The sequence below is a fragment of the Senegalia massiliensis genome (assembly GCF_900626135.1).
Classification (GTDB): domain Bacteria; phylum Bacillota; class Clostridia; order Tissierellales; family SIT17; genus Anaeromonas; species Anaeromonas massiliensis.
In genome coordinates this window covers 888,738-946,408 of the sequence record NZ_LR130785.1, presented here as the reverse complement: position 1 = coordinate 946,408, position 57,671 = coordinate 888,738, and the positions used below count along the sequence as shown (strand labels likewise).

The following is a 57,671-nucleotide window of genomic DNA, read 5'->3' as shown; positions in this document are numbered from 1 at the left end:
GTTTTATACTTCCAAGAGTTACTCTAATTTCTTGAGAATATGCTGGATTATATTGCTCAGCAAAAGTTTGCATATGATTTTCTTGTTTTGCCTCAACTATTGCATCTACATATATTCCTGGTATTTTAACTTGGCTATAATCTAATGATCCATTTTCAACTATTTTTTCTACTTGAAGAATAACTTTACCACCAGAATTTTTTGCAGCTTGTGCCATAGATAACATTTCAAGATTTAAACATTCACGTTCAAAAGAACAATTTCCATCTTCATCAGCATAAGTTCCTCTTATTATAGCTACATCTATAGGCATTGCATGATAAAGCATCCATTCTTCATTTCTTAAATTAACTATTTCAACTATATCTTCTTTTGTTATATTATTTAATTTTCCACCTTCTACTCTAGGATCCGCAAAAGTTTTAAGTCCAACCTTTGTAAGACTTCCAGGTTTTCCTGCTGCTATTTCTCTAAATAAATGTGAAATTACACCTTGTGGTAAATTGTATGCTTCAATTTTTTCGTCTAAAGCTAATTTACCAATTTTAGGAGCTAATCCCCAATGACCACCTATAACTCTTTTTAGTAATCCTTCATGTCCAAAATGATTAAGTCCTTTATTTTTTCCATCCCCTTGCCCTGCCGCATATACAAGAGTTAAATCCTTTGGCATAGACTTATCTAAAAAATATTCTTCAATTGCTTTAGTAATTTCTTCTGGATGCATATTACCTACAAAACCGCCTGTAGCTACTGTATCTCCATCTTTTATTAATTGTACAGCCTCTTCAGCTGTCATTATTTTACTCATTTTTATTCCTCCTGAATATTATAGGTTCATATATTTTAAACTATTCCAGTTGCTAAATAGAAAAGTGATATTACTACAACTGAAACTAATGGTATCCCCATTGTTACCATTGCAATATGTTTGTAACTTCTCTTATGATCCATATGTGTTACTGCAAGTAAAGTTATAACTGCTCCACAATGCGGGAATGTATCAAGTCCGCCTGCTGCTACAAGCATAATTCTATGAATAGCTTGTGGATTTATATTCATAGCTAAAAATTCATCTGATAATACTTCAAGAGCTATAGCAGTACCACCTGAAGATGAACCTACTATACCTGCAAGCAATGTAGTTGATATTGCAACCTTAAATACTGATGGTATAGCAAGTGCAACAATTGCTAATTTAACTGTATTAAATGCAGCTAGTGATTTAATAACTCCACCATATCCAACTTCTGATGCTGTATTAAATATTGGAAGTAATCCTCCTACAGCTCCATCAAATACAATTTTGTTTGTATCAGTAAGGTATTTTCTCATAGTGATTATTATAAATACTACTGCTACTGCAAGACCTATAACAACTGGCCATGTACCATTTACATTTATACCTAAATCTTTATATTTATCAATTACTGAAGCTCTAGTAAAATAAAATTTTGTAAGTCCAAAGTTTAGAGCAAATACTATTAAAATAGGTGTAAATGCTAACCAAAATCCTGGAACGTTTTCTCCCATATCTTTAAAGTTTTCATCTGGATGTTCCCCATATCCTTCTCCTTGAGCCATATACTTGTTTGCTCTATTATTAAGATAATATACTCCACCAAAGAACATTATAGCTGAAGCCATAATACCAAGAATTGGTGCTGCAAATGTAGTTGTTCCAAAATAAACTGTAGGCATAGTATTTAAATACTGAGGAGAACCTGGAAGTGCTGTCATTGTAAATGTAAAAGCACCAAGAGCTATTGCTGCTGGTAATAATTTTTTAGGTATATTTGCTCTTCTAAGTAATGTAGCCCCTATTGGATACATTGCAAATACTACTACAAATAGTGATACTCCACCATAAGTAAGTAATGCTGTAGCTAAAACTATAGCTGCTATTGCTCTCTTTGGTCCAAATACATCAGATATCTTTTCAGCAATAGCTATTGCTGCTCCTGATACCCCCATTAATTTTCCAAATATTGCTCCTGCCAAGAATACTGGAAAATAATCTTTAATATATCCTGCTGCTGCTGGCATAAATATTTCAGATAATGCATATAGTGCAGGAATTTCTCCTGATACTAATGCTGCTGACATAGCAAGTAGTGGTGCTAGTACAAGTACCGTGACACCCCTATAAGCAAAATACATAAGTGCGATTAACGTTAAAATAATTGATATAACTCCTAACATTGAAAAACCTCCTTGTTTTTATTGTTTAAATATTATAATTGCTCTTTACCATTATATTTCCTTATAAAATTGAAAACCTTTTCTATGGCAATATAATAATATTTTCTTTCACCTATTTATTAAGCAAAATATATGCCAATAATAAGTATGTACACTTTTACTAAGCATTTAGCTTATTTAGAGCATTTAATAATATATTTTTTCAGTGTTGAAAAAGACCAATTATGTAAATTATAATTTACATAATTGGTCTTTTAAATTTTATATACTAATATATAGTGATATTTAAGATCTGTTAATTTATGTTTACATGTTAATGTTTTATACATCATGTATTCCATGTTTATCTAATTTTTTATATAGACTAACTCTGCTTATTCCTAAAGCTTTAGATGTTTGATTTTTATTGCCTTTATTTCTTTTTAAATACTCAATAATCATATCTTTTTCCACATCATCTAATACTGTTTTTAATTTTTTATCTCCAGAATACATACATTTATTTTTTTTACTAGTTATTCTTTGTGGTAAATGATGTGGTTCAATCGTAAGCTCTGCATCTAATAGGTTTATAGCCCTTTCTATAACATTTTCTAACTCTCTTATATTCCCTGGCCAATTATAATTTTCCAAATATTTTATTGATTTTTTAGATATATCTTCTACATATATACCTAATTTTCTTGTTAATTTATTTTTTAAAGATATTGCTAATTCTCTTATATCTTCTTTTCTCTCCCTTAGTGGAGGAAGGTCAAATCTTACTACATTTAATCTATAATAAAAATCTTCTCTAAATTTTTTTTCTTCTACAAGTTTTCTTAAATCTTTATTTGTAGATGCAATTATTCTAACATCTAAACCTTTTACTGTATTTCCTCCAACACTTTCAAATTCCTTTTCTTGAAGAACACGTAAAAGTTTAGCTTGCATATTTAAAGGCATATCTCCAATTTCATCTAAAAGTATTGTTCCACCATTAGCTATTTCAAATTTACCTTTCTTACCACCTTTTTTTGCGCCAGTAAATGCTCCTTCTTCATATCCAAATAATTCTGACTCTAAAAGTTCAGAAGGAATAGCCGCGCAATTTAATCTTACAAACGGACCTAATTTTCTATTACTTGCATTATGAATAGAATGTGCAAATAGCTCCTTACCTGTTCCACTTTCTCCAGTAATTATAACATTTGATTTTGATTTTGCTACTCTAGCTCCAATTTTCTTTAGTTGTTTCATTTTTTCAGTATTACCTATTATGCTATTAAAAGTATACTTAGCAGATCTATCTTCTATTACTTCATTTTTATAATATTCAAGTTCTTTTTCAAGTTCTAATACTTTTTGCTTTACAGTATGGAAATCTCTTATATCTTTGAACATTACCTTGCCAACAGCACCTATTATTTTATCATCCTTTTTTATAGGAACTCTCATAGCAATCATTCTATTTCCTTGAATTTCTTGTATATCTCCAACTTCTCTTACACCAGTCTGTGCAACAATATGCATTCTTGTATTCTGTATTACTTCTGTTACATGTTTTCCTACAGCATTTGGCTCATTTGTAAACTCTTTATATGCCTCACTCATCATTGTAATTATACCATTTTTATCAACTACTACAGCCCATTCATTTACTGTATTTAAAAGTGTATCTAATATTTCTATATACCCTTCATCTTGCATTATCTTTTCATTCATTTTATTTACTTCGGTTCTATCTTTAAATATTGCAATGGCAGCAATTGATTTACCACTTTCTATTATTGGTATTCTTTTAACTAAAAACTCTTTATTATTAAATCTAAAAACTTCATTTAATTGTTTTTCACCTTTATCTAAAACATCTAACAATTTAGTATTCGCTATTATGTTTACAATATTTTCACCTATACTACTTTCATAAGTTAAATCTAAATATAGTTCTGCTTTTTTGTTCATGGAAATTATATTACCTTTATTATCAATAGCAATAACAGCCTCATCCATAATTTCAAATACTGTGCGTAATACTATATCTTTTAATTTCAACTTTTATATCACCTCTATAAGTTCTATTTCCATCAATATTATTATATCATTTTTTATTATAATTAAAAGCTCTTAGTATGTTTAAACTAAGAGCTTTTTGTTAAAATTATTTTGGAGGCATTACAGTAGCAGTTCCTTTTAATACTACATCCCCATCTTGGTTTGTACAAGTAGTTTTAAGTTTAATTATATTTTTACCTTCTAACTTTTCTGATACTTCCACTTCTGCTTTAATAGTGTCACCAAACTTTACAGGAGCAGTGAATTTAAGATCTTGACCTAAATATATAGTTCCTGGCCCTGGTAAATGTACGCCTAACACTGCAGATACTAATCCTGCAGTAAGCATACCATGAGCTATTCTTCCTTTAAACATAGTATCCTTTGATACCTCTTCATTAATATGTGCAGGATTTATATCACCTGTAATACCTGCATATAAATATACATCTGTTTCTGTAATCGTTTTCTGAAATGATGCCTTTTGACCCATTTCTAATTCATTAAATGTTTTACCCTTCATTTAGCACACTCCTCATAATATATTAAGCAATATACTAATTGTTTAAGCAAAATGTGTGCCAATATAAAAATTTCACATCTTATTTAATTATTTCAGTATGATAGAGTATTCATCTAATGTTTATGTAATTTACTATTATTGTATAATTTTTCAACTTTAAAATTATATAAATATTCATGTAAATTTTTATTTACATGTAAGTATTTATTATCATAAAATTTAATTAAATCTCTTATTACTTTCAATATATTTTAAAAATTCCTTTTTTCTCTTTGTAATTTCTATGTAAGTATACTTATCAATTTTTTTATCTTTTAATAATTTATCGGCTAATTTAATAAATATTCTTGTTATTTCTTCAAGGTCATTTTGATTATACTTCATATTAAATTTCACCTCCAAAATATATATTCAACATATGTTTAAAAAATCCTTTATTAATTTTAAAATAAATAGGATTTCAGATTAATTAAATTGAATTTTCTCAATATTTAAACTTGTATTTTTTGTATTGTCTCTTTAAACTTTTTGTAATATAATAGGAAAAGTGAGGAAAAATATTTTGATGGAAGTATGGTGAGTATGGAAAATTTAGTAAATGTAGAAAGTAAAATAACATCACTTAGAAATCAAATGCATAAATTAATACACAAAAATAGTTTTATCACTACATCTGAAGTAGTAACCGCAAGTCAGAAACTAGACGAAGCTTTAAATCAATATTACAAATTAAAACATAAAATTAATTGACATAATACATATAAAAAAACACTTATTAGAATAAGTGTTTTTTTATATGGTGCGCCCTGCAGGATTCGAACCCGCGACAAACTGATTCGAAGTCAGCCACTCTATCCAACTGAGCTAAGGACGCATATATAATTAAAAGGACTTAAAAAAGTCCTTTTACAATGGTGCACCTGGGAGGATTCGAACCCCCGGCACATGGATTAGAAGTCCATTGCTCTATCCTACTGAGCTACAGGTGCATACTTTATTATATTAAGCTAAAAAATAATGGTGCACCTGGGAGGATTCGAACCCCCGGCACATGGATTAGAAGTCCATTGCTCTATCCTACTGAGCTACAGGTGCAATATTGTTCTTTAACAATAAAAAGTATACCACAGAAAATTATCTTAGTCAATATGAAAAATTTTCATATTAGTTAAATTTCGACTATATTCGACTTTATATTATGTTCAATAGTCAATATACCATAACTATTAGTACTTCCACCTCTTGGTTCTGAGATACTTCCAGGGTTAAATAATAAAATATCATCTTCAATAATATTAACAGGCATATGAATATGCCCAAATAAAACTGCATCTACTTGTAATTCTTTTGCTCTATAATACAAATTGTTTAGATCACCCTTTATATTATATTTATGTCCATGAGTCAATAATATTTTTTTATCATTTATGTTTAAAATTTCTTCTTCATTTATTTCATGTAATTCAAAATCACAATTCCCTCTAACTGATATAAAATCTATATTAGTTTGTTCTTTAATATATTCAGCATCTAATGCAAAATCACCTAAATGTACAAAAGTATCTAAATCATTGATAGACTTTAATATATCTATGATTGTTTCAATTTCATCACTCATCCCATGACTATCAGATATAACTGCTATTTTTACTTTATTCATTATCTAGCACTTCTTCTAATTTTAATCTTAATTTTTTTAATGCATTTGCCCTATGACTTATATCATTTTTAACTTTCTGTGGCATCTCAGCAAATGTTTCACTATAACCTTCTGGTATAAATAATGGATCATATCCAAAATCATTATTTCCTTTTCTTTCTAAAGCAATCTTACCTTTACATACACCTGTAAGAGTTTTAACAGTTTTATCTTCTAATACTATAGCTATCACTGTTCTAAATTCAGCAGTTCTATCTTCTAAATTTAACCCTTCTAATTTCTTTAAAAGCTTTTTATTATTGTTTAAGTCATTACCATCTTCTCCTGCATATCTAGCAGAATATACTCCAGGTTCCCCATTTAATTTGTCTACAAACAACCCAGTATCATCAGCAAGTATTATCCCATCAACTAATTCAGAGATTTCTTTAGCTTTTTTTATAGCATTTCCTTCCAATGTATCCTTATCCTCTATTACTTCTATATCTTTTAATCCTACTTCATTTTTTGAAATTATATCTAAATTTAGTCCATCTAGAATTTTTTTTATTTCTTTTATTTTATGTTTATTTCCACTTGCAACTATTATTTTTCTTCTGTTCATTTTATTCTCCTTTTATAATTCCATTTAATATATCTTTTTGCATTTCTATAAGTTCTTTATTACCCTTTTCTGCTAAATCTAATAATTCATTTAAATCTACTCTATTAAAGGGTGCTTGTTCTCCTGTGCCTTGTATTTCAACAATTTCTCCTTTGTCTGTCATTACTATGTTCATATCCACATGTGCATTTGAATCCTCTATATAACATAAGTCTAATAGTTTTTCATTTTCTACTATCCCTACACTAATAGCTGATATAAATGATTTCAATGGAATATCATCAATTTGCCCCTCTGCTTTAAGACTGTTTAATGCATCAGCAACCGCAACAAATGCCCCTGTAATAGATGCTGTTCTAGTTCCACCATCAGCTTGAATTACATCACAATCAACCCAAATTGTTCTTTCACCTAATTTATCTAACTCTACAACTGATCTTAGTGATCTTCCAATAAGCCTTTTAATTTCTTGAGTTCTACCCTCTAATTTACCTCTAGTTGCTTCTCTTCTTTTTCTAGTTATAGTTGATGCTGGCAACATAGAATATTCAGCTGTAATCCACCCTTGACCTGTATTTCTTAAAAATGGGGGTACTTTTTCTTCTATCATAGCTGTACAAATTACTTTTGTATTTCCCATTTCTATAAGTACTGAACCATTAGGATGTAAAAGATAATCCCTGGTCATTTTTACATTTCTCAGTTCATTATTTTTTCTTCCATCGTTTCTATTCATATTTTCACTTCCCTTTATTTGTCTAATATAATTATGATACCAAATATTTGTTTTTATAACAACAAAAGAGCATCTATAGATGCCCTTTATTAATACTCATTTGCAAATGTTGGTATAGCTTCAGGTGTAGATAAGTTCATTTTAGCTTCTTCTAATGTTTTACCCTCTATAAGCATTTCTACTTTTTCAACTTCATCGAATTGAGATAATGTTAAAGCTATATTCTTATTCATTGAATCAAATGCTTGTTGATTCATTATACTTTCTTTTGTATCACCAGATAAATCAACAATAGCTACTCCATCTTTAAATTCAACACCTTTTAACTCTACTCCCATTGGAATATCAGTATAAAGACCACTAGACTCAGGTGGACCTTCAAATAACTCTTCTAAAGCTGTATACATATCTGGAGAAGGTGCTGTTACTGTTTTAGTTACAGGCACATAATATTCATACTCTCCATTTGTAGTTCCTTTATAGTATACTACTACTTTAGAATCTCCATTATTGTCTACTAAATTTATATCTCTTCTTTCTATAGGTTCAGAAATATCTGTTCCATAAGTTAATGTTTCTTTTATTCCACCATCAATCATAAACTGAACTTTATTAATTTTAGGAAATTCTGTTAAGGTATATACGACTGCATTAACTAAACTAACTTCCTCAACCTTGTCATTAGTATTTAATATGTCTTTTGAAAAATTAACCTTAGCAAGACCAGTTTCTTCATCAACTGACATACCTATTACTTCGCTACCAGTAGGTAATACTGGATTTAATCCTGATTTAACCATATCAGTTTGATTTTTATCATTGTTTACCATATAAGATAATGTCTTTTTAGCAATTCCAGTATCCCAAGATATTTTTCTTTTTATAGGTACTAATAAATTTTTGTCGCTTTTATAGTAAATAACAGTATCTCTTGCATCATCTTGCTCCACTGTTATTTCCACTGAATCTGTTGGTTTTTCTGCTGTATCTTTTTGATCTTCATCAGATGTAACCATCTCTTTCATAGCTTGCATCTTTCCACATCCTGTAATGGATACTAAAATAATCAAAAGTAAAAATATACTTATAAGTTTTTTAGAAACCATATATTTACCCCCTTAGTTATCTATATATAATTATATTAGACAACAAGTAATACTATGAGTAAATATAAAAATAATTTTATCCCTATTCTATAACTTTATAAAGTTCATCACTTTCTGGAGGATCTATTTTTTCATTATCTAAAAACACGCCATGGTCTATAACCTCACCTATAATACTTGATTCTATATTAGCTTCTTTTAATTTCTCCAGTATAATTTCTACTTTTTCATTATCAGTTATTATTATAAGACTTCCACTTGCTATCAATCTATATGGATCAATATCTAATTCATTACATATAACTTCAGTAGATTTTTCTAGTTTTATTTTATCTTTATAAATTTTTATTCCTTTATCTATAGCTTGAGAAGCTTCATATATAGCTCCCAATAATCCACCCTCTGTTATATCATGCATATATTCAACACCAATATTTCCTGCTATTATACCTTCTTTTACTACACTAATATTTTTCATTAAACCCTTTGCTTCTTGTATTAAATTATCTTCTATATTATTTTTTAATCTTTCTTCTATATCTTCAGCTATTATTGATGTGCCTTCTATTGCAATTTTTTTTGTAAGTATAACTTTGTATCCTCTTTCAACTTTTTTTGAATCTAATGTTTTTTCTTTAAGCTGCTTACCTATAGCTGTAGAGTTTATAACTATTTTATTCACTGCATTTGTTATTTCTGTATGGCCACCTATTATGTCTATATTCAATTCTTTAGCAGTGTTTGATGCATCAATCATTATAGTCTCAATCTCTTGTTTAGTAGTATTTGGTGGTGCTAATATTGTAAGAAGTATACCTACTGGCTCAGCTCCGTTGGATGCTACATCATTAGCTGATATATGTATAGCTAGTTTTCCTATGTTTTTTGATGCCCCAGTTATTGGATCAGTAGATACAACACATGCATATTTATCAAAATCAATCACTGCTGAGTCTTCACCTACTGCACCTCTAGTAATTATATCAGTTCTTTTATTTTCTAGTAATTTGAAAACTAAATTTTCTAGCAATTCATTAGGTAATTTCCCTATTTTCATTAATTTTCTCCCCTTTGTTTGAATATACATATTTAATATTATTATATGGTATATATTTATGATCACTTATAAGCGCTATAGGAGATATATCTTCTGGCAAAATATTATGAAATACTAAAACTTCAGCATCATAATTAGGTAATTTGTCTCTTCTAAGCTTTAAATTTTCTTTGAAACTTAATGAAGTATTCCAATAATCTTTAATGCTCTTTATCCCTATAGTTTCTATATATTTTTTCATAAATTTAAATTCAAAATTATCTTTCAGTATAAAAGGTTCATATATTTGATTTACTAAATTTTCATTAGCTATAAAACACCTATCTTGATTTATTTTCACTCCAAGAATTACACTATGGGAGTGAAAATGATGATTTTTTTTATAGTTTAAACTTGCAAATATGGCCTTTTGCCTAATTACCCAACTTGGATAATTGGATGGTTTATAATTATCAATAAATTTATGAAACTCTAAATATTTTTGTCTATAGCTATTCTTATCATTAAATTTAATCCCATTTTTTAAAATTAATGATAAATCATTTATACTAGCAACATGATATACCATATTAGTTTTTGTAAAATCATTAAACATCATTTAAATCACCCTTTAAATATTATTCGCAAAGATGATTTATTTAATCCTACATATTATATAATATCATAGCTTTATTTTTTTGTAATTATATTATTATATTTGGGCAAACTAAACTTAAATATATTCTATGGTGGTGGGATAATTTATGATAAATTGCTCAGAAAATTGTGTACATCAAGAAGATGGAGTATGTAACCTAAACTATATTGTAACTTCCACTGGAATAGTTAAGAACAATTGTCCTTATTTCGATTATAAAAATAAAGAGGATAAAAAAACTCCGATTTAAATCGGAGTTTTTTTATTATTTTGTTATATAAGCTGTTTTATATCCATTTGTAATTGCAAGTGGAAGTCTTACTATTCCATGTACTTTTGGATTTTGTAAGTAGATTTTTACAGAATGATCTGTTGGTGATACAACCATTTCATCCATTAAAATCTTTTCAGCATCCATCATTGCTTGCATACGCTCTTCTCCAGTTGTTGTTTGAGCTTTTTCAATTAATTTATCATACTCTTCATTAGACCAACCAGCTGTATTTTGTGGTCCATCTGTAATCCACATATCCATGAAAGTCATAGGATCATTGTAATCTCCAACCCATCCTGAATATGAGAATGCAAAGTCTTTTTTGTTTTCTCTATCAATCTTAACTTTAAATGTAGCTGTGTCTATTCCTACTTCTACACCTAAATTTTCTTTCCAATATTGTTGCCAAATTTGTGCTCTTTGAAGTGAGTTTTCACTATCAAAAGTAAGGAATTTGATTCCATTCATATCTTCTACTGTCTTACCAATTTCCTCTAATCCTTCTTCTAATAACTTCTTAGCTTCTTCAGCAGATGCACCATTACCTACATCTTTTAATAATTCTCCATTAGCTTCTCTAAAAGTCTTATCTCCAGGTCCTGGTATTCCAGGTGGTACAAATGCCCATGCTGGTGGAACAATACCTTCAGTTCTAGCTTCTTGTATTTTTTCTCTATCTATTGACATACTAAATGCTTTTCTTATTTTAGCATTTTTAAAGAATTCATTTTCAGTGTTAAATGTATAGTAGAAAGTTGATGCTTCTGGTGATTTAATTAAGTCATCTTTATATTTTTCTAAATATTGTGATGGTACATTTATAACATCTAATTCTCCTGTTTCATAAAGGTTTATGATTGTATTAGGGTCACTAGTCATAATACCTTCAATTTTTTCAAGAGTTACATTTTCAACATCCCAATAATTGTCATTTTTTTCCATAACTAATTTATTTTCATGTTCCCACTCTGTTACTTTAAATGCTCCATTAGATACCATGTATTCTACATCTGAAGCATATTTTTCTCCCCACTCTTCTACTTTATCTTGTCTTGCAGGTAAGAAAATACTATTTTGTAATTTACTTAAAAATGCTGGATTTGGTGCCTTTAATGTTACTTTAAGAGTTTTTTCATCTTCTGCTTTAATTCCTACCTCAGCTGGATCTTTTATATCCCCTGAGTTATAAGCTTCTGCATTTACAATATCATATAACATATATGCATATGTTGATGCAGTTTTAGGATCTAAACCTCTTAACCATGAATATTCAAAATCCTGAGCTGTTACAGGCTCTCCATCTGACCAATTAGCATCTCTTAAATGGAATATATATTCTGTTCCATCTTCATTTATTTCCCAAGATTCTGCCATTGCTGAACCTTCTTCTGGTAATCCTTCTTCATTAAGTCTTATTAGTCCATCTAATGTATCAATAAGTATTCTACTTGAAGTAGCATCTTGTGATATTTGTGGATCTAAACTTGGTGGTTCTGAGTTCCAATTCATTTTTAATACTTGCTCTTCAGCTAGTTCCTTGCTTGATGAATCATCTTTTCCTTCATCTGTAGAGCCATTATCCTCTCCACCACAAGCAGTAAGAGCTAATGAACCTACAAGAACAAATACTAATAATAGTGATAGTAATTTGGTTCTTTTCATTAATTATGTCCTCCATTCTGTTATTAAAGTTAGTCATTTTAGTTTGTTTTAAATTTTCTGGATATTTAATATATTTTTTAACTATAAACTAAAAATGGCTTATTTAAGATTATAGAATAGTGAAAAAATAAAGTCAAAATTGTTAAGTTTTTATAAAAATTGTTTCAGTTTTATTTTTTCATTAACAGTCTACACTCTTATTAATTACAGAATTACATATGATTTATGATTTCTATTTAACCTCTTATGATTTCTAAACATTTCGTAACATAAAAAAAGGATGAATCAAAAGATTCATCCTTTAAATATATCTTATTTTACAAAATAAGCTTTATATAATCCATCTGTAACTTGAAGTGGTAATCTTACAACGCCTTTTAATTTAGGGTTTTCAAGCAATACAGCTACTGAATGATCTTGAGGAGCTACTGGTAGTTCTTCCATTAAGATCTTTTCAGCTTCTAACATTGCATTCATTCTTTCTTCACTATCATTAGTAGTTTGAGCTGTTTTAATTAACTCATCATACTCTTCATTAGACCAACCAGCTGTATTTTGTGGTCCATCTGTAACCCACATATCCATGAAAGTCATAGGATCATTGTAATCTCCAATCCATCCTGAATATGACATTGCAAAGTCTTTTTTGTTTTCTCTATCAATCTTAACTTTAAATGTAGCTGTGTCTATTCCTACTTCTACACCTAAATTTTCTTTCCAATATTGTTGCCAAATTTGTGCTCTTTGAAGTGAATTCTCACTATCAAAAGTAAGGAATTTGATTCCATTCATATCTTCTACTGTCTTACCAATTTCCTCTAATCCTTCTTCTAATAACTTCTTAGCTTCTTCAGCAGATGCACCATTACCTAAGTCTTTTAATAATTCTCCATTAGCTTCTCTAAAAGTTGATCCTTCAGGTCCTGGCATTCCAGGTGGTACAAATGCCCATGCTGGCGGAACTACACCTTGAGTTCTAGCTTCTTGTATTTTATTTCTATCTACTGCCACACTAAACGCTTTTCTTATTTTAGCATTTTTAAAGAACTCATTTTCAGTATTAAATGTATAATAGAAAGTTGATGCTTCTGGATAAGTATTTAATTTATCTTTATATTGCTCTATATATTGTGATGGTACATTTATCCAATCTAATTCTCCTGTTTCATAAAGGTTCATTATAGTATTAGGATCATTTACCATAATACCTTCTACTCTTTCAAGCTTAACATTTTCAGCATTCCAATAATCTGGATTCTTTTCCATAACTAATTTGTTTTCATGTTCCCATTCTACTACTTTAAATGGTCCATTAGACATTAAGTATTCAACTTCTGAAGCATATTTTTCTCCCCACTCTTTAACTTTATCTTCTCTTGCAGGTAAGAAAGTACTATTTTGTAATTTACTTAAGAAAGTTGGATCTGGTCTTTCAAGTGTTACTTTAAGAGTTTTTTCGTCTTCTGCTGTTATTCCTACTTCATCAGCATTGTCGATATCTCCTGAGTTATAAGCTTCTGCATTCTTTATAGCATAAAGCATGAAAGCATAAGTTGAAGCTGTTTCTGGATCTAACGCTCTCTTCCAAGAATATTCAAAATCTGCTGCTGTTACAGGTTCCCCATCTGACCAATTAGCATCTCTTAAATTAAATACATATTCTGTTCCATCTTCATTTACTTCCCAAGTTTCAGCCATTGCTGAACCTTCTTTTGGAACACCTTCTTCATCTAATCTTACCATACCTTCTAATGTATCATTAAGTATTCTACTTGAAGTAGCATCTTGTGATATTTGTGGATCTAAACTTGGAGGCTCTGAAGTCCAGTTTATTCTAAGTACTTGTTCTTCAGCCATTTCCTCTTCGCCTGTATCTTCACCTTTGTTATCTCCTTCGCCTTCTGCTGCTGGATCATCTGTACCTTCATTTGTATCATCATCGCCAGCACAACCAGCAAGTGCTACTGAAAATACCATTGCAAAGATTAATAGCATTATTAATAACTTATTTTTTTTCATTAAATTTGTTCCCCTTTCATATTTTATAATCAATAATTACTACCAGAAAATTTTTTGTGCCACCCCCTCTGATGTTAATTAACTTATATTTTATATTCTATAAGAATATTTAAAATCCTTCTCAATTTTAGAAATATTTTAAATATTCTAATAAAAAAATATAAATTATCTATTAACAATATTTCTGAAAGCTCTTAAAATATTACTTTTGTTTAATAGATTAATTAAATTATACGGAATTTTTAAATTAATGTCAAGAATATATTTCGCTTTTTTCATTTGTGTGTATGTTTGTTATTTTCTAAATATTATATATATTACAACAATATTACTTTGTTAACTATATAATAATGTTTTGTAAATTGTCTAATAAAAGCTATTTAGAGATATAAATTATATATTTTTCTTTCTTATATCTCTAAATTATTTATATGCACAAGCATTATATTTAATTACTTTTTCCGCTTTTGTAATATAATCTTAATATTCAAATGTTAAAAAAAAGCAAAGAAAAAGTACCAAGTTATTAACTTGATACTTTCAAAAAACTATTTTACTAAATGACAGGCTACATAATGTCCTGGTTTTACTTCTCTTAATTCTGGTGCTTTTTGTCTACATATATCTTTAGCATACTTACATCTATTTTGGAATTTACAACCTTCAGGAGGGTTTATCGGACTTGGAACATCTCCTTCAAGTATAATTCTCTTTCTACCTTTAGATGCTTCAGGGTCTGCAATAGGTATTGCAGAAAGCAAAGCTTGAGTATATGGATGTAATGGCTCATTATAAAGGTCTTTACTTGACGTAAGTTCCATTATTGCACCTAAATACATTACTGCTATTCTATCTGATATATGTTTAACCATTGAAAGGTCATGAGCTATAAAGAGATATGTTAATCCCATTTCTTTTTGTAAATCTTCAAGTAAATTTACAACTTGTGCTTGAATAGACACATCAAGTGCAGAAATAGGCTCATCACATACTATAAATTTAGGCTCAACAGAAAGAGCACGTGCTATACCTATACGCTGTCTTTGTCCACCACTAAATTCATGTGGGAAACGAGAAGCATGTTCTCTATTAAGGCCTACAGTTTCAAGTAGCTCATATATTCTCTTCATTCTTTCTTTGCCTTTTCTTAAATTGTGTATGTCCATTCCTTCACCAATAATATCTCCAACTGTCATACGAGGATTAAGTGAAGCATAAGGATCTTGGAATATCATTTGAGTTTCTTTTGCAAAGTTTTTCATTTCTTTTTTATTTAATTTATGAACATTCATTCCATCAAAAATTACCTCTCCATCAGTAGCTTCATATAGACGTATAAGAGTTCTTCCAGTAGTAGATTTCCCACAACCAGATTCACCTACAAGTCCTAATGTTTCTCCTTCTTTTATGGCAAATGATATACCATCTACCGCTTTAAGAATTTGATTTCTACCAACTTTAAAATGCTTTTTTAAGTTTTTTACTTCAATTAAATTCTTTTTGTTATTTAATTTTTTCTCTGCCATTATTCTCTCCCCTTCTTGATAGGATTTTCTACATCTGGAGCCATCTCATGTTGTAACCAACATTTCACATAATGATCTTCAGAAAGGTAAGTTTTTTCTGGCATTTGCTCCTTACAAATAGGCATTGCATATTTACATCTTGCTGCAAATGGACAACCCTTTGGTGGAGAGAATAAATCTGGAGGTGTTCCTTCAATAGGAACTAATCTTTCCTTTTGATCTGTATTAACTTTTGGTATTGATCTCATAAGTCCCCAAGTATATGGATGTTGTCCATTATAGAATATTTCATCTAATGTACCTGATTCAATAACAAGTCCAGCGTACATAACAACTACTCTTTGTGCAATATCAGCTACTACACCAAGGTCATGAGTTATTAATATTATTGCTGTATCAAAATCTCTTTGTAAATCTTTCATTAAATCCAGTATTTGAGCTTGTATTGTAACATCTAAAGCAGTAGTAGGCTCATCGGCAATTAAAAGCTTAGGATCACAAGATAATGCTATAGCTATCATTGCACGTTGTCTCATACCACCACTAAACTCGTGTGGATATTGCTCTACACGTTTTTCTGGATTAGGAATTCCAACAACATCTAACATTTCAATAGCCTTCTTTTTTGCTTCGGCTTTTGAAAGTCTTTGATGTTTTATAAGTCCTTCCATAATTTGTTTACCTACTTTCATAGTAGGGTTTAAGGATGTCATAGGATCTTGGAAAATCATACTTATCTCACTACCACGAATGGATTCCATTTGCTTATCAGTAAGTTTAGTGAGATCTTTTCCATTAAACATAACCTGACCATCTTTTATTCTTCCTGGAGGCATTGGAATAAGTTGCATTGTTGATTGTGCAGTAACAGATTTACCACAACCAGATTCACCAACTATAGCCACAGCCTCTCCTTTATTTACATAAAATGATACCCCTCTAACTGCTTGCACTTCTCCTGCATATGTGTCAAAGGATACTCTTAAATCTTTAACATCTATTAAAGTCTTGCTTTTATCTCTAGCCATATATATTCCTCCTATTGTCTTAGTCTTGGGTCTAATGCATCTCTAAGTCCATCACCAAATATTTGGAATGCGAGCATTATTAAACTTATTACTACCGATGGAAATACTAATTGATATGGCTCTAATAAAAGCATACGAGTTCCATCTTTTGATAAAGCACCAAGACTTGCATCTGGTACTGGAATTCCAAGGCCTATATAACTTAAGAATGCTTCAGAGAATATTGCTGAAGGTATTGCAAAAGTTATACTAACAATTATAACACCTATAGTATTTGGAATAAGATGCTTTGTAATTATTCTTCCTGCATCTGCTCCAAGAGTTTTAGCTGCCATTACAAACTCCATTTCTTTTATTTGAAGTATTTGGCCACGAACAAGTCTTGCCATTCCACCCCATCCAGCAATAGATAACGCAACTATAATACTTAAAAGTCCTGGAGGTAATACTGTTGTAAGAAGTATAACCCAAATAAGATAAGGTATTGCAAATATAATTTCTACAAAACGCATCATTATATTATCTACATTTCCACCTGTATATCCTGAAATACCACCATATATAACACCGATTGTAAAGTTAAGTAAAGCCGTAACAATACCTATAAATAGTGATATTCTAGTTCCTTCCCAAACTCTTACATATAAATCCCTTCCTAATTCATCTGTTCCAAACCAATGTTCGGCATTTGGTTTCTCATTTGTAAGTAATAAGTCACCTGTTACTGCATCATATTGACTTAACATTGGTGCAAATATTGCAAATAATGCAATTATAATTAAAAGTCCCATAGAAATAATAGCTAATTTATTTGATTTTAATCTCCTCCATGCATCTGCCCAGTATGTAAGAGATGGTCTTACAATAGCTTCAGCATCAGAAGCAGTTTTTCCTTCTATAACAAATTTATCTTTACTTAATTCTGCCATAATATACCTCCTATTCTATTCGTCTATTCTTATTCTTGGATCAACAAAGCCATATATTATATCTACTAAGAATACCATGAAAATAAGTAACATTGCATAGAAAAGTGTAGTACCTAGTATAAGCGTATAATCATATTGGTTAACTGCATCTACGAAAAATTTACCCATTCCAGGTATAGCAAATATCCTTTCTATAACAAATGAACCTGTTACTATTGCTGCAATAAGTGGTCCAAGAAGTGTAATTATTGGAAGTATAGCATTTCTAATAACATGCTTTATTACTATTGATGTCTTAGATAACCCCTTAGCTTTAGCTGTTTTCACATAATCTGAACCCATAATTTCAATCATATTTGTCTTCATCATTCTAGCTTGGTAAGCTATAAGTCTAAGACCTAATGCAAGTACTGGTAAAACCATATATATTGGTCCATTCCAACCTGCTACTGGAAACCATCCAAGCTCCCGTCCAAAAACATATTGGAATAACGAGGCAAATACGAAGTTAGGTACCGAAACCCCTACAACTGCGAGTATTATAACAAAATAATCAAAAAATCCTTTATTATTTAGGGCGGCTATTATACCAAAGGTCAGTCCAAAGAAGAGACCTATACCTACTGCCCAAAGTCCTAATGTCATTGATTTAGGAAACGCTTCAAAAATTATATCATTTACTGTTCTAGTTTTATACACCATGGATAAACCAAAGTCACCTTTTACTGCATTTTTAAGAAAATAACCATATTGTACAACTAAAGGTTTGTCCAAACCATATTTTGCTTCTAAGTTTCTACGTATTTCTGGCTCTAATCTCTTACCTCCACTAGCTAATGGATCTCCTGGCAATTGATGCATCAAGAAAAACGTAATTGTAGCTATAAGCCATATACTAATAATCATGAAAAATATACGTTTAATTATATACTTCCCCATTTAACACACCTCCATAAATTTTATGAAATAAATAATTTCTGTATTGCCGATTTATAACTTGTCTATCCACCTCCTAAAAAACAAACTATAAGTATAAATATAATAAAACAAAAATTACAAATGATTATAATTTTCAGAAAAATGCCCCTTAAAAAAATAAACTTTTATAATATAATTTTCAAAAAAGGGTTTTAATCTTGAAAAGAAATTCTATCCCATTAGTGATTAGAAGAATAGTAATGATAAGCTATATATATAATATAATTTTTTAAACATTTATGCAATTACATATTTTTTAATATTTTATTACGTTTTGTTAATAAGGTGGATGATGAAATTAGATCTATCTCTGTATTATAATACATTTTATTGAATATTTCAAAGCAATATTCTGAAAACAATATTAATATTTTTTAAAATTAGAGCCTCTAAATATTTAGAGGCTTTAATTTTAACTATTTAATTTTTTACTTATTAATTTATTTACAATCCCAGGATTAGCCTTACCACGTGTCTTTTTCATAACTTGACCAACTAAGAATCCAAGTGCCCTATCCTTACCATTTTTGTAATCTTCTATTGACTCAGGATTTTCTTCTAATGTTTCATCAACAATTTTTTCTATTTCACCTTCATCATTAATTTGGATAAGTCCTTTTTCTTTTACTATTTTATTTGGATCTTTACCTTCTTCAAACATTTCTCTTAAAACTTTTTTACCAATTTTATTACTTATCTTTCCACTATCTATAAGCTTTATAAGATCTGCAAATTCTTTTGATGAAAATCTTATATCTTCAATTTCCATATCTTCATCTTTTAATCTTCTTAAAATATCACCCATTATAAGATTACTTGCAGTTTTAAAATCTACTGAATGAGATACTGTATCTTCATAAAATAAAGCTAAACTTTTTGAAGATGTAAGAACTTCTGCATCATATTCTGGTAAATCATATTGTTTAATAAACCTATTCATCTTATCTTCAGGTAATTCTGGTAAGCTTTTTCTTATATTTTCTATCCATTCATTACTTATTTCCATATCAACTATATCAGGTTCAGGGAAATATCTATAATCACTTGCATCTTCTTTAGTTCTCATAGATATAGTTTCACCTTTTAAATCATCATAACGTCTAGTTTCACGAACAGTATCTTCACCTTTTTCTAATAATTCAATATGTCTTTTTTGCTCAAATTCCATTGCTTTTACTGCTGATTTAAATGAGTTCAAGTTTTTGATTTCTGTTATAGTACTTTTTTTACCAGTTTCTTCATCAACAATATTAATATTTACATCACATCTTAAAGATCCTTCTTCCATTTTACAATCTGAAACCTCAATATATTGTAATACAGATTTCAACTTTTCTAGAAACTGCTTTGCTTCTTCTGGAGAGTTCATATCAGGTTCTGAGACTATTTCTATTAATGGAACACCTGCTCTATTATAATCTAATAATGTACCTCCATCTTTTGAATGAATAGATTTTCCAGTATCTTCTTCTATATGAATTCTAGTAAGATTTATTTTCTTTTTTCCATTTTCACTATCTACTTCAATATATCCACCTTCACAAAGAGGTTTGTCATATTGAGATATTTGATATCCCTTTACTAAATCAGGATAATAATAATTTTTTCTATCCATTTTTGTATGATTTGCTATTTTTGAATTAAAAGCAAGACCTGCTTTTATTCCATACTCAACTACCTTTTCATTTAGTACAGGAAGTGAACCTGGAAGCCCTAGACATACTGGACAACAATGTGTATTAGGATCCCCACCATACTCTGTAGTACATGAACAAAATATCTTAGAGTTTGTTGAGAGTTCTGAATGTATTTCAAGTCCTATTATAGTTTTATATGACATTATTTCACACCTCCTAAATCTGGAGTTTGTTTAAAGTTTATTTCCTTTTCAAAATTATATGCTGCATTTAATATTTTAGCTTCATCAAAATTCTTACCTATTATTTGAAGTCCTATAGGCATATTATCTGATAATCCACAAGGAATTGATATTGCTGGTACTCCTGCTATATTAACTCCTACAGTTAATTTGTCTGACTGATACATAGCAATAGGATCATCATTCTTCTCACCTATTTTAAATGCAGTAGAAAGTGTAGTAGGAGATATTAATATATCATATTTTTCAAATGCTTTATCAAAATCATTTTTTATAAGAGTTCTAACTTCTTGAGCTTTTTTATAATACGCATCATAATAACCAGAACTTAAACAATAAGTTCCCATCATAATTCTTCTTTTAACTTCTTCTCCAAAACCTTCAGATCTAGTTTTTACAAATAACTCTTCAGTATTATTATAATCGCTAGCTCTATTTCCATATCTTATTCCATCAAAACGAGCTAAATTTGAACTTGCTTCAGAAGGAGCTAATATATAATATGTCTCAAGACCATATTCTGAATGAGGAAGACTCATCATTTCAACTTCTGCACCTAAGTTTTCAAATGTTTTTATAACTTGTTCCATTTGACTTTTAACGTTACCTTCTAAACCTTCTAAATATTCTTTAGGTACTCCAATTTTAAGTCCTTTAATATCATTTTTTAATCCATCTAAATAATTTTCTTTTTCTCTTTTAACTGAAGTAGAATCCATTTTGTCATATCCTGCAATAACATTCATAACTATAGCAGCATCTTCTACATTTCTTGTAAATGGTCCTATTTGATCAAAAGAAGATGCAAATGCAATTAAGCCATATCTAGATACAAGTCCATATGTTGGTTTAAGACCTACAAGCCCACAAAAAGAAGCAGGTTGACGTACTGAACCTCCTGTTTCAGATCCTAATGAAAAAGGTGCCATTTGAGAAGCTACTGCTGCTGCAGACCCTCCACTAGACCCCCCTGGAACACGAGAAATATCCCAAGGATTTTTTGTGATTTGAAATGCTGAAGTTTCAGTAGAAGACCCCATAGCAAATTCATCTAAATTTGTTTTACCTATTATTATTGCATCTGCATTTTTTAAATTCTCTATAACTGTAGCATCAAATGGTGGAATATAATCTTTAATTATATTAGAAGCACATGTAGTTTTTAGTCCTTTTGTAGAAATATTATCCTTTATTGCTACAGGAATTCCTGCTAAATATCCTAATCCTTCACCATTTTTTCTTTTTTCATCAATTTCTTTTGCTTTTTTTAATGCTTCTTCTTTATTTAATGTTAAAAAAGCTTTTATACTATCATCATATTTTTCTATTCTTTTGAAATATTCTTCTATTAAATCTACAGATGTTATTTCTCCAGATTCTAATTTATCTTTTAATATTGTGATACTAAGTTCATTATAATCCATTTTCTCACCTCTTTAGTCTATTACTTTTTTTATCTTTATATAACCATTCTCACTTTCAGGTGCATTCTTCATTATTTCATCTCTTTCAAGTGATTCTTTGACCACATCATCTCTCATAACATTTTTAATATCAGAATGAGGATGATATGTAGGTTTTACACCTGTAGTATCTACTGACCTAAGTTTTTCTACATAATTTATTACAGAATCAAATTTCGAAGTAAAATCTTCAATATTCTCATCTTTAAATTCAAGTCTAGAAAGCTTTGCAACATGCTTTATTTGGTCTTTAGTAATACTCATTTACATTTCTCCTTCCATATAGATTGTTGATAATATAATATAATAACTAAAGTTAATTGTAAACTTACATATTTATTATATCTTTTAATTTGTTTTCATCTATTATTTCTATATTTAAATCTACAGCTTTATCGTATTTACTCCCAGGATCTTTTCCTACTATTACAAAGTCAGTATTCTTACTTACACTTCCTGTTATTCTTCCACCCATCTTTTCAACTATTTCTTTAATTTCTTTTCTTGGCATCCCTTCTATTGAACCAGTTATAACTATTTTTTTGTCTGTAAATATAGTATTTTCCTCTACCTCTTCTTTTTCATAATGAGGCTTTACTCCCAGTTCAAATAAATGCTCTATTTTTGATGTTATTTCTTCATCACTGAAAAACTCTATTATTTCTTTTGCAACAATATCTCCAACATCTCTAATTGAAATTAAATCTTCATAATTTGCATTTTTTAAGTTTTCATATGACTTATATTTATTTGCAAGATCTCCTGCAGTTTTTCTACCTACATTTGGTATTCCTAATGCATAAATAAATGCTGCAAGAGTTACATCTTTACTCTTTTCTATTGCATTTAATAAATTGTTAGTTTTTTTATCCCCAAATCTCTCAAGATTTATTAAATCATCATATTCTAATTCATAAATTTGTGGTAATTCTTTTAAATCTAATTCTTCAAATAGTTGCTTGGCAGTTTTCTCACTAAACCCTTCTATATTCATGGCATTACGACTTGCAAAATGCTCCATTCTTGCAACAAGTTGCGGTTTACAGCTCATGGAGTTAGGACAAAATATATGAACTCCATCTTGTATAAGTTCCGTACTACAAGCTGGACACTCTTTAGGTTTTTCTATTTCTATTCTTTCTTCACAACTATCTTCTACAATTCCCATAATTTCAGGAATTACATCATTAGATCTTCTAAGCCAAACACGACATCCTAATGCTACATTTTTTCTCTTAATATCATCCATATTATTAAGTGTAGCTCTTCTAACTGTAACTCCTCCAATATCTACTGGCTCAAGTATTGCTGAAGGTGTTACTTTACCAGTTCTACCTACATTCCAATTAATATCTAGTAGTTCTGTTGTAACTTCTTCCGCTTTAAATTTATATGCTATTGCCCATCTTGGAAATTTCTGAGTATATCCTAATACTTCTCTTGTTTTCATATCATTTATTTTTATAACTAATCCATCAGTTAATATATCTAAATTATGTCTATCTTCATCTATCTTCTCTATTTCTTCTATCATATCGTCAATATTCTTAAATTTTTTAAGATAATTGTTTACAGGAAGTCTATTTTCTTTTAAATAATCTATCATTTCTAAATGAGTAGAAAAGTTTTTATCTTCAATATATCCTATATTATAAAAATAAGCAGTAAGATTTCTCTTTGCTGTAGCCTTAGAATTTAAATTTCTAAGTGCTCCAGCTGCTGCATTCCTTGCATTTTTAAGAGGTTCATCAGCTGTTTCATTATATTTTTCTAACTCAGATAAAGGCATTAATCCTTCACCTTGTATTTCCATTTTATTTTTTGATGGAATAGAAAGTGGTATGTTTTTTATAGTTTTAACTTGAGGAAGTATTGCTTCACCTATTTCACCATTGCCCCTTGTAGCCCCTTGAACTAATTTTCCATTATCATAAGTTAAATTTATAGTTAAACCATCAAATTTATATTCCATTATATATAATGGATCTGGAAGTTTGTCGTCATTTGTAGAATTATATTCATTTATAATTCTTTTTACTCTAGATTCCCATTCTCTAAGTTCTCCATAATTTTGAGATTTATCAAGACTATAAAGTGGAGACAAATGAATATGCTTTTCAAATTTTTCAAGTACTTCTCCACCTACTCTCCTAGTAGGAGATGCAGGTAATATATGACCTGTTTCTTCTTCTAAATTAACTAATTCATCATAAAGTTCATCATATTCCTTATCACTTACCTTTGGTTTGTCTAAAGTATAATAATAATAATTTAACTCATTTAATTTTTCTACTAACTCTTCTATTCTTTCTATCTTTTCCATATTATCACCTTACCTACACTTTTTCTATTGGTGCAAGAGATATTAATAATTTCTTTATTCCTTTTTCATTAAATGCAATAGTAGCTTCTTTTTTATCTCCACTGCCTTTCATACCTACTACTGTTCCTAATCCTAAAGTTTTATGTTTTACTTTGTCACCTATATTTATATTAGGATCATTTTTTCTTTTTATACCTGTATTTTCATGAGTATAACCAGTAAAATATTTATTATTTTTTTGTTGTGATATTTTAGCCTTCTTTTTTGCTTTATCATTTATATTGTCAATTAAACTATCTGGAATCTCATCAATAAATCTTGAAATTGAATTGTAATTTGTCTTACCATAAATAGTTCTAAGTGTTGTATATGTTATAAATAAATGTTCTTTTGCACGAGTAATACCAACATAGCAAAGTCTTCTTTCCTCTTCTAAGTCATCTTCACTTACCATAGCTCTTGATATAGGGAATATGCCTTCTTCCATTCCTGTTAAAAACACTATATCATATTCAAGACCTTTTGCACTGTGAAGTGTCATAAGTGTTACAAAGTCATCATCTTCATCTAGTCTATCTATATCTGATAAAAGTGAAATGTTAGCTAAAAATTCTTCCAAAGTATTTTCTTCACTTGTATTTTCAAAATCAATTGCAACAGATATAAATTCTTCTATATTCTCTATTCTACTCTGTGCTTCAAGTGTATCTTCTTTTTGAAGTTCTTTTATATATCCTGTTGATTCAATTACATTTTCTATTAGATCTTTTACAGATAATATTTCCTTCATTGCTATGAATTTATTTATAATTGATACAAAATCTTTTACTTTTGATTTTGCTCTATGGGATAAGCTTGCCATTTCATCTATATCAAGTATTACACTATATATGCTTTCGCCTTTTTCAATACTTAATTGTTCTATTTTTTCTACAGTTCTTTTACCTATTCCCCTTTTTGGAACATTTATTATCCTCTTTAAAGAAATATTATCTACTGGATTTTGAATAAGTCTTAAAAATGCTATAATATCTTTTATTTCTTTTCTATCATAGAACTTAAGACCTCCTACAATTTTATAAGGAATGTTTGATTTAACCAGGGATTCTTCAAGTACACGTGATTGCGCATTAGTTCTATAAAGAATTGCAAAATCAGAATAATTTTTATGGTCTGTATTTTTTATTTCTTTTATTTTGCTTGCTATAAATTTAGCTTCATCATGCTCATTATCACCATTATATAATCCTATGTTTGTACCTTCATTTTGTGAAGTCCAAAGATTTTTGCCTTTTCTACCCATATTATTATCTATTACTTTGTTTGCAGCATCTAATATGTTTTTAGTTGAACGATAGTTTTGTTCAAGTTTTATAGTTTTAGCATTTGGATAATCTTCTTCAAAGTCAAGGATATTGCGTATATCAGCGCCTCTCCATCCGTAAATCGAATTATGAACTACTATATCATTAGATATATACTGTCTTAAATTAGGTACAGATATATCATAAACATATCCTTCATAATCTAATACATTAACTTCTTCTACAATGTCATCTACTATTTCACCATCTTCATATATAGGTATAGACATACTAGGTCTTATATGAGATGCTGGCATATAATTAAAAGTAGTATCCTTTGTAAGTCTTGCTCTTTTTATTATTTCAATATCATCTTCTAATGATATTATTTTTTTGGAATAAGTGAGGGCTTCGTCGTATTCTTCTATATAAGTAGGTTTATTATTAAACTGAACTACATGATTATAATATCCTTCATTATTATTTTCCTTACTCCCAAAGAAATCAATATATATTTTTTTATTTGGATTTTCTTCTATATTCAATTTTCCAAACATCATATGATTAGGTGTTGTTTTTATCATTTTACCTTTTTTAGTTTTAATTTCTATAATAGGTCCTTTATAATAGTTTTCTTTCTTTTTATCAAACTTTCCTTGAAGTACTTTTCCCCATCCACCAGCAGATATTATAGTACTTTGATCTTCTAAGGAGTTCATTTCACTATAACCGTCAATAGTTTTTATTTGCATATCTGGAAGAACGCACTGGTCATCATCCCCCACTACACATACATTTTTATGAGCATTTCCAAGTAACTTCACTAATTCATATTGAGCACGATTAGTATCTTGATACTCATCTACTAATATATATTTAAATTTCTTTTGATAAAACTTAAGTATATCAGGATTATTTCTAAATAATTCTATAGTCTTTCCAATTAAGTCATCAAAATCAAGAGCATTATTTTTTTGCAACTTTTCTTGGTAAAGTCTATATATTTCTCCTTTTTGCCTTTCCCTAAAATCACTATAATTATCATTTATGTAGGTGTCTGGATCTATTAATTTATCCTTTAAACTACTTATAAAATGAATCATTTTTTTAGGCTCATACATTTTCTCATTTACATTTAATTCTTTTATAGTATCTTTTATAACTGTATTTTGATCTGACCCATCAAATATAACAAAATTTCTATTATAGTCAATTTTATCAATATCACGTCTAAGCATCCTTACACACATTGAGTGAAATGTTCCAACCCACATATCTTCTACTCTTATATCTACCAATCTTTGTATTCTTTCTTTCATCTCTTTCGCGGCTTTATTAGTAAATGTAATTGCAAGAATATTATCTGGAAATATATCCTTTTGTTCTAATATATATGCTATTCTATGTGTCAAAACTCTAGTTTTTCCACTTCCAGCTCCAGCTAAAACTAAAAGTGGACCTTCAGTAGTCTTTACAGCTTCTCTTTGTTCATCATTAAGTCCATCTAAAAAACTCATTTGTTCTCTCCTCTCGAAAGTAAACTCTAATTTCTATTATATACGAAAATAAGTTCTATTTGAAGGCATAGAAAAAACTTCTAGTAGAATAACTAGAAGTTTTTATAACTTTATTCTCTTATAGTATGTTATATGACTTTCCTTCTCATCTGATAAATTTCAAATTTTTCATTTGAGATTTCACCTTCACATGTTCGAAATGTTTTAAACCCTAATCTCTCATACACTTTAATTGCTCTTTTATTAAATGAAGTTTTTTGTAATAATGAAGATTGTAGTATAAGAGCCTTTTCTGACAAGTTTGAGTTCATAAATTATGAAGCTGAAAAAACTAAAATATTAGAATATGAAATAATAAACTTATCAAAGAACATGAGCTCAATATCAACATCTAAACTACTAAAACAAAATATTGCAATCGTAGAAAAAGTACAGTATACAATATTTTGAAAAAAGAAGCATAAATACTTGATAAAAGCAAAATTACAAAGATCTGTATAGATGATTTCACTTTTAAAAAATGATATAAATATGCAACTATTATGATACATAAAGAAATACTTAGAATTGGATGGGAAATGGGAGCATGGATTAAAAAAGATAAAGTGTAAAAATAAGTTTGATGGTTATAAAAATCCAGTTAGAAGAATGTATTATATATATAGATCGAATTCAAAGGAAATATACATACAAATTAAAAACCAATGATATACAGATAGTGATTAAATTTCAAGAAAGTTTATTACTGATTTTAAGTCTGAAACTCTTGATGTAAAGGAAACGATAGATACAAAATCTAGAAAAAGAAATAATTTAATTAGCTTACTATATAAATCTATAGAAAAAATAAAACTCATTGTATCTGAAGAGTTTGAAATAATATTAAATAAATATGAAAACTATAAAATAATATTTGAACCTATATTTTTGAAAATTAAAACCGCCTCTCAAAAGTTACTTTTTTTAGTCTAACTTTTGGGAGACGGTTTACTTTCTAATAGACTTTCATATCATTGTTCTGCAAGATTACTTTCATCACTGCCATTTGGATGTCAATATATAAGATTGATTTTTAAGTTCTCTCTTAAATTTTCTGTTTTTAAATCTTCGTATTCTTTTCAACTTCATAAAGATCTTGATCAATGTCTAATATAAAAGAGGATAAGTTATCCTCGAAATATATATATAGTCTATGAAGAGCTCTCGTACAAACGGTATAAAAAAGCTTTCTATCCCTTTCTATACAATAATTTTTAGCACTACCATCATAAATTAAAACAGCATCAAATTCTAGACCTTTAGCTAAATAGGATGGTATAACTACAATACCTTCAGGATATTTTATAGTATCATGATTTATAATATGGACAGATATATTCTTTTTTATAGCGTTAAAAGCATTTAATGATTCATTTATAGTTTTACAAAGGATTGCTATAGATTTAAACCCTTCAGATTGTAATATTTTGATATCATTGATAAGTTTATTATGTATATTTTCTTTTGTGACTTGTATAATTTGAGGTTTAAGTCCATGACGCTCTAGATGATCGTAATGTATATCTTGCAATAGTAAAGCCTTAGTAAAGTTTGATATTTCTGATGTAGATCGGTAAGTCTTAGTTAGTGTTAATAAGGCAGTTGTAAAAGATACATCCTGTTGTAGTATGGATGCAATTTGTTCATATTGGCCTATATTCATAAAAGGATTGATAGACTGATTCAAATCCCCCAATAGAGTAAAATTACTATATAAAAATAATTGTTTAAATATTTTATAATGTAAAGGAGTATAATCTTGAGCCTCATCTATAACAACATGACGAATATCTAATGATTCTGAAGTCCTATTAAGCTTGAGTTTTAAATAAACAAGGGGTGCAACATCTTCATAATGTATTTTATCCTTTTTTAGTCCTTCCAATGTAGTTTTCCTCAAGTTTGTTATATTATCTTGTGATAGATCAGTATTAATTTCCTCTAAAAGTTTCTTATTTTCAAATAGATGAGTGTAAAGTACTATAAGGTCTAATGATGTTTTTTCTGTTAATCTATCTTTTAAAGGCTCAAATTCTCTTTTAACTAAATTTAAAGCTTCTACTTTCACTCCTTTTTCCGTAAGAGATACATCTGAGTTCAATAACATATTAATAATCTCTTCTAAACGTTCTTTCTCATAAGGTTTTATTAAATAAAATACACGATTTTTTATTTTTTCAAGTCTCTGAAACAATGGAAGATAAGTGTATTCCTTGTGAAGGAGATTATAAAGCTTATGCTTACTTATGATAAGATTCTGTTTATAGTAAATATCTTCAAAATGGATATAATTATTTTCAAGATAATTCACATACATGTCTAGTAAATCAATAAACTTACTAGAAGATTTGTATTGTATTGAAAAAGTTCTATCAGAATAATAATTAGGGTCAGTAGAAGATAAAAAGGTATCCATTTGCTCACTCATAACTTCAAGTTCAATATTATTGCCTATAAATTTTTCTGCAAAGTCTATGAACGTAATTTGTTTCATGTTTTCTTCCCCAAGCTCAGGTAAAACGTCTGAAATGTAATCGTTAAAAATGGCATTTGGAGAAAAAATAATTATATTTTTAGCTTTGATAGTCTTTTGATAATTGTAGAGTAAAAATGCAATTCTATGAAGGGCGATAGAAGTTTTTCCACTACCAGCAGGTCCTTGGACAATTAGAAGGCGATGATTCTTATCTCTGATAACTTCATTCTGTTCTTTTTGAATACTTGTAACTATAGAATTCATCTTTGAGTCTGTAGTATCACTCAAAATTTCTTGTAATAAATCGTCATTTATTTTCAAATTACTATCAATTACATATTTAAGCTGTCCCTTATGAATTTTAATTTGTCTTTTCAAAAGAAGTTCACCTTCTATTAAAGCTCTCGGTGATTTATAGTTGGATTTACCAACTTCACAATCATAAAACATACTAGCTACAGGTGCTCTCCAATCGATAACAAGAAAATCATCAGTCTTTTCATCTACAATATTTCCAATACCAATGTAGTAAATATCCTTAGTATCCTCTACACTTTCCTGAAAATCAATTCTACCAAAATATGGAGATAAAGCTATCTTTTTAAGCTTGTCAATTTGCTCTTTAGAAGATTTATACCGAATAGCTTCTCGTTCTATAGTCTTTTCGTAATGGAGCACTTCAATGGCTTCATCTATGTCCCAAGGGTTAAATTCAAATGTTCCGATATCTTCACGCATTTGTCGTTGAATTGCAATAAGTTCTTTTTTAAATTTATTATAGTAATTTTGTTGTTCATTGAGATTTTTCTTAACCTGAATAAGTGTTTTCTTAAGATATTTTTCTTCTAAATACCTTTCCTCAAGATTAATTTTCAAATAAACATCTCCTTTTATAAGTAGTGTTAAAAGTATATCATCCAATATAGGAAACTACTAGACTACAATTTTATGTTATTATATGATATAATATACATATAGAAAAGATGTTTTTGTTTTTAAATTTATTTAAGTGTAGATTGTCAATTAAAAGTGGGTGCTTTCCATAGTTAGTTGAATTTAAGTATTTCTTCAAGCATAAAAATTTTCTTCCCCATGATTTCAAAACTACATCTACCATACATAATTCTTTTTATTACTTTTATTTTATTTACACCATCTTCTACTAAGCCGTTACTATAATCATGTATAATTCACTTTTTAACTCATTCAATATCCCTAAGAATTCTATTAATAAAACTATTGATACCTAAAATATTCAATAATTTTGCTCCCTCAATCCAATTATCTAATTTATATTGCTTTTATAAAACCAAATTTCTTAAAAAAATTTAACTAAGTCATATATCATAGATAAATTTGGATACTTTTCAATTACTGATTCCAATTGATTTAAAGAGATATCTTTTGCTTTTTCCACTAGTTTGTATAAATTTGCTTAATAATCTCTTCAATACTTATGCTATTTATATTTATGTCATAGATTGGTAATTTATTAAATAGGTTAACAATTTCACCTTTTAAGCTTTTTTCACTTAAATCAATTTCAATTTGAATTTTTTTACCTTTAATATTTTTAACATCTAATTCTCTTAAAATATATTTATCAACCTTCTTAGATAAAATAACTGATATCAGCTTTTTATTTTCATAATAAAATTTTAAATCCTCTAATGAGTCATCAAAAACTTTTTCTCCTTTATTGATAATTGATATTTTCTTACATAGATTTTCTATGTCACTTATATCATGGGTAGTAATTATAAACGTTGTTCCTTTTTCTTTATTTACATTTTTTATGAATTCTCTAATTAATTCTTTTGAAACTATATCTAATCCTATTGTTGGTTCATCAAGATATACTAGTTTTGGTTGATGTAGTAAGGCATTTACAAATTCACACTTCATTCTTTCCCCTAATGAAAGTTGTCTCACTGGTTTTGTAATAACTTCTCTTACATTTAATAAATCAGTAAAAAAGTCTATATTATCTTTAAACATTTTATCTGGAATAGTATAAAGTTTTTTACTTAACGCAAATGAGTCTATTGCAGGCAAGTCCCACCATAACTGTGATTTTTGACCAAAAAGAACCCCTATATCTTTTACATATTCTTTTCTATGAACCCATGGAGTGAATCCCATTATTTGAACATTTCCTTCCGATGGATATAATACTCCTGACATAATTTTTATTAGTGTTGATTTACCTGCCCCGTTGGGACCTATAAGTCCTCTTATTTCACCTTCTTCAACTTTAAAATCAATATTTTTCAAAGCTTCCACATATTTATATTCTCTAGTAAATAATGATTTAAAAGCTGACATTAAACCTGAATCTACTCTATTTGCGACTTTAAAGTTCTTACTTAAAGAATTAATACAAATTATATTATTATTCATTATTATATTACCCTCCTGCACTTGTATACTTTTTAAGAACTGAATTCCAAAATACTAAACTTATAAGAAAAAATGATATAACACTAATAAAAGAAAATATAATTTTAATATCTATTCTGTTTAATAAAACTTGAGATGGAAAATATGCAAATATTCCTATAGGTAAAAAACTTATAAATGTAAGTTTTAAATATTTAGGGTATATATCAAGAGGATATTCTGAAAATCTCAAATATGCATCTATTATTCCTCTTATACCTCCATCCGCAACAGTAACAATAATACATCCAGAATGTATTATTTCTAAAGCAGCACTTAATAAAAGACCCAATAATATACATAATAAAAAAAGCATTAACTTCCATATAGTAATTGTTAATTTGATTTTTAAGACTGAATATATTGTTAAAACCATACCTGCAACAAAAGTTCCTATACCATCAATACTAAATGATGACGCTAATATTAATGCTATGGGTGAAAAAGGTTTCAATAAAAATTTGTCAAATTCTCCATTTATAACAGTTTCAATAAATTCTCTTTTAGAATTGCCAAATATAGTGTTTCTAAGCCCGAAAGAAATAAGTACTGTTCCTTGAAATAAAATTATTTGTTCTAAATTCCACCCTGGAAACCCATTAGTCTGTGTAAATAATAAATATTGAATTAGTGGGCCAGTTAATGTAAACATTAACGTAATTATTAAACCTAAAAAAAAATCAAATCTATAGTGAATACCTTTTGATATAACTAAATTACTGTTCCAAATGAATAATTTTAGTATATTAATAAAGTTCTTCATATTTAACCTCCCACTGCGCAATAGTTTTTTATCATTTTATTGTATAATATTTTACCAATAGCTAATAAGATTACGCTCCAAAATACTTGAATAAACAATATCTTTAAAAATATATAACTCCCTTGACTTTTCTCAGTATTTAAAAAAAATTGTATTGGCCAATAATATACATATTTAAATGGCAAAACATTTAAAATTTTATTTGCCCAATCAGGAAAAAATTCTAATGGTATAAAAGCTCCCCCTGCAAAACTAAATAGAAATATTTTTAATCGCATTATGGAGTTGTTATTTTTAATATAGAATGCAATTAATCCTATTAAATAATTAGTAAAGAATGAAATTGAAAATCCTCCTATATTTAAAACAATAAATTTAGCTACAGAACTAATGGTAATAAAAATCGGAAAAATCAGCGTTGAATAGATCACAAATGGTAACAATATCTGTATTACTATTGCAGGAATTTTAATCCCTAACCCATGTGCCAATTCTATGTGAATTATTTTCAATGGCTTTAACAACTCTATACTTAAATTGCCATTCCTTATTTTGTTGGATATTCGAATGTCTGCGTAATTAAGAACAAAACTATTTACAAATGAGGTGGTTGCAAAATACCAGACCATTTGGCCTAACGAATAACCCTTAATTGTACTAAGTTCATTATAGGTATAGATACTTTTAAATAGTGGGAAATATATTAATACCACTGCAAAATTTATTACAAACATAATAAAAAATGCTCTCTTATGTTGAAAAAATACTTTTAAATTCATTTTAATATATTCATTTAATACTCTCACTTAATTCTCCTCTCCATTATTTAAATAATATAATTCATTTTATAGAATTTATATAAATCTGAATTTGAAATTATTTTTTTACATATACCATCTAACCTATCAAATCAACCATTAATCTCTACGTTCAATATATTATCTCCAAATTTAGGATTCCACTCTCTCCACAATTCATAACTTACAACAAGCATATTACATGTACCAATATTTCTATATTGTCCCAATGTATACATTGCCGATGTTTCTATATCTACATCCAAAATATTTTTTCTTTATATTTCTTTACTTTATCAATTGATTCCATAAAACTACTAAGTAGTACACTTATAGTTGTTTTGATGTTACTGAAACTCTGAACGCCTCAGAATATTAAAAAATTATATAATTTGATTTTTAGATCATTATTTTCTTTATTTTGTTGTTCAATTACTTGGTATAGATATTTTATATTAAATCTATCATTTACCATTTACTGGAAACATAATTATTTCATCCAACCTATCACTTCCTCTACTACCAAATTAGGCTTGTCCCAATGAAGTAAATGCGTTGCTTCTACTCTTTTTACTACATCATTTGTTCCTTTTTGAAATTCTTTTACTTGTAAAGTCCTACTTTAATCCCATCCCTCAGGTAAAGTAGCCTGTAGTAATAATATAGGAAGATCTAAGTTATTATATATAACATTTGTAGGGAAATTATACATAGATTTAATAGCACCTCTTGCAGTATCTCCACTTGCACAAAATTTTATTTTTCCATCCTGTTCTACTTTCATTAAATCTTTCGCAGCCTCCTTCAATAACTCTGACCACCTTAAATAACTGTTTTTTTCTGCCTCTAAAAAATCTTCCCAATTAGAAAATACATCCCCTTCAAAATCCTCATCATATGACTGTATTTCTTCCTCTAAAGAACAATCTGGTTTAATACTTAATTTTGTTTTATCAAGGTTAGAAAAATATTCATATGAAAATTGTTTTAGATGATATCCTCCATCTAATAGCATCATTTTCTTTACTCTTTCTGTATTCTCTGAAGCATAATGAAGAGCTACACAGCCCTCCAAGAGTGTGCCATTAAATAGAAACTTTCCTTCTCATCTGATAAATTTCAAATTTTTCATTTGAAATTTCACCTTCACATATTCGAAATGTTTTAAACCCTAATCTCTCATATACTTTAATTGCTCTTTTATTAAATGAAGCTACTCCGAAATGAACATATTTTCCTTTGTAATTGTACTCTTCTATTGCAAAATCAATGCATGATGATATGTAATGTTCTCCAAGTCCTTTTCCACATAGCTCAGGTTTTAGTCCCCATCCAACCCACATTTCATATGTGCTCTTAGGATTACTTCTCACTACTTTGTGCTCAACATATCCTTCATCTTCCGAATCTTCTTCTCCTTCTTTGAAAAACTCTATTGTAAATTCTGCAACAAGTTCACCTTTTTCATTTAATACTGCAAATTTTCCATATCCCCAACTCTCTTCATTTAATAAGAGTTCTTCTTCATTAACATAATCATAAATATAGTATTCTTCCCCATACTTCCAATTATCAATCATTTCTTTTGCGTAATCCAAGTTCATTGGAACAAAGTTAAATTCCATAGTATCAACCCCATTTATAGTTTATATTTAATAATATTATTAAAAGCAATTATAATTTTTTTATTTAACTAATATCTATACCTTTTCGTTGTAAATAATAAATACTCATATAGTAAAAAACATTTTGTGGCAACCAAATTGGATAGATTATATTCTTGATCACTATCCATTGTTCATTTAGCATTGTATCAACTCATTTTAGAATGATATCCCTCTCATTCTGTTTCTACATCGGTTTTCTGAAATCTTATCCTATCCTTCTTTGTTGGAATACCATTTTCTATCGTTTTCCACTCGTCACCTTCAAATATTTCATATTGCTCGAAAGCACATGGTAAGCCATTTGCTGTTGTTATATCACTACTATCCATAAGGTGAAAATGTAAATGAGGAGCGAAAGAATTTCCAGAATGTCCTACTCTGCCAATAACATCCCCCTTTTCTACACTTTGACCAACAGAAACTTGTATTGAACCAGTTTGAAGATGACATAAAGTTGCGTATATATTTTTGTCATATTGTATGATGATAAAGTTACCAGCAACAGATTGTATATCATCTTTTGTTGGGTCAAAATAATGAGCATTTTTATATGCGTTAGATAAATCAGAAAGCAGATTTGTCCGTGAGCATTCTCCATAACTATCTTCCACTTGAACAATAATCCCATTACAAGGTGCATATACATCTTGACCCCAGCAATAATATTCTTTTAAAGGAATACCATAAAAAATATATTGCAATACATTACCACTATATGCAGGATGTCCTAATCTTTCCCAATCTACCTGTACGAAATCATAAGCGTATCTTGTGCCTAATTTGTCTGTTCCGTGACTGGGAATTTTCGTTCCTGGAGTATTAGGCGAAAGCCATTCACCTATCAACGGAAACTCTACAATAATTGGATCTCTCATTTCTATCATCATATTCCTCCTGTTCGTCTCAACTATACATATATTTAAAAATGAATATGATAAATTTTAAGTTTGTATAAATATAAACATTTTCTTAAAATAAAGATTTAACTTAAATAATATTCATAGCATATTGAAACAGATTTTTTTTCAAATCCTTCATTTAAATATAAGGAAATTGCATTGTCATTTTCTGCATTAACAGAAAGCATTCCTTTATGGATATTTTTACTTTTCCCAAAACTTAATGCAGCTTTTAGAAGATTTCTTCCTAATCCACTTCCTTGATATTCTGGAATAACACATAATGATGAAATAAATACATATTCAATATTATCTTCTACTTCTTTAGTTGCACGAACCTGTCCTATTGGTATATTTTCATGATATAGCATTATTATACCACCAGATAAATGACCATAATCTTTTTCCATTTCAGAGTACATTTCTGGTGTTTTGGGAGTATCACAACCTGCAATTTTATAAAATCCTAAATTCCTTACTTTACACCAATCTGATTCATCCATACCAGCTTGAAACTGTCTTAATTCATAACCGCTAGGGAATGATGCTTGCATATCTTCTAAATCATGGTTGACAAGCGTGTAAGAATATCTTTTTAGATTAAAATTTAATATTTTTAATAATTCAGCCATTTTCTTATCTTCACTATCTATAAACAGAAATACCTTATGAAGTCCTTTTGTATGATTTAATACTGATTCTAACATTCTTTTATATACTTCTTTATCAAATTCTATTGTATGAAATATTCTAAAACGACCTGATCTTGATCTTCTATAGTATGAATTAATAATTAGAGAAACTGCTCCAATTATATTATTATTTTTATCTAACAAAATGTATGTTGGATTTTCTTCATTAGGTTCAAAACTCATCAACTCTTGATCATCTAAAAAAGTACTATCAAATTCATGCCTATACTTCTTACAATAATTAATAAATTCTATTTTTCTTTCAGAAGTTAATTTAACTATATTCATAACATCTCCCTTTTATTATCTTTAATTTTAATAAATCCATCTAGTTTACTAACTTTATATTTTAGCACGTTTGTGAATACCACTTACTTTGAGCACTGTACATTCTTGTATATTTCCCATCCATGTCCATTAACTCATCATGACTTCCTATTTCAGCAATTTGTCCATTATCCATAACAATTATTATGTCACCAATCTTAGCTGAACCCAATCTATGAGTGACTATTATAGCAGTTTTTTCCTCAGCCAACTCCGAAAATTTATTATATAAATTTGTTTCCATAGCTGGATCTATAGCTGCTGTTGGTTCATCGAGAACTATCATGTTATGATTTCTATAAAATCCTCTAGCTATAGCTATTTTTTGCCACTGACCTCCTGATAAATCTATTCCATTAAATTCACGTGAAATCATTGTATCATAGCCATTTTTAAGCTTTTGTTCACTAATTTCTAAATCAGCTTTTAAAACAGCTTCATCTAAAAATTTATTTCTAGTTATACTATCTTTATTAGCTATCTTATTTAATGACCCTATTTCAATATTCTCACCTAAAGTCATCTCATATCTCTGGTATTTTTGGAATACAGCTGAAACATTTTTATATATTGATTTAGTTGAAATCTCTGATGTATCTTTTCCTCCAACTGTTACTTTCCCTTTTATAGGTGTGTATAACCCCATTATAAGTTTAACTAAAGTTGTTTTCCCTGCTCCATTTTCTCCTACTATAGTTATAGTTTCTCCTGATTTAATGTCTAAGTTAATATTAGTTAGAGAAGGTTTTTTTGCTCCTGGATAAGAAAAGCTTACATTGTTTAATGCTATATCAGGCTTTTCATCAATATTATAATCTTTTCCACCTCTTTCAGGCATATCTAAAAATCTTATAAGATTTTTTATAGTTCCAAGATTATTTGAAATTTCACCTATGCGTATACATACTATTTGCTCCATTACATTAAACATAAACCCTAATGAACCAAATACTGCTCCAAAAGCCCCTGAAGATATCTCTCCATTTAAAAGGGATATGAAAAGTAAATATAACACTCCAATATACCCTAAAACAGTTAATAATCTCATAAATAGTTCTATAATACCTATTTTCTTTTCTGCTTTCCATATTTCTTTGTTAAGTAGATTTAGTGAACAAGTATATAACTCTTTAAAGTAATGAAATGCCCCTAACATTCTTGTTTCTTTGAAATATTGTTTATCTACTATGCACTTTTCATAGTATTCATATTCTCTTCTTATAGGACCTGATTCATCAGCTAAATCTGTAAAAATTTTCACCCTAATAAATTGAGTTATAAATGTAGGTATAAATATAATAATAAGCGATACCATAAGAATCGGCTTTAAATTATAAAGATAAATTCCCATAAATATAAAATATGGTACATAAAGACTTATCAAACTTGTTAATGTAGATACTAGTTCCGCACTACCACTAATTCCTTCTTTTGCTCTTCTTATATCATCTAAATATTCTGGATTTTCAAATGATATAATATCTACTTTACCTGCTTTCTCATTTACTTTCTGCTCTATATATCCGATTATTATATTTCCATTATCAATAATCATAAAATTATCAGCTCCATTTAATATTTGAATCATAATAAATGTTAAGGCTAAGGTAATTGCTATTAATATCACTTCTCCAAAAACATTATCATTTAATATTAAAAGTGGTACAGAATCAAAAAGCTTCTGAGTCATTAATGTTCTGAAACCATGAGAGATACCATGTAAAATGGCTACTAAGTTTCCTAAAATAAAATAAAGAGGACTTGCAGCAAAAGCCATAGGGAATATTCTAAATATTATCTTCATAAGAGAAATATTATTCTTGTTATTATTTATCATAAATACCAACTCCTTTGACTTTCATACATGTCTGCATAAATCCCTCTTAACTTCATAAGTTCCTCATGAGACCCTTTCTCTATTATAGTTCCATTACCTATTACAAATATTTCACTAGCAAGCTTAGTTGATCCTAATCTATGGCTTATGAAAATTGTAGTTCCACCCTTACTTATCTCCTCAAAATGTTCATAGATATTACTCTCACTTATAGGATCAAGAGATGCTGTTGGTTCATCTAATATTCTAATTGGTGCATTATTATTAATAGCTCTTGCCATTCCTATTCTTTGCCATTGTCCTCCTGATAAGTCAACTCCATTTTCTTTAATTTTGCCAAGCTGCGTTTCTATTCCATTTCTTAGCTTTTCTGCTACATCATACAAACCCATAATTCTCATAGAAGATTTAACTTTATCTTTCATATTATTATTTTCTATGTTATTAATATCTCCTAATGCAATATTATCTCTAAATGAAATAAAATACTTAGCAAAATCCTGATAAACCACTGAGCAGAATGACTTTAACTCACTTTGTTTATATTCTCTAATATCTTTACCATTTATAAAAATTTGTCCTTCAAAGTTATCATATAATCCAGTTATAAGTTTAGTTATCGTAGTTTTTCCTGCTCCATTAACACCTACAAAAGAATAATGGCCACCTTTCTTTATAACAAATGATAGATTTTTTAATATATAATTATTTGTTTTTGGATATTTAAAAGATACATCTTTAAACTCTAAGCAATCAAAATCTATATTTTCCTTTGAAGGCTTATCTATTGCACCTTCTGTTTCATCTAAACTGTAAAATTCATTAAAATCTACAACATATTCTTTGTTTTTAGCCAGTTCTTCAATATAATATGTAAACTGCCAAGACATTAATTGAATAAGTTCAAAGACACCATTTGCAATAGATATAAATAATCCTATACTTAATGATTCCATTTGTACTGGCTTTAATAGAATTATAATTATAACTATAGAAATTATTGCTGTAATTATCCCCCTAATTCGTGTTCTTATAACATTTTTCAGTACTGTTTTATACTCAATCTTTCTTGCAATTTCATATTGCTCTTTCCATTTGTCATTAATCTCTTTACTATAACCAAATAGAGTTCTTTCCTCTGCACTTTCCCTTCCTGTTAAAACCTTTCCTAAATATTCAAACCTTCTTCTATATTTAGATACCTCTCTATCTGCTCCATAACTATCTGTTCCATTTTTTAATGCTACTTTAAATAATGGGACAGATATTAAAAGAATTATTATTGCTGCCCACCAAGCATGAATAAAAATAACAAATAATAACCCAATAATTCTAATGAACATAGCTACCATAGATAAAAGTTCATTATATGCATCCTTAAATCTAATTTCTGGATCCTTAGAAACTCTCGAAATCAAGTCCCATGTACAGTTATTTTCTACATGACTATATTTTAGCTTTGCTCTCTTTTCCGTAATACTAACTCTTAATTTTTCCCTTAATTCCATTTCCAACTTTACCTCTATAAATTTTACAAGTTTTTGAGACATTAAGGAATAAATTAATAGCAACATAACTAATCCTAAAGGTATAAATATATCATTAAAATTCTTGTTTTTATCCAATATAGCTATAGCTGTGTCTAAAAATTTAGCTGTTGCTAATATCTGAAGAGTTGGAACTATTCCTTCTAAAATCTTTTGAATTGCTATTATCACTGCATATTTCCTGGCATACATTAATGGAATTTTTAGTATACCTATTTTTTTATGTCTAACATTAGTACTTGTATTCATGATCTACTCCCTTATATTTTAGTTTTATGTCATACAATTTTGAGTTTGATTTTAACTCACCTCCTTAAAATAATTATTTTATACCTTTTAGACTATTCTTAATATTCCTTATAAATAACATTCTACTTTTCATTACAATATCCTTTATTTATTCCAATATTTTTAAAAAATAACATTTAAGATCTTTGCCTCATGTCTAAAATAAAAAAGAGACTTAGAAAATTTTCAAAGTCTCTTCATTAATAGTTTCTTCTATTCTTTATTTTGATTAAATTCTTGTAATGCTTTTTTAGTACCTTCTTTTGCTGCTTCTAAGACTATAAGATAAATAATTGGTATAAATATTAATGCTAAAAAAAATATCATTTTAAATCTCTTCCCCCTTAGTTATTCTTAAAATCATATTCAATATTCTTCTTTTTCCATACTATCATATATTAATTTTATTAAATCCATGTCTATTTTGCCATCTATAACTTTATATGCTTTATATTCATTATTTGGATATATTTTAGTTAGATTTTTTTCTTCATATTTCTTCTCAATTATGTATCCTAATCTTATCATAATATACTTTTCATTATATATTTCTATCCCTAAGCTATCAGAATCCTCAGTAGATAACCATATTCTCTTTATATCCCCTCTTAAAGAATACCATTTATCTCTACTTATTCTTTTATACTCTAATGTTTTAAAGTGGTTTAATAACTTATTAAATTTTTCTTTATCAGTACTTCGAGCACTTTCGTAATCATTAATCTCCATTGACATATGGTCAAATTCAGTATCATCATAATACTTAAGTACAATTTCATCAAAATTTTGTGCTATAACATACTCTTTTAGTTCATTATATTTTGAAAATATAAATAAAATAATCAAACTTATAACTAATAAAAAAATAAGTACTTTAACTTTTCCCATAGTAATCCCCCTAGAAAATATTTCTAATTATATTATATGTGAAAATAAGATTTCTTTGAAGGATAAAATTAAAATGAGACTAAGGAAAATTCTCCTTAGTCTCATTTTAATTTTATATGTTCTTACCATCTACCATGCATACCATTTCTATATCCATCATCATCTCCATGCATATAATTATGCATTTCTATCATCTCTTCTCTATCTATACTTTCCATCATTCTTCCCATATACTCATATCCATTTTCATTCATTATATCTATCATTTGATTATAATCTTCATCAGATATATTATTCATATAATCAGTCATTGCATCATAATCATTGTTTTCCATATATTCTGCTGCATCATTATATCCATTTTGCTCCATTATATCTATCATGTCATCGTATGTTCTATCTCTACCATCATTATATTCATTTTCAATATTGTCTTTATTTCTATTCTCTTGTTGAGTTATCTCTTTATCTTCTTCTTTATTTAAGTCTTTATTCTCTTGTTGATTTACATCTTTATTTTCTTCTTGATTTATATCTTCATTTGATATTGGTTGATTATTTTCCTCTGCATAATATTGATTTGGTTTTAGCTCATCATCTGTATTTGTTGCAAATGCCACTCCTCCTGCTATTAATGTTATTGCTAAACCACCTGATATTATATTAATTAATGTTTTATTTTTTTTCATTTAATTTACACTCTCCTTTTCTTTTCCTTAACTAAATTATAAAATATAAATTTGAAGATAATATGAAGAAATTATTTAATATTCTTATTCAAAATCCTTAGTAATATTTGATATTTCTTCTTGTAGTTTTACTGCTTCTAACTCTAATTCCTTTGATTTTAAATTTTTAATAGATGAATTAATTTTCTGTGATTGTTGATCTAGTTCTTTTTTTCTTCTGATTAAATTTTGTATACTTTCTTCTATATCTATTCTTTTATTTATATGTTTTTCTGCGCTCTCTTCACTAGTTGTCACTATATGTTCAGCTATTTTTTGCATTTTTTCTTTTTCTTTTTTTAGTTCTTCTATATTGTTTTCTAATTTTTCTTGAACTAAATCAATTTTTTCCTTAGATTCTCTTAACTTTCTTAATTTAATTTTATATTTATTGTTGGATTCATTTGAATTTACCTTTTTATATTCATCATTTTGTGATTTTCTTATATTTCTTTTTCTTTCACTTCTAAGTGATACTAAATCATCAAAAGATGTTATTCTATCATAAATTTTATTTTTATAATTTTGATATTCCGTATCATCTATTAAACCTTCAGCATACATTTTTTTTACTAATGTAATTTTTTCTTCTGTGTCATTACTTCTATAATTATTATGCGAATGACTATGATAATCTATTGCTCTAAATAAATCACGATATCCTCCACCACATCCCATTAGTTATCCTCCTATTTATGTTTTAATTTTATTGCTTCTAATTCTTCTTTTATCCTAGACTCTTTACTTATTTTATCTAATTCATTTTGAATTTTTTCATTTTCATCTATATTATCTAATGAATCAGATTGTTCTAATTCATCTATTGCTGCTATTTTATTTGTTTTATTTTTTATTTTACTTTCTGCTCTCTCTATTCTATCTGTAATATCTGAAATATCTTCAAATACGCCAGTTAATGCTTCTTTTACCATTAATTCAGCATCTGCTGCCTTATCTATAGCTTTTAATTCATCTTTTTTGTATTCTAAATCATTTATCTTCTGTTGTATTTTTTCTTTATTTTCTTTTATAATTATTATCTTTTCTTTTAAATTCTCTATTTCAACACTTTTATTTTCTAATTTTTCATTTAATACATGTTTGTTTTCTAATGCTTTTTCTGCTAAATCTTCTCTATTTGCTTTAATTGAAAGCTCTGCTTGTTCTTCAGATAGCTTAACTTTATCTTTTAACTCTAAAACCTCACTTTCTAGAGATTTTTTTATTGTAGTTACCTCTAATAATGCTTTCTTTATTTCTCTTACTTTTTCTTTTAATTCTAATAAGGATAAGTTTAAAGCTTCATCTGGATTTTCCATTTTGTTTAATACTTTATTTGTTCTTGCCATAAATATTGATCTTAACCTATTTAGTATATTCATTTATTTCCTCCCTTTCTCTTTCTTTAACTAAATTATAAAATATAAGTTTGAAGATAATATGAAGACATAAAAAAATAGTACAATTCTTAAGAATTGTACTATTTTACTACTCATATATTATTTAAATTGAAGATTCAATTGCATTTTTAAGCGTTTCTTCAACTTTATTTGCAACTTCTTTTAACTCAGGTTCACCAAATAAACCTATTAGACCCTCTGGTCTTGTCATTCCTATATATGTTTTATCACCTTCAGTTCTTACTACCATTTTACAAGGTAAAACATAGCCTATATGAATATTTCTTTCTAATACTTCTTTTGCTTGTTTTGGATTACATACTTCAAGTACTACAAAGTCATTATCAAATTCTAATCCTTTTTCTTCAAGCTTATCCTTAAAGTTTAATTGCCATAATACTCCAAAATTATTTTCCTTTAAATTTTCTTCTAAAGACTTAATAGCTTCATTTAAATTTTTATTTGTACTTTTTTCATAAACTATATTCATTGTTTAGCCTCCTTAAATTAAAAATACAATTAGTATTTATTTTAAGTTCTTTAATTTATCCTTATACTCTTGTTCTGAAATCTCACCAGAAGCATATCTTTCTTTCAATATATCAATTGCTCTACTTGAACCTACATTACTATTATTCCTAGAATTTTTTATAAACATTCTAGCAATGACTATTACTACTGCTACTATTATCAGTAATTTTACTACATCATATAGAATAAACCATTCACTAGCTCTATTCCCAAAGTTCATCATATCATTGAATCCATTACCCCAATATCCATGCATTTAATCACCTCTTAGTCTTTTAATATTTTTTTCTTTCTATTATATTCTTCATCATCTATTTCTCCTCTAGCATATCTTTCATTTAAAATATCAAGAGAATTAGTTTTTTTACTGAATGTATTTGTATTATTGTTATTATTCTCATTAAAATATTTTATTAGAAAATAAGCAACTACAGCTACTAAAATTAATCCCAAGATGCCACCTCCTCCAAACATTCCATATCCTCCATGCATCATAATATCACTCCTTTTTCTTTCTAAATCCATTATAATATTTAAATTTGAAGAAAGTATGAAGAAATTACTTGAGGTGATTTAAATTATTTTTCTTTCTATTATATTCTTCTTCATCTATTTCCCCTTTAGCATATCTTTCATTTAATATTTCTAAAGCTGAGCTATTACTTTCTTTACTATTTTTCTTATTATTTTTTCTTATCATAAATAGGGATATTCCTATAATTAATAATAATACTATTGGTATCAACCAGACAATAAGCATATTAGATAACATTTCTTGAAATCCATAATACATATAAAACACTCCTTTAGATTATTCTACTAAGAATTGTCCCATCATACCTGCATCTTCATGCTCTAATATATGACAGTGATACATAAATAGCCCTTCTTTCCTGAACTTGGCTAAAATTTTCACTTCTTCTCCATTGTCTAACATTACAGTATCTTTCCAACCTCTTTCATTTAAAGGTGGTTTTCTGCCATTTCTTTCTATTATCCTAAATTGTACTCCATGAACATGAAATGGATGTGGAGTTGAGTTCATCATTCCCATACCAGCTGAGTCATTTGTTATTGTCCATTCTTCTAATTCATTTAAATTTAATCTTTCATCTATTCTATCCATATTCATTTGTTTGCCATTTATAGATACCATTGGTCCCATACCACTCATTACAAATTCTCTTCTTTTTTCTACTTCATCTCTATTATAATCTTCTATTTCAACTAAATTTTCAGGTATTTCATTTGTTTTATTTACATCTTCAACAATATTTATAGTCATTAAGTTATAATTTCCATCTCTTAATTTTATTTTATCTCCCACCTTATAATCTGATAAATCTAATAACACCTCTGCTCTTTCAGCAGGAGCAAGTGATACTTTATCCATTTTTACAGGTTCTTCTAAAAAGCCTCCATCTGAAGCTATTTGATTAAATTCAATATTATTACTAAAATTAAATTCATATGCTCTTGCATTTGATCCATTTAATAATCTTAATCTAATAACTTCATTCTTTACATCTAATTCTGGATTAACAGCTCCATTTATCAATACTGTGTCACCTAAAAATCCATTCATTACATCCCTCATACTTAACTCATAAGGAATATCACCATTATCTGTCAATCTTTTATCTTGAACCACTAAAGGTATATCATTAACTCCATGTTCTTTTGGTATGTCTAATTTTTTTGATACCTCATCCTCTATATAAAATAAACCAGCAAGTCCTTTATACACTTGTTCACCTGTTTTATGGAGTAAATGTGGATGATACCAAAGTGTCGCTGCAGGTTGATCTATTGTAAAGTATGGCTCCCATTTAGAATTAGGTTCAACTACTTGATGTGGTCCCCCATCCATTTCTGCTGGCACTTCTAATCCATGCCAGTGTACAGTAGTAGGATTTTTTAATGTATTATCTACATTAATCTTCACATCTTCACCTTTATTTACTTTTATTATAGGTCCTAAATAATCACCATTATATCCCAAAGTATTTGTTTCATAGCCTTCTATAAATTCACTTTTACCATACTGAACTTTTAAATCAAATTCAGCTTTTCCTTCTTCAGGGTTTTTATCTTCTAAAATAGGTGGTATTGGAAGCTTATTTTCAGCTTTTTCTGTATTATCTAAATCACTTGTAAGCATATCAGCTTCAAGGTCTCTTCCTATGTCAGTAAAAAAATATCCTATATAAAATATAAAAACTATTATAGAAACTACAATAGCTATATACCATTTTAAATTTTTATTCATAAAATCCTCCTTCTTCTAGCTTATAATTAATATTTTAATGTTAGTATATAATACAAATATAAAGAAAATATGAATAAATTTATATTTATGTAAATAGGATGAATCTAAAATAGACTCATCCTATAAAATTTCAAAAGTAACTATTCTACTTTAAGGAGTTTAGCATTTATAGCTACTATAATTGTACTAAGTGACATAAGAACTGCTCCTACTGCTGGTGAAACTACTATACCAATTCCATATAATACACCTGCTGCAAGTGGTATTGCAAATACATTGTATCCAGTTGCCCATATAAGATTTTGTATCATTTTTCTATAAGTAGCTTTACCAAAGTTAATAAGGGATACTACATCCTCAGGATTAGAGTTTACCAGTATTATATCTGCAGTTTCTGCGGCAACATCTGTACCTGAACCTACTGCTATACCTACATCAGCTTGTGCTAGAGCTGGTGCATCATTTACTCCATCTCCTGTCATTGCTACAAATCTACCTTCTGATTGTAATTCTTTAATTTTTTCTTGTTTTTCATCAGGTAATACTTCTGCAAAATATCCATCTAAGCCTAATTCTTCTGATACTTGCTTGGCTGTTTTTTCATTATCTCCTGTAAGCATCCATGTTTTAATTCCTTCATCTTTAAGTCTTTTTATGGCATTGTATGATTCTTCTCTTATTTTGTCTGAAAGTCCTATTGCTGCCACTAAATTATGATCTACTAATAAAAATACATCAGTTGATACACCTTTTGAAGATAATTCTTTTGGAACTTCAATATTATTTTCATTTAGATATCCAGGACTTACTACCATTATATCTTTATTATCGATTGTTCCTTTTACGCCTTTTCCTTTTATGGCCTGAAAATTATCCATTTCTAAAATATCTAATTTCATTTCCTTTAACTTATCCATTATCCCTGTTGCAATTGGATGTTCAGAGTTGTTTTCAAGTGTAGCAGCTAATTGGATTACTTTTTCTTTGTTATATTTATCATCAAATACTTCTATGAAATTAACTCCAAATTCTCCTTTTGTTAATGTTCCTGTTTTATCAAATACTAATGTATCGATTTTTCTTGAATTCTCAAATTGAGTTCTATTTCTTATTAGCAAACCATTTTTAGCTGATTGTGCTGTTGATGTTGCTACTACAAGTGGTGTTGCAAGTCCTAATGCATGAGGACATGTTATTACCATTACTGTAGCCATTCTGGCTATTGCAAATGTAAAATCTCCACTTATAATGTACCAAACAATAAGAGTAGTAAATCCTACAGTAAGTGCTACAATAGTTAACCAAAAGGCAGCCTTATCTGCTAAATGTTGAGTTTTAGATTTAGATTCTTGAGCTCTTTTAACCATATCAATAACTTTTGATAAATATGAATCTTCTCCAATATTTTTAACTTCTACTTCAAGGGAGCCATCACCATTTACAGAACCACCAATTAATTTATCGCCTTTTCCTTTTTCTATAGGTTTTGATTCTCCTGTTAACATTGATTCATTTATATAACTATTTCCTTTTACTATAACACCATCTGCTGGTACCTTTTCTCCTGGTTTAATAAGTATTTTATCATTTGATTTAAGTTTACTTATATCTACATCTACTACGTCACCATCTTTTAATAAATGAGCTGTATTTGGCATAAGCTCAGCTAATTTATCAAGTGCATTTGATGCACTCATTACAGATCTCATTTCTATCCAATGACCTAAAAGCATAATATCTATTAGTGTAGCAAGTTCCCAGAAAAAATCACTTCCTTCTAGTCCAAATACGGTAGCAGTACTATATAAATATGCTACTGAAATTGCCATAGCTATTAAAGTCATCATACCTGGTTTCTTTTCTTTCAACTCATCTTTAAGTCCAGTTAAAAATGGCCATCCACCATAGAAATATATAAATGTAGCTAGTGCAAATAATATATAACTATCTCCTGTAAAATCTATACTTAAATTTATCCATTCTTGTATCATAGGGGAGAGTATAAGTATAGGAATTGTAACAATTAATGATATAAAAAATCTTTTCTTGAAATCTTCTATCATCATTTCATGATGACCTGAATGATCATGGTCATCATGATTATGTTCATGATTTTGATGTTCATCGTGATGATTTTTTTCATTCATTAGAAAATCTCCTTTCAATTTATATTTGTTATTAATATACCCTTCGAATTATACTTTATATATATTTTCAAAAAATACTTTCCTGAAATTAGGAAAGTATTTTTATTTATAATTTAATAAAATCTATTTCATGAGGTTCTTTACCAAGTTTCACTTCTTTAACTATTTCAAAAGATTCTACATCTATTATATTCAATTTACCTGTTTCTAAATCTGTTACATATGCATATTTATTATCCGGAGAAATTGATACATGATTTGGTTCTCCCTTTATATCTATCTTCTTTATTATTTCTGAGGTGCTAGCATCTATAACAGCAATATTTTTATCATATCTATTTGTTGTCCATATATATTTATTATCACTTGTCACTGCTATTCCATGAGTTCCAGCGCTTACTTTTATTTTATCTATTTCTTTTTTTGATTTTATATCTACTACTGATAGAGTTCCTTCTTGTACATTTGCTACATACAAATATTTTCCATCAGGAGATGGCTCTGTTTCATTTGGCATAATGCCAACTTCTATTGTATGAGTTACTTTACCTTTTTCTATATCTACAATAGATACATCATTAGACATTACATTAGCAACATAGGCTATTTTACTATCCTTTGAAAAGTCTATATGAGCTGGGCTTTTTGAACTTGTTTTTATAGTCTTAATTATTTCATCAGTTTTCGTATCTATTATTTGAATATAATTATATTTATCATTAACTTCTAAATCTCCACTTGCTAGCAATACATATTTACTATTAGGTGTTATATCAATACCATGTATTCTTTTACCTGTATCTATTGTATTAGTGATTTTTTTAGAATTTGTATCATATATAAATACTTTTCCCTCATTCAAATCTCCAGTATATATTTTTTCACCATCATTAGTTGCTGCTATTCCATGTGAAACTTCATCTCCTATTTTTATGGTATTTTGTACTTCTTTATTTTTAGTATTAAAAACTGATATGGTACCATCATCTACATTTGGTATATATGCTAAATACTCGTCAGTATTTGCATTAGTGATAAAATAATAGGTACCTATTAACCCTAATACTATAGTTATCAATAAAATTCTAATAATATTTTTCATCTTTTCTCCTTATTTTATATTTTTTAAGTCATCTTTTTTCCATGAAAATGTTCTGGATTCAACTCCACCTAAATCTTGTATTTCAATTTCTACAAACTGAGTATTTTCATCAATTATATTTTCACCATTATATTTTTTAGATAGTGTTAACTCACCACTTAAATGATGTCCTCCTCCCCCAGTTAATTGCCATGAAAATCCTTCATTTATATTAAATTTATCTGTTTTTAAATTAACTTTATTTTCATAGTTTATATTTTCAAGATCTACAGAATGTGTATTTAACATTAATTCAAACATTAAATTTTCATCATTATCTTCTACTATATTTTTTAGTACTATTGCTACATCAACACTTCCTCCACTATGATTTCTTATATAATCTCGATAATCAACTCCTGATTCTTCTTCTGATTCTACTACTTCTTCTTGTTCTATTTGTTCTGTTGATTGATAATTTGTTACTTCAGGATTTTTTCTATCTCTTAGCATACCAGATACTGGTATGCTAAGAATAGCCAAAGCAATTATTATAATGACTATTTTTTTCATTTATTTTTCGCCCCTAAGCAATATTTTTATTATAATGATGGTTCTATATCTTTTTTCTTTAGCCTTAGTGAATTATATACTACATTTAAAGAACTTATAGCCATAGCAGCTGCACCTATCATTGGATGTAATAATCCCAGCACAGCTACTGGAATAAATACTGCATTGTATATCCACGCCCAGAAATAATTTTCTCTAATTTTACTAAATATGGCTCTAGATAATTTTATTGCAGATATTATTCCACTTAATTCTCCCCTTACTAAGGTAACATCTGCAGCTTCAATTGCTATATCTGTACCTGTTCCTATAGCAGTACCTACATTTGATTGCTTTAGAGCAGGTGCATCATTGATTCCATCTCCTACCATAGCTACTGTACCATATTTCTTTTGTAGTCTTTCAACTTCTTCTACTTTTCCATCAGGTAAAACTTCTGCAATCACATGACTTATTCCCACTTTTTTACCTATAGCTGCTGCAGTTCTTTTATTATCTCCTGTAATCATAGCAGTCTTAATCCCCATATTTTCTAACATCTTTATAGCTTGAGCAGAGTCTTCCTTTATAGGATCTGCTACAGCCACAATTCCTAATAGCTGATTACCTTTAGCGAGTAACATAGCAGTCTTAGCTTCATCTTCTAATCTAATTAGATCTTTTTCATAGCTCTCATAAGAAATTTTATTCTCTTCCATTAATTTTCTATTTCCTACAAGAATAGTTTCTCCGTCAATCATTCCAATTACGCCTTTACCAACAATAGCATTAAAATCACGTACATCTCCTAGTTTAATTTTCTCATTTTTTGCCTTCTCTACAATTGCATGTGCTAGAGGATGCTCAGAACCTTTTTCTATTGTACCTGCATAGTAAAGAAAATCTTTTTCTTCAACTCCATCTACCATTACTAAGTCAGTTACTTCTGGTTTCCCCTTTGTAATAGTACCTGTTTTGTCAAAGGCAATAGTAGTTACTTCTTTAAAGGTTTGTATTGCTTCACCATTTCTAATTAAGATTCCTCTTTCTGCTCCCATACCACTACCTACCATTAAAGCTGTAGGTGTTCCAAGTCCTAGAGCACATGGACAAGATATAACTAAAACAGCAGTAGCTGTAATAAAGGACAATGTTAATGGAGTTAAATCAGGATTTACCCATGGTAAAAATGTTGCTCCCCACTCAATAATACTTAAATGAAACTCAGGAAAAATATTAAAGGAAATAAATGTCCAAATAGTTATAATAAGAATTGCTGGCACAAAATAACCAGTAATACGATCAGCAAATTCTTGAATTGGTACTTTAGACCCCTGACATTCTTCCATCATTTTTATAACTTGTGATAGGAATGTATCTTTTCCTACTTTTGTGACCTTAACTTTTAGAAGTCCTTGTTTATTGATAGTTGCACCAATTATTTCATCGCCTTTTTTTCTTTTTACAGGCATAGACTCTCCTGTAGCCATAGATTCATCTAATAAACCATTTCCATCAATTACAACACCATCAGTAGGAACTTTTTCTCCTGGGCGTATTACCATGATATCTCCTGTCTGTAAATCTTGTACGGGAACTTCTATTTCTTCTCCATCTACAATAACTTTTGCTGTTTTAGCTCCCATTTGAAGTAGCTTTTTAATAGCTTGGGAAGCCCTTCCCTTAGCTCGAACTTCTAAATACTTTCCAATTAAATGAAAAGTCATAATAGTTGTAGCCATTTCAATAAAAGATTGAACTGGAATAAAGAATCCCATTAACCCAATAAGATAAGGAGGTAGAGACCCTAATGTTACTAAAACATCCATATTAGGACTTTTATTTTTAAGTGCTTTAAAGCTCCCAACATGAACATGCAGTCCAGTTCCAAATACTATGGGAAACCCTAGTAGGGCAACTATTGGTAAATATCCTGGAATAGCTCTAACAAACATGTGAACTATCATAAGTCCCATGATAATACTTGATAATGCAATTGAAATTTTCATTTTTTTTGCTGCTTTTTTAATTTTTATTTCATCTTCATCTACATTATCAGTTTTGTTTTCTTCTAATACTAATTCATATCCTAAACCATCAACTTTTTTCTTCATATCTATTAATCTAACCTTTTTAGTATCGTATTCAATTGTTACTTTTTCTACTGCAAAGTTTACATTTGCTGACTTAATACCTTCCATATCATTTAATTTCTTTTCAATATTCCCTGCACAAGAAGTACATGTCATACCCTTTAGTTTTACTGTAATTTTCTCAAGCTTATCATCAACCTCAGGAGCCGCTTCATATCCTAAATCTTTTATTATACTAATTATTTTTTCAGGACTTTGAACCTCTTGTTTAAATTTCACTTGACCCTTTTCAGTGGCAAAATTTATATTAGCATTTATTATACCCTCAGTTGAATTTAATTTTTTCTCAATATTAGCAGCACAGCTAGTGCAAGACATTCCTTTAAGTGCAAAACTCATTTTTTGGCTCTTTTGACTCTTTGTTTCTTGTGTCATTTTTATACCTCCTTCTATTCTTATTCCTATTAGTGTATAAAATAATAAAACCAAACTGAAAATACTCCTAATCCTGCTATCAATATATAGTGATATGTTGGGTTTTTAGAAATATTATTTTGTTTTTTAGTTTTTGATTTATTGCCTTTATTATTTTTCTTTATAATATTATTAAAAATAATTGCAACTATAATTATAATTAAACTAGTAATATGTGCTACTGAAAATGGACCTACTACCATAGGATTTGTTCTGAAAAATTCTACTATAAATCTTATAACTGAAAACCCTATTATATAATTAATAAATAATTCTCCATCATATTTAATATGATGTCTTTTTTTCCATAGATAAGTGAATAATATTAAATCAAGTATAACTTCATAAATTTGTGCTGGATGTAAAAGTTGATTGTTTACCATTACTCCCCAAGAGTATTGTTTATTCATAGGTATACCAAATACATCACATCCAACTCTTCCTATTGCCTGACCTATTATAATTCCTGGTGCAAATGTATCAGCAACACTAAGAAAATTTATTTTTTTTCTTTTGCTATACCATATTGCAAAAGCTATGCCAAATATTAAACCACCTTGAATTGACATTCCACCATTTCTTATTGCAAATACTGCTTTAGGATTTGCTAAATAATAATCTAAATTAAATACTAATACATAAAAAATTCGAGCACCTATTAATGACGCTATTATTGTATATATTGCTAAATCAGATAATTTATCTATATCTTGATTTTTCCTTTTCCCTTCTTTTAGCATTATTAATATCCCTATTAATATACCCAGTGCAATAGTGATACCAAATACATATATAGAAAAATGCCCTATTCTAAAAGCTTCTACCATATTACTACCTCCTATTATTTTTATTAATTATCACAATAAGGACAATGTCTCCAATTTGTGCTAATTTTCATTCCACAATTATCACATTGCTTTTTTATTTGTGTTTTACAACTTGGACAATAATTGTATTCTTCTTCAATGCTTTCGCCACATTTATTACATATGGCATAATTCTCTTTAGGTTTACAATTACAAGAATTAACCCTTAAAGATATTATGAAAAATGTTATTATAACTATAGTCCAAAATATTAACATCATAATAATTTTCCTTTCTTTTGTAAGTTTTAAAACACTAATTGTGGCTTATGCTACACTAAATTTAAAATCATTTAATCAATTAGCTCAATATACGCTATGATTATTATTTTCAAATGTATATAATTGCAATTTATATGCCAAAAGTAATTTTACACAAAAAAATAAAAGCATTAATGCTTTTATTTTTTTATATCTATATTATATTTTTCTATTCTATATATAAGTGCATGTCTTGTAATTCCAAGTAATTTTGCAGATTTTGTCTGATTGAAATTTGTCATTTTTAGTGCTTGATTAATTAAGTTTTTTTCGACTTCTTCTAAATTTATACCTGAACTTGGAAGTTTAAATTCATTTAATTCATCTCTTATATTTAATATTTCCTTAGGTAATTTTTCTTTGCTAATAAGATTATTTTCACTTAATATTACAAGTCGTTCTATTACATTTTCTAATTCTCTTATATTTCCTCTCCATTCATAATCTTTAAGAGTATCTAAGGCCTCATCTGTTATTTTAAATTCTTTTTTACCTAATTCTTTACTATATTTATCTAAAAAATAATCTATAAGTAATTTTATATCATCTTTTCTTTCTCTTAAAGGTGGGATTTCTATTGGTATTACATTTAATCTATAGTATAAGTCCTCTCTAAATTTACCTTCTTCTACCATTTTAAATAAATCTTTATTTGTAGCTGCAATTATTCTAACATCTACTTTTATAGTTTCAGTTCCTCCAACTCTTTCCATTTCTCTTTCTTGTAATATTCTAAGAAGTTTGACTTGAACATTTAAATCTATTTCACCTATTTCATCTAAAAATATAGTCCCACCATCTGCTCTTTCAAATCTTCCTAACTTTTTATTTATAGCTCCAGTAAATGCACCTTTTTCATGACCAAATAATTCTGATTCAAGTAAATTTTCAGGTAATGCTCCACAATTCACCTTTATATATGGTTTCTTTGCTCTATCACTATTGAAATGAATTGCATTTGCAATAAGTTCTTTTCCTGTACCACTTTCTCCTGTAATTAAAACTGTTGCTTTACTAGGTGCTACTTTATTTACAATATTTAATACATTTTTTAATTCTTTACTTTCACCTATTATTCTCTTTCCTGTTTTATTTCTAAGTTCTTCTGTTAAATAATCAATTGTATCTGACATTTCTCTTATATCTAATGCTTTTCTTATTTGAATTTTCAATTCTTCTACATCAAAAGGCTTTGATATATAATCGATTGCACCTATTTTCATAGCTTCTATAGCAGTTTTAACACTACCATGTGCTGTCATCATCATAGCTACTATATTAGGAAATTCATTTTTTATATTTTTTAATGCTTCTAAACCGTTCATTTCTGGCATTTTTAAATCGAGTAATACTAAGTCTGGTTCATGTAATTTAACATTATCTATAGCTTCTTTACCATTTGATGCAGTGATTATAGTATAATCTTCATTTTTTAATGCTCTTTTAATGGCCCATATCATATTCTTTTCATCATCAGCTATTAAAACCTTTTTCATGAATAAATCCTCCTTTAATTTATTTTAGGCAAATAAATTTTCATTTCTGTTCCTTTATTAATCTCACTATTTATTTCTATATATCCATTATGTTCTTCTATTATACTATGTGTAATTGAAAGACCAAGGCCTGTTCCTTTATCTTTAGTTGTAAAAAATGGCTCAAATATTTTTTCTATTTTTTCTTTAGATATGCCAACACCTGTGTCTTTAAATGCTATTACAAAGTTACTTTTTTCTTCTACTAAACTTATATCTAATTCTCCTCCTTTGGGCATTGCTTGAATTGAATTAAATATTATATTTATAAAAGCTTGTTTTAGTTTTTCTTCATCTGCTAATATATCCTTTACTTTTTCTAGATTATAGTCTATGGAAACATTATGTTGTTTTGCATATTTTTTTGTTATTAATACTATGTCATTTATTAATTTATTTAGATTTATATTTTTTTTATCATTTATTTTAGGTTTTGCAAAATTCAAAAGTTCTTTTATAACATCATTTGCTCTATTTATCTCATGATTAATTATACTTAATCCTTCTTTGAAATCTTCATCTTCTGTTTCGGAATGCATTGTTTGAGAAATAGTCTTTATTATTCCCATAGGGTTTCTTATTTCATGTGCCACACCTGATGCTAATTCTCCTATAGCTGATAATTTTTCTGTTCTTCTTATTTGTTTTTCTAATTTTTTTATTTCGGAAATATTTTCTAAAATTATTACAACACCTTCAATATCACCATTAATATTTTTAAGTGGATAAGCTAATAAATTAACATCTAATATATTTCTATTTTTAACTTTAAGTTGTGTCTCTATATTAATCTTTTTGTTTCCTCTATCCATTACTTCTTGTAAAACCTTTTCTATTTTATTATGCTCAATAAAAATTTCACTTGCACTTTTACCAATAAACTGCTTTTCAGTTTTTTCTAATAGTTTCTTTCCCTCTTTATTAATAGATTTAATATTAAGTTCTTTATCTACAGATATTAAAACATTTGTTATACTGTTTAAAATATTTTGAGTATAATTTTCTAAATCAGTTAATTTTTCTATTTGATATTGTAATAACTTTTGTTTTCTATAGTCTGATCCAACTAAAAATCCTGTAGTAATACCAATCAATGAAAACATGATTATTTCTAAAAATTGATTTAATATTTTAATATCTATTTCTCCAAAATATATAAATAAATGTGGTGCATATAACAAAGATATAACTATTGGTGTTATAATTCCACCTCTAAGTCTAAATTTAAAAGCAGCAAGTATAATGGGAATATAATATAGTCTCCTATAAAAATCATGAACACCCCATTCTGAAGATAGGCTAAAATAATGAAAAAATGTTATTATAATTATCATTATACTAATATAAATCATATCTTTAATTTTTTTATTCATACAATCACCTCACTATAAAATTACTTTATCATAATTTTTTAAAAAAATATATATTTGGCATAATTATTGCGTTTATATTTAGTTAAGTTTATTAAAAAAAGGAGGGAAATAAATTATTTAGCTATATTAAAGATTTATATATCTATAACATTTGTTAGATATACTACAATAACTGTGTGATATAACACAATAATTATAAGGAGATGTTACAATGAAAAATAAAAAGAAGAAAAATATATTTC

54 protein-coding genes and 3 tRNA genes (2 of these 57 cut by a window edge) are annotated in these 57,671 nt (G+C 28.2%); 3 read left to right on the top strand and 54 right to left on the bottom strand.

What is annotated here, in order from left to right:
- The 5 genes from E0D94_RS04625 to E0D94_RS14745 form a co-directional block, all read right to left on the bottom strand.
- Nucleotides 1-811, bottom strand: partial view of an acyl CoA:acetate/3-ketoacid CoA transferase gene (locus E0D94_RS04625; RefSeq protein ID WP_130806124.1) — the 5' portion only. The gene continues 743 nt to the left of window position 1, outside the view; 811 of the gene's 1,554 nt are visible here — the first part of the coding sequence; its start codon is at nt 809-811; the stop codon falls past the left edge of the window.
- 35 nt (nt 812-846) lie between these two features.
- On the bottom strand, nt 847-2,202 hold the full coding sequence (locus E0D94_RS04620; RefSeq protein WP_130806123.1) for a GntP family permease: 1,356 nt from the start codon (nt 2,200-2,202) through the stop codon (nt 847-849).
- A gap of 321 nt (nt 2,203-2,523) precedes the next feature.
- A complete protein-coding gene (locus E0D94_RS04615; protein WP_278044678.1) occupies nt 2,524-4,236 on the bottom strand; it encodes a sigma 54-interacting transcriptional regulator in 1,713 nt (570 codons plus the stop codon).
- Nucleotides 4,237-4,342: 106 nt separating this feature from the next.
- Nucleotides 4,343-4,759, bottom strand: coding sequence for a MaoC family dehydratase (locus E0D94_RS04610; protein ID WP_130806122.1), 417 nt, complete (start codon nt 4,757-4,759; stop codon nt 4,343-4,345).
- A 219-nt stretch (nt 4,760-4,978) separates the two neighbouring features.
- Nucleotides 4,979-5,143, bottom strand: a complete 165-nt coding sequence (locus E0D94_RS14745; protein WP_165442866.1) for a hypothetical protein — start codon at nt 5,141-5,143, stop codon at nt 4,979-4,981.
- A gap of 198 nt (nt 5,144-5,341) precedes the next feature.
- Between E0D94_RS14745 and E0D94_RS04605 the strand changes: the two genes are divergently transcribed.
- A complete protein-coding gene (locus tag E0D94_RS04605; RefSeq protein ID WP_130806121.1) occupies nt 5,342-5,509 on the top strand; it encodes an aspartyl-phosphate phosphatase Spo0E family protein in 168 nt (55 codons plus the stop codon).
- A gap of 47 nt (nt 5,510-5,556) precedes the next feature.
- Here the strand turns inward: E0D94_RS04605 and E0D94_RS04600 are convergent.
- The 9 genes from E0D94_RS04600 to E0D94_RS04560 all read right to left on the bottom strand — a co-directional run bounded on the left by E0D94_RS04600 (nt 5,557) and on the right by E0D94_RS04560 (nt 10,520).
- A tRNA-Arg gene (locus E0D94_RS04600) sits at nt 5,557-5,633 on the bottom strand.
- 38 nt (nt 5,634-5,671) lie between these two features.
- Nucleotides 5,672-5,748 (bottom strand) — tRNA-Arg (locus tag E0D94_RS04595).
- A gap of 29 nt (nt 5,749-5,777) precedes the next feature.
- Nucleotides 5,778-5,854, bottom strand: a tRNA-Arg gene (locus tag E0D94_RS04590).
- Between the two features lie 73 nt (nt 5,855-5,927).
- Nucleotides 5,928-6,419, bottom strand: coding sequence for a metallophosphoesterase family protein (locus E0D94_RS04585; protein WP_130806120.1), 492 nt, complete (start codon nt 6,417-6,419; stop codon nt 5,928-5,930).
- A complete protein-coding gene (gene rdgB, locus E0D94_RS04580; RefSeq protein WP_130806119.1) occupies nt 6,412-7,023 on the bottom strand; it encodes an RdgB/HAM1 family non-canonical purine NTP pyrophosphatase in 612 nt (203 codons plus the stop codon). Before rdgB ends, E0D94_RS04585 begins: the two co-directional genes overlap by 8 nt.
- Before the next feature lies 1 nt (nt 7,024).
- Nucleotides 7,025-7,759, bottom strand: a complete 735-nt coding sequence (gene rph, locus E0D94_RS04575) for a ribonuclease PH (RefSeq protein WP_130806118.1) — start codon at nt 7,757-7,759, stop codon at nt 7,025-7,027.
- Nucleotides 7,760-7,848: 89 nt separating this feature from the next.
- Complete coding sequence (locus tag E0D94_RS04570) at nt 7,849-8,865, bottom strand: GerMN domain-containing protein (protein ID WP_130806117.1); 1,017 nt, start codon at nt 8,863-8,865, stop codon at nt 7,849-7,851.
- Nucleotides 8,866-8,947: 82 nt separating this feature from the next.
- Nucleotides 8,948-9,922 (bottom strand): AIR synthase family protein, encoded by a 975-nt coding sequence (locus E0D94_RS04565; protein WP_130806116.1) that lies wholly within the window; start codon nt 9,920-9,922, stop codon nt 8,948-8,950.
- A complete protein-coding gene (locus E0D94_RS04560) occupies nt 9,900-10,520 on the bottom strand; it encodes a hypothetical protein (protein WP_207289630.1) in 621 nt (206 codons plus the stop codon). The genes E0D94_RS04565 and E0D94_RS04560 overlap by 23 nt, the downstream gene beginning before the upstream one ends.
- 145 nt (nt 10,521-10,665) lie before the next feature.
- Between E0D94_RS04560 and E0D94_RS04555 the strand changes: the two genes are divergently transcribed.
- Nucleotides 10,666-10,809, top strand: coding sequence for a hydroxymyristoyl-ACP dehydratase (locus E0D94_RS04555; RefSeq protein ID WP_130806115.1), 144 nt, complete (start codon nt 10,666-10,668; stop codon nt 10,807-10,809).
- A gap of 15 nt (nt 10,810-10,824) precedes the next feature.
- Here the strand turns inward: E0D94_RS04555 and E0D94_RS04550 are convergent, their stop codons facing one another.
- The 40 genes from E0D94_RS04550 to E0D94_RS04360 form a co-directional block, all read right to left on the bottom strand.
- The gene (locus E0D94_RS04550) at nt 10,825-12,495 is read right to left on the bottom strand and encodes a peptide ABC transporter substrate-binding protein (RefSeq protein WP_130806114.1); all 1,671 of its coding nucleotides are present in this window, start codon (nt 12,493-12,495) and stop codon (nt 10,825-10,827) included.
- Nucleotides 12,496-12,807: 312 nt separating this feature from the next.
- A complete protein-coding gene (locus E0D94_RS04545; protein ID WP_130806113.1) occupies nt 12,808-14,514 on the bottom strand; it encodes a peptide ABC transporter substrate-binding protein in 1,707 nt (568 codons plus the stop codon).
- Between the two features lie 548 nt (nt 14,515-15,062).
- A complete protein-coding gene (locus E0D94_RS04540) occupies nt 15,063-16,040 on the bottom strand; it encodes an ABC transporter ATP-binding protein (protein ID WP_130806112.1) in 978 nt (325 codons plus the stop codon).
- On the bottom strand, nt 16,040-17,068 hold the full coding sequence (locus E0D94_RS04535) for an ABC transporter ATP-binding protein (RefSeq protein ID WP_130806111.1): 1,029 nt from the start codon (nt 17,066-17,068) through the stop codon (nt 16,040-16,042). Before E0D94_RS04535 ends, E0D94_RS04540 begins: the two co-directional genes overlap by 1 nt.
- 11 nt (nt 17,069-17,079) lie before the next feature.
- On the bottom strand, nt 17,080-17,997 hold the full coding sequence (locus tag E0D94_RS04530; RefSeq protein ID WP_130806110.1) for an ABC transporter permease: 918 nt from the start codon (nt 17,995-17,997) through the stop codon (nt 17,080-17,082).
- A 15-nt stretch (nt 17,998-18,012) separates the two neighbouring features.
- Nucleotides 18,013-18,936 carry an ABC transporter permease gene (locus E0D94_RS04525; RefSeq protein WP_130806109.1) on the bottom strand — a complete coding sequence of 308 codons (924 nt, stop codon included), beginning with the start codon at nt 18,934-18,936 and terminating at the stop codon, nt 18,013-18,015.
- A 451-nt stretch (nt 18,937-19,387) separates the two neighbouring features.
- Nucleotides 19,388-20,815 carry an Asp-tRNA(Asn)/Glu-tRNA(Gln) amidotransferase subunit GatB gene (gene gatB / locus E0D94_RS04520; RefSeq protein WP_130806108.1) on the bottom strand — a complete coding sequence of 476 codons (1,428 nt, stop codon included), beginning with the start codon at nt 20,813-20,815 and terminating at the stop codon, nt 19,388-19,390.
- On the bottom strand, nt 20,815-22,278 hold the full coding sequence (gatA, locus tag E0D94_RS04515; protein WP_130806107.1) for an Asp-tRNA(Asn)/Glu-tRNA(Gln) amidotransferase subunit GatA: 1,464 nt from the start codon (nt 22,276-22,278) through the stop codon (nt 20,815-20,817). The genes gatB and gatA overlap by 1 nt, the downstream gene beginning before the upstream one ends.
- A 12-nt stretch (nt 22,279-22,290) precedes the next feature.
- The gene (gene gatC, locus E0D94_RS04510; RefSeq protein WP_130806106.1) at nt 22,291-22,581 is read right to left on the bottom strand and encodes an Asp-tRNA(Asn)/Glu-tRNA(Gln) amidotransferase subunit GatC; all 291 of its coding nucleotides are present in this window, start codon (nt 22,579-22,581) and stop codon (nt 22,291-22,293) included.
- 64 nt (nt 22,582-22,645) lie between these two features.
- Nucleotides 22,646-24,640, bottom strand: a complete 1,995-nt coding sequence (gene ligA, locus E0D94_RS04505) for an NAD-dependent DNA ligase LigA (RefSeq protein WP_130806105.1) — start codon at nt 24,638-24,640, stop codon at nt 22,646-22,648.
- 13 nt (nt 24,641-24,653) lie between these two features.
- Nucleotides 24,654-27,461, bottom strand: a complete 2,808-nt coding sequence (locus E0D94_RS04500; protein WP_165442865.1) for a UvrD-helicase domain-containing protein — start codon at nt 27,459-27,461, stop codon at nt 24,654-24,656.
- A 128-nt stretch (nt 27,462-27,589) separates the two neighbouring features.
- A complete protein-coding gene (locus tag E0D94_RS04495; protein ID WP_130806104.1) occupies nt 27,590-27,772 on the bottom strand; it encodes a hypothetical protein in 183 nt (60 codons plus the stop codon).
- A gap of 788 nt (nt 27,773-28,560) precedes the next feature.
- A complete protein-coding gene (locus tag E0D94_RS04490) occupies nt 28,561-30,852 on the bottom strand; it encodes a HelD family protein (RefSeq protein ID WP_130806103.1) in 2,292 nt (763 codons plus the stop codon).
- Nucleotides 30,853-31,392: 540 nt separating this feature from the next.
- Nucleotides 31,393-32,376, bottom strand: a complete 984-nt coding sequence (locus E0D94_RS04485; protein WP_130806102.1) for an ABC transporter ATP-binding protein — start codon at nt 32,374-32,376, stop codon at nt 31,393-31,395.
- Nucleotides 32,377-32,383: 7 nt separating this feature from the next.
- Nucleotides 32,384-33,178 carry an ABC transporter permease gene (locus E0D94_RS04480; RefSeq protein WP_130806101.1) on the bottom strand — a complete coding sequence of 265 codons (795 nt, stop codon included), beginning with the start codon at nt 33,176-33,178 and terminating at the stop codon, nt 32,384-32,386.
- A 2-nt stretch (nt 33,179-33,180) separates the two neighbouring features.
- Nucleotides 33,181-33,957 (bottom strand): ABC transporter permease, encoded by a 777-nt coding sequence (locus E0D94_RS04475; RefSeq protein ID WP_130806100.1) that lies wholly within the window; start codon nt 33,955-33,957, stop codon nt 33,181-33,183.
- A gap of 131 nt (nt 33,958-34,088) precedes the next feature.
- Nucleotides 34,089-34,241 (bottom strand): nucleoside phosphorylase, encoded by a 153-nt coding sequence (locus E0D94_RS14740; RefSeq protein ID WP_165442864.1) that lies wholly within the window; start codon nt 34,239-34,241, stop codon nt 34,089-34,091.
- Nucleotides 34,242-34,597: 356 nt separating this feature from the next.
- The gene (locus E0D94_RS04470; RefSeq protein ID WP_130806099.1) at nt 34,598-35,050 is read right to left on the bottom strand and encodes a hypothetical protein; all 453 of its coding nucleotides are present in this window, start codon (nt 35,048-35,050) and stop codon (nt 34,598-34,600) included.
- Nucleotides 35,051-35,060: 10 nt separating this feature from the next.
- The gene (locus E0D94_RS04465; RefSeq protein ID WP_130806098.1) at nt 35,061-35,600 is read right to left on the bottom strand and encodes a GNAT family N-acetyltransferase; all 540 of its coding nucleotides are present in this window, start codon (nt 35,598-35,600) and stop codon (nt 35,061-35,063) included.
- A gap of 215 nt (nt 35,601-35,815) precedes the next feature.
- Nucleotides 35,816-36,526 (bottom strand): M23 family metallopeptidase, encoded by a 711-nt coding sequence (locus tag E0D94_RS04460; protein WP_130806097.1) that lies wholly within the window; start codon nt 36,524-36,526, stop codon nt 35,816-35,818.
- Nucleotides 36,527-36,624: 98 nt separating this feature from the next.
- Nucleotides 36,625-37,521: a GNAT family N-acetyltransferase gene (locus E0D94_RS04455; protein ID WP_130806096.1), complete on the bottom strand. Its 897-nt coding sequence runs from the start codon at nt 37,519-37,521 to the stop codon at nt 36,625-36,627.
- Between the two features lie 61 nt (nt 37,522-37,582).
- Nucleotides 37,583-39,397 carry an ABC transporter ATP-binding protein gene (locus tag E0D94_RS04450; protein ID WP_130806095.1) on the bottom strand — a complete coding sequence of 605 codons (1,815 nt, stop codon included), beginning with the start codon at nt 39,395-39,397 and terminating at the stop codon, nt 37,583-37,585.
- The gene (locus E0D94_RS04445) at nt 39,394-41,193 is read right to left on the bottom strand and encodes an ABC transporter ATP-binding protein (protein ID WP_130806094.1); all 1,800 of its coding nucleotides are present in this window, start codon (nt 41,191-41,193) and stop codon (nt 39,394-39,396) included. The genes E0D94_RS04450 and E0D94_RS04445 overlap by 4 nt, the downstream gene beginning before the upstream one ends.
- 405 nt (nt 41,194-41,598) lie before the next feature.
- The gene (locus E0D94_RS04440; RefSeq protein ID WP_130806093.1) at nt 41,599-42,120 is read right to left on the bottom strand and encodes a hypothetical protein; all 522 of its coding nucleotides are present in this window, start codon (nt 42,118-42,120) and stop codon (nt 41,599-41,601) included.
- A gap of 122 nt (nt 42,121-42,242) precedes the next feature.
- A complete protein-coding gene (locus E0D94_RS04435; RefSeq protein ID WP_130806092.1) occupies nt 42,243-42,809 on the bottom strand; it encodes a hypothetical protein in 567 nt (188 codons plus the stop codon).
- Between the two features lie 84 nt (nt 42,810-42,893).
- The gene (locus tag E0D94_RS04430) at nt 42,894-43,526 is read right to left on the bottom strand and encodes a hypothetical protein (RefSeq protein ID WP_130806091.1); all 633 of its coding nucleotides are present in this window, start codon (nt 43,524-43,526) and stop codon (nt 42,894-42,896) included.
- 11 nt (nt 43,527-43,537) lie between these two features.
- The gene (locus E0D94_RS04425) at nt 43,538-44,230 is read right to left on the bottom strand and encodes a PspA/IM30 family protein (protein WP_130806090.1); all 693 of its coding nucleotides are present in this window, start codon (nt 44,228-44,230) and stop codon (nt 43,538-43,540) included.
- A 121-nt stretch (nt 44,231-44,351) separates the two neighbouring features.
- Nucleotides 44,352-44,738 carry a DUF302 domain-containing protein gene (locus E0D94_RS04420; RefSeq protein ID WP_130806089.1) on the bottom strand — a complete coding sequence of 129 codons (387 nt, stop codon included), beginning with the start codon at nt 44,736-44,738 and terminating at the stop codon, nt 44,352-44,354.
- Between the two features lie 36 nt (nt 44,739-44,774).
- Nucleotides 44,775-45,035: an SHOCT domain-containing protein gene (locus E0D94_RS04415; protein ID WP_130806088.1), complete on the bottom strand. Its 261-nt coding sequence runs from the start codon at nt 45,033-45,035 to the stop codon at nt 44,775-44,777.
- 11 nt (nt 45,036-45,046) lie between these two features.
- A complete protein-coding gene (locus E0D94_RS04410; RefSeq protein ID WP_242620479.1) occupies nt 45,047-45,304 on the bottom strand; it encodes an SHOCT domain-containing protein in 258 nt (85 codons plus the stop codon).
- Nucleotides 45,305-45,338: 34 nt separating this feature from the next.
- The gene (locus E0D94_RS04405; RefSeq protein WP_130806087.1) at nt 45,339-45,572 is read right to left on the bottom strand and encodes an SHOCT domain-containing protein; all 234 of its coding nucleotides are present in this window, start codon (nt 45,570-45,572) and stop codon (nt 45,339-45,341) included.
- Nucleotides 45,573-45,590: 18 nt separating this feature from the next.
- Complete coding sequence (locus E0D94_RS04400) at nt 45,591-47,048, bottom strand: multicopper oxidase family protein (RefSeq protein WP_130806086.1); 1,458 nt, start codon at nt 47,046-47,048, stop codon at nt 45,591-45,593.
- A 140-nt stretch (nt 47,049-47,188) separates the two neighbouring features.
- A complete protein-coding gene (locus E0D94_RS04395; RefSeq protein ID WP_130806085.1) occupies nt 47,189-49,195 on the bottom strand; it encodes a copper-translocating P-type ATPase in 2,007 nt (668 codons plus the stop codon).
- A gap of 106 nt (nt 49,196-49,301) precedes the next feature.
- A complete protein-coding gene (locus tag E0D94_RS04390; RefSeq protein WP_130806084.1) occupies nt 49,302-50,297 on the bottom strand; it encodes a YncE family protein in 996 nt (331 codons plus the stop codon).
- A gap of 9 nt (nt 50,298-50,306) precedes the next feature.
- The gene (locus tag E0D94_RS04385) at nt 50,307-50,849 is read right to left on the bottom strand and encodes a hypothetical protein (protein WP_130806083.1); all 543 of its coding nucleotides are present in this window, start codon (nt 50,847-50,849) and stop codon (nt 50,307-50,309) included.
- Between the two features lie 29 nt (nt 50,850-50,878).
- Complete coding sequence (locus E0D94_RS04380) at nt 50,879-53,356, bottom strand: heavy metal translocating P-type ATPase (RefSeq protein WP_130806082.1); 2,478 nt, start codon at nt 53,354-53,356, stop codon at nt 50,879-50,881.
- Between the two features lie 29 nt (nt 53,357-53,385).
- Entirely contained in the window at nt 53,386-54,222 is an 837-nt protein-coding gene (lgt, locus tag E0D94_RS04375; protein ID WP_130806081.1) for a prolipoprotein diacylglyceryl transferase, read from the bottom strand.
- A gap of 23 nt (nt 54,223-54,245) precedes the next feature.
- Nucleotides 54,246-54,482: a zinc ribbon domain-containing protein gene (locus tag E0D94_RS04370; protein WP_130806080.1), complete on the bottom strand. Its 237-nt coding sequence runs from the start codon at nt 54,480-54,482 to the stop codon at nt 54,246-54,248.
- A 179-nt stretch (nt 54,483-54,661) separates the two neighbouring features.
- Nucleotides 54,662-56,017, bottom strand: a complete 1,356-nt coding sequence (locus E0D94_RS04365; RefSeq protein WP_130806079.1) for a sigma-54-dependent transcriptional regulator — start codon at nt 56,015-56,017, stop codon at nt 54,662-54,664.
- A gap of 14 nt (nt 56,018-56,031) precedes the next feature.
- On the bottom strand, nt 56,032-57,429 hold the full coding sequence (locus E0D94_RS04360; RefSeq protein WP_130806078.1) for a two-component system sensor histidine kinase NtrB: 1,398 nt from the start codon (nt 57,427-57,429) through the stop codon (nt 56,032-56,034).
- A gap of 211 nt (nt 57,430-57,640) precedes the next feature.
- Here E0D94_RS04360 and E0D94_RS14735 point away from each other — a divergent pair, with 211 nt between their 5' ends.
- Nucleotides 57,641-57,671 carry the 5' portion of an LDCC motif putative metal-binding protein gene (locus tag E0D94_RS14735; RefSeq protein WP_165442863.1) on the top strand. Its footprint extends 110 nt past the window's final position, so the window shows 31 of its 141 coding nt (coding positions 1-31); its start codon is at nt 57,641-57,643; its stop codon lies beyond the right edge, outside the window.

Coding starts and splice junctions, on each gene's coding strand:
- E0D94_RS04430 (WP_130806091.1), bottom strand. CDS start 43,526: ATGGGATGTGGTGGAGGATATCGTGATTTATTTAGAGCAATAGATTAT.
- E0D94_RS04570 (WP_130806117.1), bottom strand. CDS start 8,865: ATGGTTTCTAAAAAACTTATAAGTATATTTTTACTTTTGATTATTTTA.
- E0D94_RS04365 (WP_130806079.1), bottom strand. CDS start 56,017: ATGAAAAAGGTTTTAATAGCTGATGATGAAAAGAATATGATATGGGCC.
- E0D94_RS04445 (WP_130806094.1), bottom strand. CDS start 41,193: ATGAATACAAGTACTAATGTTAGACATAAAAAAATAGGTATACTAAAA.
- E0D94_RS04405 (WP_130806087.1), bottom strand. CDS start 45,572: ATGTATTATGGATTTCAAGAAATGTTATCTAATATGCTTATTGTCTGG.
- E0D94_RS04610 (WP_130806122.1), bottom strand. CDS start 4,759: ATGAAGGGTAAAACATTTAATGAATTAGAAATGGGTCAAAAGGCATCA.
- E0D94_RS04460 (WP_130806097.1), bottom strand. CDS start 36,526: ATGATAGAAATGAGAGATCCAATTATTGTAGAGTTTCCGTTGATAGGT.
- E0D94_RS04605 (WP_130806121.1), top strand. CDS start 5,342: ATGGAAAATTTAGTAAATGTAGAAAGTAAAATAACATCACTTAGAAAT.
- E0D94_RS04450 (WP_130806095.1), bottom strand. CDS start 39,397: ATGATAAATAATAACAAGAATAATATTTCTCTTATGAAGATAATATTT.
- lgt (WP_130806081.1), bottom strand. CDS start 54,222: ATGGTAGAAGCTTTTAGAATAGGGCATTTTTCTATATATGTATTTGGT.
- E0D94_RS04540 (WP_130806112.1), bottom strand. CDS start 16,040: ATGGCAGAGAAAAAATTAAATAACAAAAAGAATTTAATTGAAGTAAAA.
- E0D94_RS04415 (WP_130806088.1), bottom strand. CDS start 45,035: ATGCATGGATATTGGGGTAATGGATTCAATGATATGATGAACTTTGGG.
- E0D94_RS04525 (WP_130806109.1), bottom strand. CDS start 18,936: ATGGGGAAGTATATAATTAAACGTATATTTTTCATGATTATTAGTATA.
- E0D94_RS04530 (WP_130806110.1), bottom strand. CDS start 17,997: ATGGCAGAATTAAGTAAAGATAAATTTGTTATAGAAGGAAAAACTGCT.
- E0D94_RS04360 (WP_130806078.1), bottom strand. CDS start 57,429: ATGAATAAAAAAATTAAAGATATGATTTATATTAGTATAATGATAATT.
- E0D94_RS04550 (WP_130806114.1), bottom strand. CDS start 12,495: ATGAAAAGAACCAAATTACTATCACTATTATTAGTATTTGTTCTTGTA.
- E0D94_RS04395 (WP_130806085.1), bottom strand. CDS start 49,195: ATGAATGAAAAAAATCATCACGATGAACATCAAAATCATGAACATAAT.
- E0D94_RS04565 (WP_130806116.1), bottom strand. CDS start 9,922: ATGAAAATAGGGAAATTACCTAATGAATTGCTAGAAAATTTAGTTTTC.
- E0D94_RS04390 (WP_130806084.1), bottom strand. CDS start 50,297: ATGAAAAATATTATTAGAATTTTATTGATAACTATAGTATTAGGGTTA.
- rdgB (WP_130806119.1), bottom strand. CDS start 7,023: ATGAACAGAAGAAAAATAATAGTTGCAAGTGGAAATAAACATAAAATA.
- E0D94_RS04440 (WP_130806093.1), bottom strand. CDS start 42,120: ATGGGAAAAGTTAAAGTACTTATTTTTTTATTAGTTATAAGTTTGATT.
- ligA (WP_130806105.1), bottom strand. CDS start 24,640: ATGGAAAAGATAGAAAGAATAGAAGAGTTAGTAGAAAAATTAAATGAG.
- E0D94_RS04475 (WP_130806100.1), bottom strand. CDS start 33,957: ATGAATTTAAAAGTATTTTTTCAACATAAGAGAGCATTTTTTATTATG.
- E0D94_RS04500 (WP_165442865.1), bottom strand. CDS start 27,461: ATGAGTTTTTTAGATGGACTTAATGATGAACAAAGAGAAGCTGTAAAG.
- E0D94_RS04435 (WP_130806092.1), bottom strand. CDS start 42,809: ATGAAAAAAAATAAAACATTAATTAATATAATATCAGGTGGTTTAGCA.
- gatB (WP_130806108.1), bottom strand. CDS start 20,815: ATGTCATATAAAACTATAATAGGACTTGAAATACATTCAGAACTCTCA.
- E0D94_RS04380 (WP_130806082.1), bottom strand. CDS start 53,356: ATGACACAAGAAACAAAGAGTCAAAAGAGCCAAAAAATGAGTTTTGCA.
- E0D94_RS04425 (WP_130806090.1), bottom strand. CDS start 44,230: ATGAATATACTAAATAGGTTAAGATCAATATTTATGGCAAGAACAAAT.
- E0D94_RS04400 (WP_130806086.1), bottom strand. CDS start 47,048: ATGAATAAAAATTTAAAATGGTATATAGCTATTGTAGTTTCTATAATA.
- E0D94_RS04455 (WP_130806096.1), bottom strand. CDS start 37,521: ATGAATATAGTTAAATTAACTTCTGAAAGAAAAATAGAATTTATTAAT.
- E0D94_RS04480 (WP_130806101.1), bottom strand. CDS start 33,178: ATGAAGAACTTTATTAATATACTAAAATTATTCATTTGGAACAGTAAT.
- E0D94_RS04495 (WP_130806104.1), bottom strand. CDS start 27,772: ATGAACTCAAACTTGTCAGAAAAGGCTCTTATACTACAATCTTCATTA.
- E0D94_RS04385 (WP_130806083.1), bottom strand. CDS start 50,849: ATGAAAAAAATAGTCATTATAATAATTGCTTTGGCTATTCTTAGCATA.
- rph (WP_130806118.1), bottom strand. CDS start 7,759: ATGAATAGAAACGATGGAAGAAAAAATAATGAACTGAGAAATGTAAAA.
- E0D94_RS04465 (WP_130806098.1), bottom strand. CDS start 35,600: ATGGAATTTAACTTTGTTCCAATGAACTTGGATTACGCAAAAGAAATG.
- E0D94_RS04420 (WP_130806089.1), bottom strand. CDS start 44,738: ATGAATATAGTTTATGAAAAAAGTACAAATAAAAATTTAAATGAAGCT.
- E0D94_RS04410 (WP_242620479.1), bottom strand. CDS start 45,304: ATGGATTTAGAAAGAAAAAGGAGTGATATTATGATGCATGGAGGATAT.
- E0D94_RS14745 (WP_165442866.1), bottom strand. CDS start 5,143: ATGAAGTATAATCAAAATGACCTTGAAGAAATAACAAGAATATTTATT.
- E0D94_RS04545 (WP_130806113.1), bottom strand. CDS start 14,514: ATGAAAAAAAATAAGTTATTAATAATGCTATTAATCTTTGCAATGGTA.
- E0D94_RS04620 (WP_130806123.1), bottom strand. CDS start 2,202: ATGTTAGGAGTTATATCAATTATTTTAACGTTAATCGCACTTATGTAT.
- gatA (WP_130806107.1), bottom strand. CDS start 22,278: ATGGATTATAATGAACTTAGTATCACAATATTAAAAGATAAATTAGAA.
- E0D94_RS04485 (WP_130806102.1), bottom strand. CDS start 32,376: ATGAATAATAATATAATTTGTATTAATTCTTTAAGTAAGAACTTTAAA.
- E0D94_RS04370 (WP_130806080.1), bottom strand. CDS start 54,482: ATGATGTTAATATTTTGGACTATAGTTATAATAACATTTTTCATAATA.
- E0D94_RS04585 (WP_130806120.1), bottom strand. CDS start 6,419: ATGAATAAAGTAAAAATAGCAGTTATATCTGATAGTCATGGGATGAGT.
- E0D94_RS04555 (WP_130806115.1), top strand. CDS start 10,666: ATGATAAATTGCTCAGAAAATTGTGTACATCAAGAAGATGGAGTATGT.
- gatC (WP_130806106.1), bottom strand. CDS start 22,581: ATGAGTATTACTAAAGACCAAATAAAGCATGTTGCAAAGCTTTCTAGA.
- E0D94_RS04535 (WP_130806111.1), bottom strand. CDS start 17,068: ATGGCTAGAGATAAAAGCAAGACTTTAATAGATGTTAAAGATTTAAGA.
- E0D94_RS04560 (WP_207289630.1), bottom strand. CDS start 10,520: ATGATGTTTAATGATTTTACAAAAACTAATATGGTATATCATGTTGCT.